Below are 55,522 nucleotides of genomic sequence, written 5' to 3'. Positions count from 1 at the left end.
GTCCCGGCGACCCGCTGCTGCCCGAGCGCGAGATGGCGCTGCGCCTGAACGTCTCGCGCCCGACTTTGCGCCAAGGCATCCGCATGCTGGAAGAAAAGGGGCTGATCGTCGCCGATCCGGCCGGCGGGCGGCGTGTGGCGGCGCTGGCCACCAGCATCACCGATCCGCTGGTCGAGTTGATGGCCTCGCGCGGGGAGGTGGTGGACGACTATCTGGAACTGCGCGGCACGCTGGAGGGCATGGCGGCAAGCCTGGCCGCGACGCGGGCCAATGACGTGGACCGCGCGACGCTGGCCCGCTGCATGGAGCGCATCGACCTGGCCCATGAGGAGGCCGATCCCCGCCACGAGGCCGAGGCCGATGTCGACCTGCATATCGCGGTCTACGAGGCCAGCCACAACATCGTGCTGCTGCAGATCATGCGGGCGCTGTCGGGCATGCTGCGCAAGGGCGTGTTCCACAACCGCGAAAAGCTTTATGCCCGGCCCGAGGTGCGCGACGTGCTGCGCGCCCAGCACCGCGCCATCCACGACGCGATCATGGCCCGCGACCCCGAGGCGGCGGCCCGTGCCGCCCAGGATCACATGAGCTATACCAAGCGCGTCCGCGCCGAGATCATGGCCGCCGAGGCGCGGCTGGAAATCTCGTTGCGCCGCATCGAGGGCGGCAGCCTGACCGCGCGCAACTGAACGGGTTTGCCGGTTCCGGCTTCTGTGCCATCATGATTCCCAACAACCGCAGGGAGATGGCATGGACAGGATGGACAGGCTGGCCGCCCGGATCGACGGCATCGAGGGCCGGATGATCGCGCATCGCCGCACGCTTGAGAGGCTGCTGGACCTTTCGCCCGAAAGCGTCCGGGCCGAGATGCTGCGATGGCTGGAAGATCGCGAGGTGATGCTGGACGGGCAGGAAGATCCCGGCGTGGTTCCCGGCCCCGAGGCGGCGCTGGAACTGGCCCTGTCGGACGAGATGCGCCTGCTGCACGACCATCTGGCCAGCGCGGCGCGGCGCTAGCGAAGCCTCTTAACCTTTCGTCCGGCACGTGTTAACGCTAACAACCCAAAGCTGCCGCGAACCCCCGGAGGAGGCGCGGCAGCACCAGATCGCAGGCTGACCCAAACCATTCCGCTGGAGGAGTTTCATGAATTCTGTCGAGCCCGCTTACAGCACGGCCATGCTGTTGTTCATCGCCCTGGCGGCGGTGCTTGTCCTGCTGGTCCTGATCATGCGGTTCCGGCTGCATGCCTTTGTCTCGCTGGTGCTGGTCAGCCTGATGACCGCCATGGTCGCGGGCATTCCCCTGGCCGACGTGATCCCGACGCTGCTGCAGGGCTTCGGCTCGACCCTGGCCACGGTGGCCCTGCTGGTGGGCTTTGGCGCCATGATCGGGCGGCTGCTGGAGATCACCGGCGGCGCGCAGGTGCTGGCGGACCGGCTGATCGGCCAGTTCGGCGCCGAGCGCGCACCCTTTGCGCTGGGCGTGGCCTCGCTGCTGTTCGGCTTTCCGATCTTCTTCGATGCCGGGCTGGTGGTGATGCTGCCGATCATCTTCAGCGTAGCCTATCGCTTCGGCGGCTCGGTGCTGCTTTACGCGCTGCCGGCGGCGGGGGCCTTCGCGGCCATGCATGCGCTGCTGCCGCCGCATCCGGGGCCGGTGGCGGCGGGCGACCTGCTGGGGGCCGATATCGGCCTGCTGGTGCTGGTCGGGCTGGTCGTCGCGCTGCCGACCTGGTTCTTCGGCAGCTATCTGTTCGGGCTTTGGGCCGGGCGGCGCTTCGTGCTGCCGATCCCGCAGATCCTGGGCGCGGTCGACGACAGCAGCCATGACCGCATCCCGCCAAGCTTCGGCACCGTGATGCTGGTGCTGCTGCTGCCGCTGGTGCTGATCTTCCTGAACACCGGGCTGGGGACGCTGGCGACGGCCGGGGTGGTGGATGGCGGTGCGGGCTGGGTCACGGTCCTGCGGCTGATCGGGCAGACGCCCATCGCGCTGCTCATCACCGTGCTGGTCGCCATGGCGCTGCTGGGCCGGGGCCGCGGCGCGGCCGAGATCGAGAAGATCATGGACGGCGCGCTGGCGCCGATCTGCGCCATCATCCTGGTCACCGGCGCGGGCGGCATGTTCGGCGGCGTGCTGCGCGCCAGCGGCATCGGCGAGGCGCTGGCCTCCAGCCTCGACGCGGTGGGCATGCCGCTGATCGTCGCGGCCTTCGTCATCTCGATGGCGCTGCGGGTGGCGCAGGGCTCGGCTACGGTAGCGCTGACCACCACCGCCGGGCTGATCGCGCCCACGGTGGCGGCGACCACGGGGCTTTCCGAATTCGACCGCTGTTTCCTGGTGGTGGCCATCGCCGGCGGCGCCACGGTGCTGAGCCATTTCAACGATTCGGGCTTCTGGCTGGTCGGGCGGTTCCTGGAGATGGACGAAAAGACCACGCTGAAGACCTGGACGGTGATGGAGACGCTGCTGGGCAGCATCGCCTTCGGCTTCGCGCTGATCGGCTGGTGGCTGCTGTGAAGGGCGCGGTGCAGCATATCGTGGTGATGGGCGTCTCGGGCTGCGGGAAAAGCACCACGGGCGAGGCGCTGGCCCGGCATCTGGGCTGGCCCTTCGTCGAGGGCGACAGCTTCCACCCCGAGGCCAATGTCGCCAAGATGCGCGCCGGCATTCCGCTGGACGACGACGACCGCGCGCCCTGGCTGCGGGCGCTGGCCGCCGAGATCGCCCGCAACGAGGCGCGCGGCCAGTCCTCGGTCATGGGCTGCTCGTCGCTGAAGCGGGCCTATCGCGACATCCTGCGCGAGGGGGCGCCGGTCGTGCGCTTCCTGCACGTGCATGGCACGCGCGCGCTGCTGGAAAGCCGGCTCTCGCATCGCGCGGGGCATTTCTTTCCCGCCAAGCTGCTGGATTCGCAACTGGCGACGCTGGAGCCGCTGGCCGCCGACGAGGACGGCGTGGTGGTCGACATGGCCCTGTCGGTCGAGGATCAGCTGCGCGAGGCGCTGCGCCTGCTGGAACTGGACGGCTGAATCGCGGCAGGAAGAAGGAGAGGCCGCAATGAGCTGGAACCCCGCCCTGACCCCCGGCTGCCCCGATGCGGCCGGCATGGACCAGATCGAGACGCTGATCATCCCGCGGGCCCGCGACATCGGCGGCTTCGAGGTGCGCCGGGCCCTGCCCGCGCCGAAGCGGCAGATGGTCGGGCCGTTCATCTTCTTCGACCAGGCCGGGCCGGCCGAGTTCCTGACCGGGCAGGGCATCGACATCCGCCCGCATCCGCATATCGGGCTGGGCACGGTGACCTATCTCTATCGCGGCGATTTCCATCACCGCGACAGCATCGGCAGCGATCAGGTGATCCTGCCCGGCGCGGTCAACTGGATGGTGGCGGGCCGGGGCGTGACCCATTCCGAGCGCACCTCGGCCGCGGGCCGCGCCGGGCCGCACGGGCTGTTCGGCATCCAGACCTGGATCGCCCTGCCCGAGGATCGCGAGGACATGGCGCCGATCTTCGAGCATCACGGCAAGGAGGCGCTGCCCGAGATCGAGGCCGAGGGCGTGCATGCCAGGCTGATCCTGGGCCATGCCTATGGCGAGCGGGCGCCGGCGACGCTGTATTCCGAGACCTTCTATCTGGACGTGACGCTGGCGCCCGGCGCGCGCTTTCCGCTGCCCGACGATCACGAGGATCGCGGGCTCTACATCACCCAGGGCTCGGTCGGCATCGCCGGGCAGGAATTCGAATCCGGGCGGATGATGGTGTTCCGCCCCGGCGACCGCATCACCGTCGCCGCCGGGCCGCGGGGCGCGCGGCTGATGGCGCTGGGGGGCGCGACGCTGAACGGGCCGCGCTTCATCTGGTGGAACTTCGTCGCCTCGTCGCGCGAGCGCATCGAACATGCCAAGGAACAATGGCGCGCCGCGAATTGGGGGCAGGGGCTGTTCGACCTGCCGCCCACCGACCGCGACGAACATATCCCGCTGCCCTGAAGCCGGTCCCCCGGGGCGGATCGGCGCCCGGCCCTGCGCGAGGGGCTCGGGCGGCATGGACCCGAGAACGGCGCTGCCGGGGCAGCCGTCCTCAGTCGGGCAGGATGCGCACCGCGCCCTTGTCGGCCGAGGCGGCGAATTGCGCATAGACCTTGAGCGCCGCCGAGACCTGGCGCTGGCGCGGCTGCGCGGGCTTCCAGCCCTTGGCGTCCTGCTCGGCGCGGCGCGCGGCCAGCTCGTCCTCGGGCACCGCCAGCCGGATCGAGCGGTTGGGGATGTCGATCTCGATCAGGTCGCCGTCGCGCACCAGGCCGATGGTGCCGCCGGCCGCCGCCTCGGGGCTGACATGGCCGATGGAAAGGCCCGAGGTGCCGCCCGAGAAACGGCCGTCGGTGATCAGCGCGCAGGCCTTGCCCAGCCCTTTCGATTTCAGGTAGCTGGTCGGATACAGCATCTCCTGCATGCCCGGCCCGCCCTTGGGGCCTTCGTAGCGGATGACCACCACGTCGCCGGCCTCGACCTTGCCGGTCAGGATGCCGGACACCGCGGCGTCCTGGCTTTCATAGACCTTGGCCCGGCCGGAAAACACCAGGATCGATTCGTCCACGCCCGCGGTCTTCACGATGCAGCCGTCCAGCGCGATATTGCCCTTCAGCACCGCCAGCCCGCCATCCTTGGAGAACGGCGCCTTGGCCGAGCGGATCACGCCCTTTTCGCGGTCGAGGTCCAGGTCGGGCCAGAGCGTCGTCTGGCTGAAGGCGACCTGCGTCGGCACGCCGCCCGGCGCGGCCAGGAACAGCTCGCGCGCAGCTGGGTCGTTGCTGCGGGCGATGTCCCATTGGTCGATGGCGGCGCCGATGGTGGGGGCATGTACGGTCGGGCAGTCGCGGTCGATCAGCCCGGCGCGGTCCAGTTCCCCAAGGATCGCCATGATGCCGCCGGCGCGGTGGACGTCCTCCATATGCACGTTGGCGGTGTTCGGCGCGACCTTGCAGAGGCAGGGCACCTTGCGCGACAGCGCGTCGATGTCGTCCATGGTGAAATCGACCCCGCCTTCCTGCGCGATGGCCAGGAGGTGCAGCACGGTATTGGTCGAGCCGCCCATGGCGATGTCCAGCGACATGGCGTTCCGGAACGCCGCCTTGCTGGCGATGGCGCGCGGCAGGACCGAAGCGTCGTCCTGTTCGTAATGGCGGCGCGTCACCTCGACGATGCGGCGGCCGGCTTCCAGGAACAGGTTCTTGCGCAAGGCATGGGTGGCCAGCGTCGAGCCGTTGCCGGGCAGCGACAGGCCGAGCGCCTCGCTGAGGCAGTTCATGGAATTGGCGGTGAACATGCCCGAGCAGGAGCCGCAGGTCGGGCAGGCGGCCTCTTCGATGGCGGCAAGGTCCGCGTCCGAGACCTTGTCGTCGGCCGCCGCGACCATGGCGTCCACCAGGTCCAGCGAGACCTTGCGCCCGTCGCCCAGCGTGACCTTGCCCGCCTCCATCGGCCCGCCCGAGACGAAGATCGCCGGGATGTTCAGCCGCATCGCCGCCATCAGCATGCCCGGCGTGATCTTGTCGCAGTTCGAGATGCAGACCATGGCGTCGGCGCAATGCGCGTTGACCATGTATTCGACCGAGTCGGCGATCAGTTCGCGCGAGGGCAGGGAATACAGCATCCCGTCATGGCCCATGGCGATGCCGTCATCGACCGCGATGGTGTTGAATTCCTTGGCGATGCCGCCCGCCGCCTCGACCTCGCGCGCGACCATCTGGCCCAGGTCCTTCAGATGTACATGGCCCGGCACGAACTGCGTGAAGCTGTTCACGATGGCGATGATGGGCTTGCCGAAATCGCTGTTCTTCACCCCGGTCGCACGCCAGAGGCCACGGGCCCCCGCCATGTTGCGGCCGTGGGTGGTGGTGCGGGAACGATATGCGGGCATGGCTGGGTTCTCTGTCGTCTGATTGTCCGTGCTGAGCGGCCAGTATCACGAAGGAATTGGCGAGGTTATCCCTTATCACGCTGGACGGCGGCGACCACCCCCGATTTCACGCCCCGCCGGCCAGCCCGCACAGGATGCGCCGGCTGCGGCGGATGATCGTCGCCACCGTCAGCGCCAGCACCAGCCCCAGCGCCCAGGCCAGCACCGGCCAGCCCGCGCCGGCGATCCAGGCGCCGGTCTGCGCCAGCGCGCCCAGCGTCACGGCGGCCATGCGGTGCGCCTTGGCCCCCGGGCCCGAGAAATCCGAGCCGAGCCCCGAGGCGCGGCCGAATTCGCGCAGGTATGCGGTCAGGATCGCCAGCGCCCCGGCCAGCAGCCCCAGCGCCGGCCAACCCGCCGCCAGGCCGAAGCCGGCAAGGATCATCAGGTCCGAGAGCCGGTCCGGCACCTCGTTCCAGAAGGCGCCGTCCGGCGTGCCCATGCCGCCCTCGACCGCCACCAGCCCGTCGAAGAGGTTGCAGAGCAGCCGCAGCTGGCAGAAGGCCGCGCCCAGCACCAGCAGAAGCCCCGCCGCCCAGCCCGGCCCGACCAGCGCGGACAGGGCGAAGGCCCCGCCCGACAGCGCCGCTGCCAGCACCGAGCCGGCCGAGATGCGGTTCGGGGCCACGCCCTTCTCGACCAGCCGCCGGGTGACATGGGCGGCCCATTTCGTGTTGCGGCTGGCGATCGGCCGCCGGCTGAAATCCTCGGTCACATCCACCCCCATGCCAGAATGTGCAGAAAGATCGGGGCCGAGAACACCAGGCTGTCCAGCCGGTCGAGGATGCCCCCATGCCCCTGCACCAGCGTGCCCCAGTCCTTGACGCCGCGGTCGCGCTTGATCGCCGACATGATCAGCCCGCCGAAGAAGCCGAAGGTGGTCACGGTCAGCGCGATCAGCCCCGCCTCCCACCAGCGGAACGGCGTGAAGGGCGTCAGCGCCACACCCAGCGCGCTGGCGCTGAGCACGCCGCCGACCAGCCCCTCGACCGTCTTCGAGGGCGAGACGCGCGGGGCGAGCAGGTGCCGGCCGATGCTCTTGCCCCAGACATATTGCAGCACGTCTGAGGCCTGCACCACCAGGATCAGCCAGGCGACCAGCGTGAAGGCGCTGTAGCGATAGTCGGGAATGTCCAGCGTCAGGATCGCCGGGATATGCGAGACGCAATAGACGCAGACCATCAGCCCCCATTGCGTCTCTGACACCCGGGTCAGGAAGCCCTGCACCTCGCCCTTGAACACGGTCACGACCGGCAAGAGCAGGAAGCTGTAGACCGGGATCAGCAGCGCGGCAAAGACCGGCACGTGGAAATAGACCAGCAGGTATTGCAGTGGCAGGATCAGGTAGAAGGCGATGGCCAGCCCGTCATGGTCGTCGCGCCGGGTGTGGGTGATGGTGGCGAATTCGCGCAGCGCCGCCATCGAGCAGAGCGCGAAGAACAGCGTGATCGCCCCGGCGCCCAGGGTGAAGATCAGCGCCAGCACGCCGATCATCACCCACCAGGCGCGGATGCGGTCGGCGAGGTTCTGCGCCGTCGGCCCGGCGACGCGCCCCGAGCGGATCAGCATCCGCGCCACCAGCGAGGCCAGGATCAGGAAGGCGAAGAGCCCGTAGAAGAAGAAGGCCGAGGGGGAATGAAAACGGTCCATGGATCAGCCTTTCGCCTCGGCCAGCGCCAGCATCGCGGCGGCGAGGCGTTGCAGGAAATCCTCGCGGCTCTCGCCGGTCTCGACCCGCATCGGGCTGCCGAAGCGCACGGCGCAGTTCAGCGGCACCGGCAGGAAGGCGCCCTTGGGCAGGATGCGGTCGAGATTCAGGATCCAGGCCGGCACGATCTCGGCCTCGGGGACGGCGCGGGCCAAGTGGTAGATGCCGGATTTCAGCGGCAGCAGCCGGGCGTCGGTCAGGTTGCGCGTGCCCTCGGGAAAGAAGATCACGTCCTCGCCGCCGCGCAGCACCTCGGCCACGGTCTCGACGGGATCGGCGCGGCGGCTGGCGGGGTCGCGGTCGATCAGCACGGCGCGGAACACCTGATGGGCGATCCAGCGGCGGATGGCCGAGCGTTCCCAGTAATCGGCGCCGGCGACCGGGCGGGTGCGCAGCCGGTGCGGCTTCGGCAGCGCCGACCACAGCGCCACGAAATCGGCATGGCTGACATGGTTCGCGACCAGGATGCGCGGCGCGCCGCCCGGCGGCGGCAGGTCGATGGCGCGCAGGCTGATGAGGATGCGCGCGGTCGCAACCAGGCCCGCGCGGGTCAGTCTTGCCGGTATCGTCGCCGTCATTCAGTCCCTCGTCCGCCTGTCCTTGCGGATTCTCGCATGAAATCGCGGCAGGGCGGAAGGGGCGCTGATGCGCTTTCCGCCGCCACGGCAGGGTGGCCCAGGGGCCTGCGAGCGGTGCGCGCCCGCGACGCTCAGCCGGCCTGCGTCATTCCAGCCAAAGATCCCGCAGCAGTGATTGCGCGAGATGGTCCACCGAGCCGCCGTCGATCCGCACGCATCTTTCGTGCCCTGCGTAGGAAACCCGGATCGTGTCGCCGACGACCTCGTATTCGCCGGAAACCAGCGCGCCCTTGCGGCCTGTAAGGGTGACCGTGCGTTTCATTTGCCTGTCCCTTCCTCCTTCCATACCAGCACCTTGCGCGCTTGCGCCGAGTCGCGGAAGTTCGCCTTTGAGACAGGTGCGCCGCCTGTGTGCCAGAGGTCACACCCCCGCCCGGACCCGAATCCCCTGTCTCAGCGCGGTGCGGCGGGAACATGACGGGCCGCGGGCGGTTTCTTTCGCGGAAGGCTTCGGGCCATTTCCGAAGCCGCGGCAATCCGGAGGACGAGACCATGCCTGCCAAGTCCAAGGCGCAGCAGAAGGCGGCCGGCGCGGCCCTTGCCGCCAAGCGCGGCGAGACCAGCAAAAGCGAACTGCGCGACGCCTCGCGGGATATGTATGAATCGATGAGCGAAAAGCAGCTGGAGGAGCTGGCTGCCACCAAGCGCAAGGGCAAGCCCGAACACAAGGGCTGACCCCCGCCGCGGCGCGGGCAAGGGCTGCATCCGGGGCCGGCGTCACGTCCCGGGAAGATCGCCGCGCGAACCCGGGCGTGCGGGAAGGGCGTTGCCCGGATGACGCGCGCCCTTCCGGCCGGTCCTGACCCTTCGCCTTGGAAGCTTGCCTGCCGCCTAGCGCGCGCCGAACAGCGCGATCAGCCCGTCCGCCAGCGCGCCGCGCCAGACCAGATAATCGTGCCCGCCGGCATATTCGCGCCAGTCGACCGCATAGCCCTTGAGCAGCAGGATGTCGCGCAGGCTGCGCGAGGTCTGCAGGATGCCGTCTCCGCCATGGCGCGAGGTCTCGAAACTGCCGGCGCTGAGGAAGAAGCGGATCGGCAGGCGCTCGCGCGCGGCGAATTCGGCCGCGACATGCGGCGTGCCGTCGCTGGCCGAGCCCTGCGGCGCCCACCAGAACGAGCCCGACATGGACAGGGCATTGCCGAAACGGTCGGACCGGCGCAGCGCGACGGTGGCGGCGGCCAGCCCGCCATAGCTGGCCCCGGCCAGCACGGTGCGGGCCGGGTCGGGGGTGATGCCGGTCTCGACCGCGATCAGCGGCAGCAGCTCATCGGCCAGCGCGTCGGCGAAGGCGTCGTTGCCGGGCAGCTCGCGCGCCCGGGTCATGCCGTCGATCGAGGGGATCAGCACCGCCAGCACCGGCGGCAGCCGGCCCTGCCGCGTCAGCGTGTCCAGCATCTGCGGCGCCTGCATCTCGGCCAGCGCCCGCTCGCCGTCGAAGATCAGCGCCAGCACCAGACGCGGATCGGCGGGGTCGAAATCGCGCGGATGCGCGATCAGCAGCTCGCGGCTGTTGCCCAGGGTCGGGCTGTCGAAGACGACCCGCCGCATGGCCGGATCGGCCTCGGGCGCGGGCGGGGTGCCTGGCTGCGGCGGCGCTTGCGGCAGGGTAAGCGTCGCGTGCTGGTTGAAGCGGTCGGGCGCCTCTGCGGGCCAGGGATGGCGGTTCAGCGGGTCCATCTGCGCCGTGGCCAGGATGGCCATGCGCCGCGCCCGGGCATTGCCGGGCAGGTCGGGCACGTCGGGCGCCAGCTTGTAGGACAGCCGGGTCGCGCGCGGCACGCGGAAGCTCTTGAACCAGACGTCGCTGTCGCCCAGCCGGTCGAGCCAGTCGTGATCGCTCGACGGGCCGCCGAACAGCCGGACATTGCGCTGCGCCCCGCGCCACAGAAAGGTCAGGACGACCTCGCCGGCCTCGGCCTCCTCGACCAGCGGCGTGCCCTCGGCCGCGACGGCGCGCCAGAACCCGGCCGTGTCGCCGCCCTGGGCCAGCGTCTCGGCCAGCGCCGCCATGCGCGGGCTGAGATAGTCCGGCGCCGGCGGCTGCAGGTCGGCGGGGGCGACCAGCTGGTCCAGCGCCACCCGGGTTTCGCCGGCCCCCGACAGGCGCAGGATCATCGCCTCGCCCTCGCTCATCGCCTGGAAGCGGATGGCGCCGCGGTCCTGCTGCGCCAGCTGGCGGAAATGCGCGCCCTCTGCGGTCAGCAGCGCGGCATCGACCGGCTGCGCCCCGGCCTCGATCCGGCCGGCCAGATAGCTGCCGGGCGGGGCCTCGATGCGCAGCTGCACCGGCCTGGCCGGGTCGAGCCGCAGCGCCAGGCTTTCGCCCGCCGCCAGCCGGTCCTGCGCCGCGGCGGGCAGGGCGGGGGCCAGCAGAAGCGCCAGCGCCGCGGCCAGGATGCGGTGCGGCAGGGCGCGCAGAAGGATGTCGCGGCAAGCGCCGTGTTTTCCGATCATGTCACCGTCATGGTTTGCGCGGACTGGCTGGACGGAATCGTGGCGCCGCATTCCCGAGTAAAATCGCAGGTTTCCCTATAGAGCCGCCGGGCCGCCGAGGAAAGCCCCGCGGACAGCCCGCCGGGATCGGCGCCGGGGCGGGGGAGGCGCAGGAAAAAGCCCCGCTCCGGCAGGGAACGGGGCGGGCCTTGGCCTGCGGTCAAGGATTTGGTGACGAAATGCGGAACGGGTAACAAGGAACTCGTCAACCTTGAAATGCCGCCGCCTTACCCTGCGCGCGGGCGGCGGTCTGTGCGCCGGCGCACAATGGCGCGGGAAAACGGCGGAAATCGGACCCGGACCGACGCGCGGCGGTCCTAGGCGCCGCCCGCCAGCACGCAGAGCAGCTCGAACAGCATTGTCGCGCCGGTCAGCGCGGTGATGCCGCCGACATCGAAGGGCGGCGAGACCTCGACCACATCGGCGCCGACGATCTTCAGCCCGGCCAGCCCGCGCAGCATGGCCTGCGCCTCACGGGTGGTGAAGCCGCCGATCTCGGGCGTGCCGGTGCCGGGCGCCATGGAAGGGTCGATGCCGTCGATGTCGAAGGTCACATAGGCGGGCGCATCGCCCATCAGCGCGCGGACCTCGGCCATCACCTCCTCGGGGCCGCGGCGGGCGAATTCCTCGATATAGACGATGCGCACCCCTTGGTCCTGCGCCCAGCGATGCTCGTCGGCGGCGTAGATCGAGCCGCGGATGCCGATCTGCACCACGCGCCGGGGGTCCAGGATACCCTCCTCGATGGCGCGGCGGAAGGGCGTGCCATGGGTATAGGGATTGTCGCCGAAATAGCGGTCGTTGGTGTCGGAATGGGCGTCGAACTGCACCAGGCCCAAGGGCCCGCGCCCGGGATCGGCCTTGCGAAGCGCCCGCAGCACCGGCAGCGTCGTCAGGTGATCGCCCCCCACGGCAAGCGGCAGCGCGCCGGCGGCGCAGATCGCCGCGATGCCTTCCTCGATCTGCCGCAGCGCCGCCATCAGGTCGATGGGCTGCACGATCAGGTCGCCGATATCGGCCACCGCCAGCCGCTCATAGGGGGCGATGCCGGTGGCATGGTGGACGCGGCGCATCAGGCTGGACTGGTTGCGCACCTCGCGCGGGCCGTGGCGGGCCCCGGCGCGATTGGTGGTGCCGCCGTCCCAGGGGATGCCGACGATGGCGACGTCAAGCCCCCGGGCGCTGTCGGCGGCGGGCAGCCGCATGAAGGTGGAATGCCCGGCGAAGCGCGGGATGCGCGCGGCGTCGACAGGCTGGGGCAGGGTCTTCGGCATGACGGCTCCGCGGCTGCTGGCAAGGGTGCCCTGGGGCTGTCGCCATCATTCGCCGCCCGCGCCGCGATTCGCAAACCCCCGCCGCGCCCGGCCGGTTCAGATCGCGAAATCCTCGAGCGTCTTGCCGGCGGCCAGGGCTTCGGCGATCCAGCCCGGCTTGCGGCCGCGGCCGCTCCAGGTCAGCTCGGGGTTTTCCGGATGGGCGTATTTCGGCACCGCCGCAGGCCGGCTTGCGGCCGCCGCGACCAGATCGGCCAGAGAAAAACCGAACTGCTTCGCGGCCTCTTCGGCCTTGGCCCGCGCCTCGGCCTTGCGGCGGGCCTCGAAACCCTCGATCGCCTTTTCGACATCCTTGCGCAGCTGCTTCAGCTCGGCCAGCGACAGCGCATTCAGGTCGGGATTGGTCATTGTCTGTCCCCCTTGATGTGGCAAACCTGTATTTCACAAACCGTCCGAGGATGAAACAGATCCCGCAAATGCCCCATTTCCTGAAAAACCGCGATGCGCGCCGGCTGTTTCTGGACCGTCACCTGCTGCTGCGACCCGGTTCGGGCGCGGGCCGGGGCGCGGATCTGGAAGCCGTGCTCAATGGCCTGGGCTTCGCGCAGGTGGACAGCGTGAACACCCTGGCCCGCGCGCATGACCTGATCCTGTGGTCGCGGCGCGGGCGCTACCGGCCCCCGGCGCTGGAGGGGTTGATCGCCCGCCACCGCGCCGCCTTCGAGCACTGGACCCATGACGCGGCCGTGATCCCGATGCGCTTCTATCCGATGTGGCGGCTGAAATTCGCCCGGGACGAGGCGCATATGCAGCGCCGCTGGCCGAAATGGCGGCGCGAGGGCTGGGACGCGGAATTCGACAGCGTGCTGCGCCATATCGCCGATCACGGCCCGGCCAGCTCCTCGGATCTGGGCGGAGAGGAGCCCAGGGGCTCGGGCGGCTGGTGGGACTGGCACCCGTCCAAGACGGCGCTGGAATATCTGTGGCGCTCGGGCCGGCTGGCGATCCGCCACCGTTCGGGCTTCCGCAAGGTCTACGACCTGGCCGAGCGGGTGATCCCGGCCGAGCATCTGGCGACGCGGCTCGACGATGCCGAGATCGTCGATTGGGCGCTGGCGGCGGCGCTGGATCGGCTGGGCTTCGCCACCAGCGGCGAGCTGGCCGCCTTCTTCGCCATCGCCACGCCGGACGAGGCGAAGCGGTGGTGCGCCGAGGCGCTGGCGGCGGGCCGGATCGTGGAAATCGACGTGGAAATGGCCGATGGCGCGATCCGGCGCAGCTATTCCAGCCCGGCGCTGCTGGATCTGGTCCCCGCGCTGCCCGAGCCGTCCTCGCGCATCCGGCTGCTTTCGCCCTTCGATCCGGCCCTGCGCGACCGGGCGCGGGCCGAGCGGCTGTTCGGCTTCCGCTACCGTATCGAGATCTTCGTGCCCGCCGGGCGGCGGCAATACGGCTATTACGTCTTTCCGGTCCTGCAGGGCGACCGGCTGATCGGGCGGCTGGACGCCCGGCGCGAGGAGGGCGCGCTGGCCGTCCGCGCCTTCTGGCCCGAGCCGGGGTTGCGCATGGGCCAGGGCCGCATCGCGGGGCTGGCCGCCGAACTGCGGCGCATCGCGCCGCTGGCCGGGGTGCAAGACATCCGCCATGCGCCGGGCTGGCTGCGCGGATAGCGCGCCCGGCGCGCGGACCGGGCGGCTGCAAAGTCCGGCGCCACTGCGTGCTCGCCCGGTCCTGATCGGCCGGCGCCGAAGAAATCATAACATTGTTGCCTATCGGCAGGATTGTCTTAATCTCGACCCATGACAATATGGACCCCCGATCCCGGCGGCTTGCATCGTCCAGCCTATCTCTCGCTTGCCGAGCAATATGCGCGGGCGATTCGCGACGGCATGCTGCCCGCCGGCAGCCGCCTGCCGCCGCAGCGCCGGCTGGCCGACGATCTGGGACTGTCTGTCCAGACCGTCTCGCGCGCCTATGAAGAGCTGATCCGCCGCGGCCTGGTGGTCGGAGAGGTCGGGCGCGGCTCTTTCGTGCTGCCGCCGGGGTCCGAGAACAGCCCGCCCTATCTGGCCGAGCGGCTGGGCGAGCTGGTCGATCTGTCGATCCTGAAGCCCGTGACCGAGCGCATGCATGTCGAAACCTTTCGCGAGGGGCTGCATTGGGTGGCCGAGAACCTGACCGCCCCGGCCGCGCTGTCCTTCCGGCCGAACTCGGTCCTGCCGCAGCACCGGCAGGTCGCGGCCGACTGGCTGCGCCGCAAGGGCATCGAGGCCGCGCCGGAAAACATCACCATCACCGACGGCGCCACCTCGGCCATCACCACCGCGGTGATGAGCGCGGTGCCCGCCGGCGGCACGCTGGCCGCAGCCGCGCTGACCCATCACCTGCTGATGCCGCTGTGCAAATACCTCGGCCTGCATCTGGAGGCCCTGCCGGTCGATGACGACGGCATCGTGCCCGAGGCGCTGGACCATCTGGCGCGCAAGGGCAGCCTGCGCGCGCTTTACATGCAGCCGGCGGCGATCAACCCCATGGCGATCATGACCGGCGCCGAGCGCCGCGCCGAACTGGCCGCCATCGCCCGCCGCCACGACCTGCTGATCGTCGAGAACGACATGCTGAACGCGATGATCCCCGACCGGCCGCCGCCGATGGCGGCGCTGGCGCCCGAGCGGGTGCTGCACATCAACGGCTTCACCAAGACCACGCTGCCCGGCCTGCGGGTCGCCTGGCTGCTGTCGCCGGCGCGGCTTGCCTCGGCCACCGCCAACCGGCATCTGGTGACGAACTGGATGGCCACCCCCGCCATGGTCGAGCTGCTGAGCCACTGGATCAGCGACGGCACCGTGGAGCGGCTGATCCTGTGGCAGCGCGAGGCGCTGGCCGTCCGCCACCGCATCGCGCGCGAAGTTCTGGGCGCGGCGCCGTTCCGCGCCCATCCGCAAAGCCTGCATATCTGGCTGGAACTGCCCCCCGGCCGCGACGAGGAGGAATTCGTCGCCCAGGCGCGCCAGCGCGGCGTGGCCGTCGCCTCGGGCCGGGCCTTCCGGCTGAGCGAGCGCGGCCGGCGCGACGCGGTGCGAATCGCGCTTGGCTCGACCAGCGCGGAAGAGCTGCGCCGGGGCCTGTCCCTGGTGGCCGAAACCCTGGGCGGCAGCGCCGAACCCCTGCTTCCGCTGATTTGACGGGCAGATTGTCGCGGAAAATTGTTATGATATTATTTAAATATTGACCTGATTTGATCTCGCTGCAAAGTTCCTCTGGACAGCAAGGGGGACGTCTTTGGACCAGCCGATCATTCGCATCCAGAACCTGCGCAAGTCCTTCGGGACGCTGACCGTCATCGACGGGCTGAATTTCGACGTGATGAAGGGCGAGAAGCTGGCGCTGATCGGCCCCTCGGGTTCGGGCAAGACCACCATCCTGCGCATCCTGATGACGCTCGAGGATATTTCCGGCGGCCGCATCGAGGTCTGCGGCGAGCCGCTTTACCACATGCAGAAGCACGGCGCCGAGGTGCCCGCGGACGAGGCGCATCTGCACAGGATGCGCCGCCACATCGGCATGGTGTTCCAGCATTTCAACCTGTTCCCGCACAAGTCGGTCTTGCAGAACATCACGCTGGCGCCGATGCTGACCAAGGGCGAGCCGCGGGCCGTGGCCGAGCAGCGGGCGCGCGAGTTGCTGGACATGGTGGGGCTGGCCGACAAGGCCGACTACATGCCCAGCCAGCTGTCCGGCGGCCAGAAGCAGCGCGTCGCCATCGCCCGCGCCCTGGCGCTCCAGCCGCAGATCATGCTGTTCGACGAGGTGACCTCGGCGCTGGACCCAGAACTGGTCGAGGAGGTGCTGGAGGTGATGAAGCGCCTGGCCGCCGAGACCGACATGACCATGCTGCTGGTCACGCATGAGATGGGCTTCGCCCATGATTTCGCCGATCGCGTGCTGTTCTTCGACAAGGGCCGCATCGTCGAGCAGGGCCCGCCCGCCCAGATATTCACCGCGCCGCAAGAGGACCGCACGAAGTCCTTCCTGCGCAAGATCATCGCCGCAGGACAGCGCGTGTGATGCAACCCGACAGGAGAGAATGATGAAGAAATGCCTGATTGTCGCGGCGCTGCTGGCCGCGCCGCTGCCCGCCATGGCCGACAAGCTCGAGGACCTGCAGAAGCAGGGCTATGTCCGCATCGCCATCGGCAACGAGCCGCCCTATACCGCCGTCGCCTCGGACGGCAAGGTCTCGGGCGCGGCGCCGGACGTGGCCCGCGCGGTGTTCGAAAAGCTGGGCATCAAGGACCTGGAGGCGTCCATCGCCGAATATGGCGCGATGATCCCCAGCCTGCAGGCCGGCCGCGTCGATGCGATCACCGCCGGCCTGTTCATGAAGCCGGAACGCTGCAACGCCGTGGCCTATTCCGAGCCGATCCTCTGCGATGCCGAGGCGCTCTTGCTGCCCAAGGGCAATCCCAAGGGCTTCAAGTCCTATGCCGACATCGCCAATGACGGCTCGGCCCGGCTGGGCGCGCCCGGCGGCGGCACCGAGGAAAAGCTGGCGCTGGATGCCGGCGTGCCGCGCGACCGGCTGGTGGTGGTGCCCGATCCGCAATCGGGGCTGAAGATGGTGCAGGACGGCCGGATCGACGCCTATTCGCTGCCGGTCCTGTCGCTGAACGACCTGCTGGCGAAGTCGGGCGACGCCAACCTGGAGGTCTTTGCCCCGGTCGAGGGCGCGCCGGTCTATTGCGACGGCGCCGCCTTCAACAAGAAGGACACCGCGCTGCGCGACGCCTTCGATGTGGAGCTGGCCAAGCTGAAGGAATCGGGCGAATTCGCCGCCATCGTCGAACCCTATGGCTTCTCGGCCGCCGCGGCGATGTCCACCACCCGCGACGCGCTCTGCGCCGCGCAGTAAGGCAGCCGGGCGGGGGGGAGACCCCGCCCATCCATCAGCAAGAGAGGCAGGCATCAGCGCATGGGCGACTGGGCAGGATATCTGACACTCATCCTTATGGGGGCATGGGTCACGGTCAAGCTGACGCTGATGGGCTCGGCCCTGGCGCTGGTCGTGGCCTTCATCGCCGGGCTGGGGCGCATCTCGCGCCATGCTCCGGTGCGCTGGCTGGCGACCGCCTATATCGAGTTCTTCCGCGGCACCTCGATCTTCGTGCAGCTGTTCTGGATCTATTTCGTGCTGCCGATGACCGGGATGCAGCTGACGCCGATGCAGGCCGGGGTGATGGCGCTGGGGCTGAATGTCGGCGCCTATGGGGCCGAGGTGGTGCGCGGCGCCATCCTTGCCGTGCCACGCGACCAGCACGAGGCCTGCGTCGCCGTCAACCTGACCCGCTTCCAGCGCATGCGCCACGTCATCCTGCCGCAGGCGCTGCCGCTGATGCTGCCGACCTTCGGCAACAATGCCATCGAGCTTCTGAAGGCGACTTCGGTCGTGTCGCTGATCTCGCTGTCGGACATGACCTTTCAGGCGCAGGTGGTGCGCTCGCAGACCGGCAGCACGCTGATGCCCTTCGTCACCATCCTGCTGCTGTATTTCGCCATGTCCTCGGCGCTTTCCTTCGGCATGCGCCGGCTGGAGCGGCGGGTGACGCGCGGCCTGGACGGGGTGCGCTAAGATGGAATGGGATTGGGATTTCGCCTGGTCGATCATGCCGACCCTGCTGGCCGGGTTTCGCATCACCCTTGTCGCCACCTTCCTCGGCGCCATCGTCGCGGCGGTGCTGGGGCTGGTCTTCGCCATCCTGCGCCGTTCGCCCAACCGGCTGGTGGCGCGCGGCACCGGCTTCGTGGTCGAGTTCATCCGCGGCACGCCGCTGCTGGTGCAGCTTTACTTCATCTTCTACGTGCTGCCCGGGCTGGGCATCCGCCTGCCGGCCCTGACCGCCGGGGTGATCGGCATGGGGCTGCATTACGCGACCTATGCCGCCGAGGTCTATCGCGGCGGCATCGAGGCGGTGCCGCGCGGGCAATGGGAGGCGGCCAAGGCCACCAACCTGACCACGCGCCAGACCTGGCTGCATGTGGTGCTGCCGCAGGCGGTGCCGCCGATGATCCCGGCCATGGCGAATTATCTGCTGGCCATGTTCAAGGAAACGCCGCTGCTGTCCGCGATCACCGTGCTGGAGCTGATGAACCAGGCGAAGTCGGTCGCGAACAGCTCCTATCGCTATGTCGAGCCGATGACGCTGGTCGGCGTGATGTTCCTGGTCGTCAGCCTGATCTCGGTGGTGGTGCTGCGCTGGCTGGAACGCCGTTACGGGAGGATTTCGCGGTGACTGTCCTGTCCGTTCCGGTCGTGCTGGACGACCGCCCGCTGCCGCGCCGGGTCGGTCTGGTGACGCTGGCCACCGACCACACGACCGAGGTGGATTTCGCCGCCCTGCCGGCGCATGGCGTGGGCGTCTATGCCACCCGCATCCCCTTCGCCAACCCGGTGACGCCCGAGACGCTGGCCGCCATGGCCCGCGACGTGACCGCCGCCGCGGCGCTGATCCTGCCCGAGGAGGATCTGGACGCGGTGGTCTATAGCTGCACCTCGGCCTCGGTGGTGATCGGGGACCGGGCGGTGCGGGATGCGATCCGGCTGGGCAAGCCCTCGGCGGAACCGATCACGCCGATCTCGGCCGGCTTCGCGGCGCTCAGGGCGCTGGGGGCCGAGCGGATCACCCTGCTGACCCCCTACACGCCCCGCACCACCCAGCCGATGGCGGAATGTTTCGAGGCGGGGGGCTTCGCCTTGCAGGGCGTCTCCTGCCTGAACCTGACCGACGACCGCGAGATGGCGCGGATTTCCCATGCGACGATCATCGAGGCCGCACGCGCCGCACTCGCGCCGGGCAGCCAGGCGCTGTTTCTCGCCTGCACCGCCGTCCGCGCCTGCGCGATCATCGACCGGATCGAGGATGCGGTCGGCGTGCCGGTGGTCTCGGCCAATTCCGCGACGCTCTGGGCCGCGGCGCGGGCTTGCGGCGTGACCGGGCCGGTCGCTCCGGGCCAGTTGATGAGGCAGCCATGACCGTGACCCTGGACGACATCCGCGCCGCCGCTGAACGCATCCGCGGCCATGTGGTGGAAACGCCGCTGCTGCGCGACGAGCTGCTGTCGGCGCGGCTGGGCCAGCCGGTCTGGCTGAAATGCGAATACCGCCAGACCACCGGCGCCTTCAAGCTGCGGGGCGCGACCAATGCCATCCTGTCGCTGCCGCCCGAGGCGCTGGCGCGCGGCGTCGTCACCGCCTCGACCGGCAATCACGGCCGCGCCCTGGCCTATGCCGCCCGGGCGCTGGGCGTGCCCGCCACCGTCTGCCTGTCCCGGCTGGTGCCCGAGAACAAGGTGCAGGCGATCCGCGAGTTGGGGGCCGAGGTGCGCATCATCGGCGCCAGCCAGGACGAGGCGATGCAGGAAGTCGCCCGCGCCGTGGCTGAAGAGGGCATGACCGAGATCCCGCCCTTCGACCACGAGGCCGTGGTCGCCGGGCAGGGCACCATCGCCCTGGAAATCGGCACGCCCGAGGCGGTGCTGGTGCCGCTGTCCGGCGGTGGCCTTGCCGCCGGGGTCGCGGTGGCGATCAAGGCGCTGTCGCCCGCCACGCGCGTCATCGGCCTGACCATGGAGAACGGCGCCGCCATGGCCGCGAGCCTGGCCGCCGGCCACCCGGTCGAGGTCGCCGAAAGCCCCAGCCTTGCCGACAGCCTCGGCGGCGGCATCGGGTTGCGCAACCGCGTGACCTATCCGCTGTGCCGCGCTTTGCTGGACGATGTGATCCTGCTGACCGAGGCCGAGATCGCCGAGGGCATCCGCCATCTCGGCCGTGCCGGCCATATGGTCGAGGGCGCGGCCAGCGTCGGCAGCGCCGCTCTGCTGGCCGGCAAGGTCGTCCCGCAGGGCCCGACCGTCTGCATCCTTTCCGGCGCGAATATCGACCCCGCGCTGCATGCCCGCATTATGGCGGAGGCCGCATGAGACCGCCCGTGACCATCCTGACCGAGACCGATCTGCGCGCTTTGGTGCCGCTGGACGGCGAGGCCGTCGCCTGCATCCGCGACGCCTTCGTGGCGCTGGCGACCAAGCCCGTCGCCATGCCGCCGATCCTGCGCCTGGACATCCCCGAACACCGGGGCGAGGTCGATGTGAAGACCGCCTATGTTCCCGGCCTCACGCATTTCGCCATCAAGATCTCGCCCGGTTTCTTCGGCAACCCGGCGCTCGGCCTGCCCTCGACCAACGGCATGATGGTGGTGCTGTCCGCGACGACCGGGCTGGTCGAGGCGCTGCTGCTGGACAACGGCTATCTGACCGATGTGCGCACCGCCGCCGCCGGGGCGGTGGCCGCCGATGCGCTGGCCCGGCCGGATGCGGCCACGGCGGCGATCCTGGGCGCCGGGATGCAGGCGCGGATGCAGCTTCAGGCGCTGGCGCTGGTCCGCCCGCTGACCGGCGCACGGGTCTGGGCGCGCGATCCCGCCAAGGCGCAGGCTTTCGCGGCCGAGATGACCGCCGCCCTGCGCATCCCCGTCACCGCCGCCGCCAGCGTGGCCAAGGCGACGCGGGATGCCGATCTGGTGGTCACGACCACGCCGTCCGAAAGGCCCATCCTGGCCGCCGCCGATATCGCCGCCGGCACGCATGTCACCGCCATGGGCTCGGACGCCCAGCACAAGAACGAGATCGCCCCCGACCTGATCGCGCGCGCCCATTACGTCGCCGACCGCCTGTCGCAGACCCGCGAGCTGGGGGAGCTGCACCACGCGCCGCTGGCCGGGCGGGACTTCCCCGAGCTGGGCCAGATCCTGGCCGGGCAGCGCCCCGGCCGCAGCGATCCCGCACAGATCACCCTGGCCGACCTGACCGGCGCCGGCATCCAGGACACCGCCATCGCCACCCTGGCGCTTGCCCGCGCGGGCAAGGCCGGGGCCGGACGCAGCTTCACCCTGTAAGAGAAACCGCCATGACAGACGTCGCATTGAAGTTCACCCGCGAGGAATATGCCGACCGCCTCGCCAAGACCCGCCGGGCGATGGAGGACAAGGGCGTCGATCTGCTGATCGTCACCGATCCGTCGAACATGAACTGGCTGACCGGCTATGACGGCTGGTCCTTCTATGTCCATCAATGCGTGGTGGTGCCGCCCGAGGGCGAGCCGGTCTGGTATGGCCGCGGACAGGACGCCAACGGTGCCAGGCTGACGGCTTACCTGAAGCCCGAAAACATCATCGGCTATCCCGACCATTACGTGCAGAACCCCGAGATGCACCCGATGGATTACCTCTCGGGCATCTTGCGCGACAAGGGCTGGGGCACGAAGCGCATCGGCGTCGAGATGGACAATTACTGGTTCACCGCTGCCGCCTTCGCCAGCCTGACGCGGAACCTGCCGGACGCGCGCTTCACCGATTGCACGGCGCTGGTGAACTGGCAGCGCGCGGTGAAATCGCCGCAGGAGATCGCCTATATGCGCAACGCGGCGCGCATCGTCGAGGCGATGCATGCCCGCATCCTCGACAAGGTGCAGGTCGGGATGCGCAAATGCGACCTGGTGGCGGAAATCTACGATGCCGGCACCCGCGGCGTCGACGGCATCGGCGGCGACTATCCGGCCATCGTGCCGCTGCTGCCCTCGGGCCGCGACGCCTCGGCCCCGCATCTGACCTGGGACGACAAGCCGATGAAACCGGGCGAGGGCACCTTCTTCGAGATCGCCGGCTGCTATCACCGCTACCACGTGCCGCTGTCGCGCACGGTGTTCCTGGGCCAGCCGACGCAGGCCTTCCTCGATGCGGAAAAGGCCACGCTGGAGGGGATGGAAGCCGGGCTTGCCGCTGCGAAGCCCGGTAATACCTGCGAGGACATCGCCAAGGGTTTCTTCGACGTGCTGGCGAAATACGGCATCGTCAAGGACAACCGCACCGGCTACGGCATCGGCGTCAGCTATCCGCCGGACTGGGGCGAGCGCACCATGTCGCTGCGCCCCGGCGACCGCACCGTGCTGCAGCCCGGCATGACCTTCCATTTCATGACCGGCCTGTGGCTGGAGGACATGGGGCTGGAGATCACCGAGTCGATCCTGATCACCGAGACCGGCGTGGAATGCCTCGCCCATGTCCCGCGCCAGCTGTTCGTGAAGGACTAGCGCCATGTTGCAGATGCAGCCTGCGCCCTCGCCCATCGCGGCGACGGTGGATTTCGCGGCGCCGGGGGTTCACCACGGCTTCCTGCGCCTGCCGCATTCGCGCGATGACGCGGCCTGGGGCTCGGTCATGACGCCGATCACCGTGGTCAACAACGGCGAGGGGCCGACGGCGCTTCTGACCGGTGCCAACCATGGCGACGAATACGAGGGGCCGATCGCGCTGTTCGACCTGGCCGCGACCGTGCGGGCCGAGGACGTCACCGGCCGCATCATCATCGTGCCGGCGATGAACTACCCGGCCTTCGCCGCGGGCACCCGCACCTCGCCCATCGACCGGGGCAACCTGAACCGCAGCTTTCCGGGCCGTCCGGACGGCACGGTCACGCAGAAGATCGCGGATTACTTCCAGCGCGTGCTGCTGCCGATGGCGGATGTGGTGCTTGACTTCCATTCCGGCGGCAAGACGCTGGATTTCCTGCCCTATTGCGCCGCCCATATCCTGCCCGACAAGCGGCAGGAGGCGGCGGCCTTCGATCTTGTGCGCGCCTTCGGGGCGCCCTGGTCGGTCAGGATGCTCGAAATCGACGCGGTCGGTATGTATGACACCGCGGCCGAGGAAATGGGCAAGGTCTTCGTCACCACCGAGCTGGGCGGCGGCGGCACCGCCAGCGCCCGCACCGCCGGCATCGCCAGGCGCGGCCTGCGCAACCTGCTGGTCGCGGCGGGCGTGATGCGCGGCGAGGTGGCGGCGCAGCCGACGCGCTGGCTGGACATGCCCGACGCGGATTGCTTCACCTTTGCCGAGGATGGCGGGCTGATCGAGTTCCTGGCCGATCTGGGCGATGCCGTGGAACAGGGCCAGCCGGTCGCCCGCATCTTCCCGGTGGCCCGCACCGGCTTGGCCCCGGTCGCGGTCCATGCCCGCCGCGGCGGGCTGATGATGGCGCGGCATTTCCCCGGCATCGTGAAACCCGGCGATTGCGTCGCCGTCATCGGCGAGGAGGTTCAGCCATGATCACCAACAAGATCCTGATGCGCGAGGATGCCTTCGTGAACGGCGCCTGGGTGGCGGGGCCGCGCTTTGCCGTCACCGACCCCGCGACGGGCAGGCCCGTGGCGCAGGTGGCGCGGCTGGACGCTGCGCAGGCGCGCGCGGCGGTCGATGCGGCGCAGGCGGCTTTCGCCGGCTGGTCCGCGCTGCTGCCGCAGGAACGCGCCGCCGTGCTGATGCGCTGGCACCGGCTGATCGTCGATGCGCGCGAGGATCTGGCGCGGATCATGACCGCCGAGCAGGGCAAGCCGCTGTCCGAATCGCGCGGCGAGATCGACTATGCCGCCAGCTTCGTCGAGTTCTATGCCGAGGAAGCCAAGCGCCCGAACATCGAAAGCGTGACCTCGCATCTTTCGACCGCCGAGATGGAGCTGTGGCGCGAACCCTTGGGCGTCGCGGCGCTGGTCACGCCCTGGAACTTTCCCTGCGCCATGATCACCCGCAAGGCGGCGGCGGCCTTGGCGGCGGGCTGCACCGTGGTCGTTCATCCCTCGGCCGAGACGCCGCTGTCGGCGACCGCGCTGGCGGAACTGGCGGATCGGGCGGGGTTTCCGGCCGGCGTCTTCAACGTGGTGACCGGCGACGCACCCGAGATCGTCGGGGAATGGTGCGCCGATCCGCGGGTGCGGGCGCTGTCCTTCACCGGCTCGACGCAGGTCGGCAAGCTGCTTTATCGTCAAAGCGCCGAGACGGTGAAGCGGCTGGTGCTGGAACTGGGCGGGCACGCGCCCTTCGTCGCCTTTGCCGATTGCGACCTCGACCTGGCGGTGGATGAGGCGATCAAGGCCAAGTTCGCCACCTCGGGCCAGGACTGCCTGGGCGCCAACCGCTTCCTGATCGAGCGGCCGGTCTATGACGAATTCTGCCGCCGCTTCACCGCTGCTGCCGCCGCGCTGACCCTGGGGCCGGGGGTCGAGGATCGCGACCTTGGCCCCTTGATGAACGAGGGCGCGGTCCAGAAGCAGGAGGAGCACGTGGCCGATGCCTTGGCGCATGGCGCGCGCCTTCTGACCGGCGGCAGCCGCGATCCGCAGGGGCCGCTGTTCTATCGCCCGACCGTGCTGGCCGACGTGCCGGCCGAGGCGCGGATCTTCCACGAGGAGACCTTCGGCCCCGTCGCCGCCATCGCCGCCTTCGACACCGAGGACGAGGCGGTGCGCATCGCCAACGCCACCGAATACGGGCTGGTCGCCTATGTCCACAGCCGCGACCCGCGCCGCATCTATCGCCTGTCGCGCGCGCTGGAATTCGGCATGGTCGCGGTCAACCGCACCAAGGTCACCGGCGCGCCGATCCCCTTCGGCGGCATGAAGCAGTCGGGCCTGGGCCGCGAGGGCAGCCGCCACGGGCTCGAAGCCTTTACCGAGATCAAATACGTCTGCCGCGACTGGGCAGAGACAAGGAGAGCATGATGCTGACCAATGACCAGCTGTCCAAATGGGACCGCGAGAGCCTGTTCCATCCCTCGACCAACCTCGGCCAGTTCGCGCGCGGCGAAGGCGCGCAGCGCATCGTCTCGGGCGCGGAAGGCGTCCACATCACGGATCGGGACGGCAACCGGCTGCTGGACGGCTTCGCCGGGCTCTATTGCGTGAACGTGGGCTATGGCCGGCCCGAGATCGCCGAAGCCATCGCCGCACAGGCGCGCGAGCTGGCCTATTACCACGCCTATGCCGGGCATGGCTCGGAAGCCTCGATCACGCTGGCGAAAATGGTCATGGACCGGGCGCCCCAGCACATGGCGCGGGTCTATTTCGGCCTGGGCGGCTCGGATGCCAATGAGACGAACATCAAGCTGGTCTGGTATTACAACAACATCCGTGGCTTGCCGCAGAAGAAGAAGATCATCTCGCGCTGGCGGGGCTATCACGGCTCGGGGCTGATGACCGGCTCGCTGACCGGGCTGGAGCTGTTCCACAAGAAATTCGACCTGCCGCTGGCGCAGGTGATCCATACCGAGGCGCCCTATTACTATCGCCGCAAGGACGCCGGCATGTCCGAGGAACAGTTCAGCGCCCATTGCGCCGAGGAGCTGGAGCGGCTGATCGCCGCCGAGGGCGCCGAGACCATCGCCGCCTTCATCGGCGAGCCGGTGCTGGGCACGGGCGGCATCGTGCCGCCGCCCAAGGGCTATTGGCAGGCGATCCAGAAGGTGCTGGCGCGCCACGACATCCTGCTGATCGCGGACGAGGTGGTGACGGGCTTCGGCCGGCTGGGCAGCATGTTCGGCAGCGACCATTACGGCATGACCCCCGACATCATCACCATCGCCAAGGGCCTGACCTCGGCCTATGCGCCGCTGTCGGGCAGCATCGTCGGGCAGAAGGTCTGGGAGGTGCTGATGCAGGGCAGCGACGAATATGGCGTGCTCGGCCATGGCTGGACCTATTCCGCCCATCCCATCGGCGCGGCGGCGGGCATCGCCAATCTGCAACTGATCGACAAGCTGGGGCTGGTCGAGAATGCCGGCCGGGTCGGCCGCACCCTGAACGACCGGATGCGCGCGGCGCTGGGCGATCATCCGAACGTGGGCGAGATCCGCGGCGAGGGCATGCTCTGCGCCGTCGAACTGGTCCGCGACCGCGACAGCCGCGGCTTCTTCGACGCGGCCGAGGGCATCGGCGGCAAGGTCGTCGCCGCGATGCTGAAGCGCGGCGTGATCGCGCGGGCCATGCCGCAGGGCGACATCGTCGGCTTGGCCCCGCCGCTCTGCCTGACCGAGGCCGAGGCGGATGTGATCGTCGAGGCCACCGACGCATCCGTGCGCGAAATCCTCGGTTGAGCGAGGACGGGGATCGGACCGGAACACGGCTTGCGTGTTTGCGCCTTCGGTGTTCCGGCGGCGCTTCCGGTCCGCGCGGGGGCGAATACCGGACCATGGCGCCCAGCAGGCGGGTCGCGGCGGTGTTGATGCCCTGCGCCCGCTGCTGCTAAGCATGGCCGCAACGAGAAGAACCCTTCCACGAGCGGCAGGACGAGCAGACGATGACGATTCCCTATCCAAGACTGCGCATGGGCGCGGCGCTTGCGGCCGCGCTGCTGGTGCTGACAGGCTGTTCGATGTTCCACCGGCACAGCCCCCAGGAATGCATGGAGCGGGCGATGTATTTCGAATCGAACCGCTCGAGCCGGGACGGCATGATCGCCGTCGGCAGCGTGGTCATGAACCGCGTCCGGTCAGATCAGTTTCCCAATTCCGTCTGCGGTGTCGTCGGACAAAAGGGGCAGTTCGCGCCGGGGATCATGACGCGGCGGATGGACAGGCCCTCGCCGCAGGTCAGCGAGGCGGCGCGCGCCGTCCTGCGCGGCGAGCGCCATCCCCTGATCGGCAACGCGATGTTCTTTCACGCGGCCGGGCACCGGTTTTCCTATGGCAACATGCATTACGTCCTGGTGGCCGGCGGCAATGCCTTCTACGAAAAGCGCAAAAGCCATCTGGTGACGCGGCCGGTCCCGCCGCCGCCGCTTGAGGGCATCACCCGCCGCTAGCCCCGTCCGGCGCATCGGCACCCGAAGGGATCACGGCAGGCGCAGGCGCTGCAGGACGCGGCTGGCGACGGCCGCGGTCTCCTGCCAGCCCGGCAGGGCGGCGCCGGCCCGGGCCGCCGCATCGCCCATCCGCGCCCGCAGCGGTTCGTCGCCCAGCAGGCGGCGCAGCGCGGCGGCGAAGGCCGGCGGATCGTCGGGCGGCACCAGCAGCCCCGCGGCGGCGGGCACGGTGTCGGGGACGGCGCCCGTCGCGCAGCTGACGATCGGCAGGCCATGCGCCAGGGCCTCGTCGAAGACCAGGCCGTGGCCCTCGTATCGCGTCGCGAGCGCGAAGATCGACGCGCGCGCGTAAAGCCGCTCCAGCCGCCCGGCATCGACCCGCCCCGCCAGCGTCACCCGATCCGCGACCGGGCTTTCGGCCAATTGCAGGGCCAGCGCGGCGGCATGGGCGCGGTCCCAGGGATTGCCGACGATCACCGCCTGCCAGTCCAGATCGGCCAGCTGCGCCAGCGCGGTCAGCAGGAGGTCATGGCCCTTGCGCGGATGCAGGATGCCGACCGACAGGATCAGCGGCGGGTTGGCCGGCGACGGGGCAAGCCGCGCCGGCTCGACCCCCGGCCGGGCGATGGTGATGCGCTCGGCGGGCACGCCGTAGCGGTCGGTCAGCATGGCCCGGGCATGGCGGCTGGGGACCAGCACATGCCGCGCCAGTTGCAGGTTGTCGCGCTCGGTCCGGTAGAGATGCGCGCGGCGCGCCGGGTCCAGGCCGGTCTCCATCGCCAGCGGGTGGTGGATCATCGCCACGACGGGCGCGCGGACCCGGGCGAGACCGGCCGTGTCGACGGCGCCGAAGACCAGCCCGTCGATGATCAGCGGCCGGTCCTCGGCCGCCAGCGCCGCCACGGCCGCCGCCATCTCGGCCGGTGTCGGGTCGGGGAAGCTGGCGGGCAGCTGCAGGTGACGCATGTCGTGGCCCAGGGCGCGCAGCCCCTCCAGCAGGCGGCGTTCATAGATATAGCCGCCGGTCAGCGTGGCGATGTCGCCGGGGATGGCGAAGGCGGCGTCGCAGGGTCGGGTCATGGGCGCACCTGTTCGGGGGCGTAGCGGGCCAGCACCCGGCGCTCGGCCGCGCCGACACCGGCATGGCCCAGCCAGGACAGCGCCGTCACCAGCACCACCGCGGACCAGAGCATGTCGTAATCCGAGACCGAGGCCGACAGCGCCATCAGCCCGCCGATGCCGCCGCCGGTCGCCAGCCATTCGACCACGGTGACCGCCAGCACCGCCGCCGGCACGCTCATCCGGGCCGAGGCGAAAAGCGCGGGCAGCATGGCCGGGATGCGGACATGGATCATCTGCCGCCAGCGGCCGGCGGCATAGCTGCGGAACACGTCGAGGATCTGACCGGGCGCCTGCCGCAGCCCGTGCTGGCAGGCGACGAAGGTCGGGAAGAACACCATGACCGCGACCAGCACCACCACCCCCGCCGCGCCGCGCCCGACCAGCAGCACGATCAGCGGCGCCGTGGTCACGATCGGGATGGCGCGCAGCGCGATGGCAACCGGCGTGACCAGCGCCGAAAGCGCCGGCAGCAGCGCCAGCAGGATGGCGAGTCCCGCGCCCGCCGCCAGCCCAGCCGCATAGCCGGGCAGCACATGCGCCCCGGTCTGCGCCAGCGCCTGCGCAAGGGCCTGCCGGGTCTGGGCGGCATCCGGCGCCCAGGCCAGCGCCGCCAGCACGTCGCCCGGCCGCTTGGCGAAGAACGGGCTGAGCCCGGCCAGCCGCAGACCCGCCCACCACGCGGCAAGCACCGCCGCGACCACGGCGAGCGTCGAGGCCAGCGCCGCGCGGCGCGCGCCGGGCGCGGCGCCCGGCGGGGCCAGCAGCACGGGCGGCGGTTCGTCCAGGAAGCGGCGGGCCAGGGCGCCGATCAGCGCATAGGCCGCGACCGCGACGGCGGCGGAGAGCGCCGCGATGCTCCAGAGCGCGGGGACGTCCAGCGCGCGGGTGAAGCGGATGGTCAGCACGCCCATGCCGCGCTCGGCCCCGGTGAACTCGCCCACCAGCGCCCCGAGGAAGGCGGCGGGGGCCGAGATCTGCAGCCCGGCGACCAGATAGGGCAGGGCGGCGCGCAGCCGGACATGGCGCAGTTCGGCCATGCGGCCGCGGCCATAGACGCGGATCAGGTCCAGCCAGGCGGCGGGCACGGCGCGCAGGCCGGCCAGCAGCGGGATCAGCGTGGTGTAATAGACCGCCAGCGCCGCCAGGGCGATCTGTGGCCCCTCGCCCGGTCCCATCATCACCCGCAGGATCGGTCCGGTCGCGACCAGCGGCAGGCAGAAGACCACCAGCGCCAGGCCCGAGACCAGCCCGGTCAGCTTGGGCCAGAGCAGCGCCAGGCCGGCCAGCGCCACGGCGGCCAGGTTGCCCAGCAGAAAGCCCGCCGCCGCATTGGCCCCGGTGACGGCCAGCGCCCGCGACAGCAGGCCGGCATGGGCGGCGGTCCATTGCGCGACCTCGGCCGGGCCTGCGATCAGGTAGCGGCCCGACAGGGCCAGGGCCGCGGCCTGCCACAGGGCAAGCAGCAGCACCAGCCCGGCCAGCGCGTTCCGCATGCTCATGCCGCGCCGGCCGGGGCCGAGAGCGCCGCCCGCGCCTCGGCCTCGATGCGGCGGAAGGCGGGGCTGTCGGCCAGTCCGGGGCGGCGCGGATGCGGCAGGGGCACGGCGATGTCGGCGACGATCCGCGCCGGGCGGGGCGACAGGACCAGGATGCGGTCGGCGAGCAGCACCGCCTCGGCCAGCGAATGGGTAACCAGCAGCGCCGTGGTGCCCTGCGCCTGCCAGAGCGGCGGCAGGTCCTGCGCCAGCTGGCGGCGGGTCAGTTCGTCGACCGCGCCGAAGGGCTCGTCCAGCAGCAGCACCTGCGGCGCGGTGGCCAGCGCGCGGGCGATGGCGGCGCGCTGGCGCATGCCGCCCGACAGCGCCGCGGGGCGGGTGGCGGCGAAGCCCTCCAGCCCGACCAGCCGCAGCAGTTGCGCCACCTTGCCCGGATCGGCGGGCTGGTGGGCGAGCTTGCGCGCCAGCGCCACGTTCTGCGCGGCGCTGAGCCAGGGCAGCAGCGAGGGGTCCTGGAACGCCACCGAGATCGCGCCCTGCCGGCGCTGCCGGGCCGGGTCCAGCCCGCCGATGCGCACCTGCCCGCCCTCCGGCTGCTCCAGCCCCGCGACCAGGCGCAGCAGCGTGGACTTGCCGCAGCCCGAGGGGCCGATCAGCGCCGTGGTCTGCCCCGCGGCGAAATCGGCATCGAAGCCCGCGACCGCCTGCACGCCGCCGGGCCAGGTCTTGGTCAGCGCCCGGCAGGCGATCCCGGCGCGGCTATCCTGCATGGACCGCCTCCAGGATCGAGCGGTCCCAGAGCGTGGGCGTCACCTCGCGCCCCAGCAGCGAGAGGGTGCGGATATTGGCCTCGACCGCCTCGTCGCTCCACCAGCCGAACCCGTGCCGCTCGGTCAGGTCCGAGAACATCAGCGGCAATTGCCGGCGCGCCTGCAGCTTTTGCGTGGGCAGGTCCAGCCCGGCATCGGGGAACAGGGCGACGGTCAGATCGGCGGCCGCATCGCTGTCGGCGCGGCAGGCTTCCCAACCCCGCGCCTCGCCGGCCATCAGGGCCACCAGCGCCTCGCGGCGGTTGGCAAGGCTGTCCTCGGTGACGATATAGGTCTGGGAATGCAGGGCATAGCCGTGATCGGCCATCAGCATGGTGCGGGCCTCGACGCCCTGGATCGCCATGGCGACCGGCAGGTCGGTTTCCCAGCAGAGCAGGCAATCCACCTCGCCCGCGACCAGCGGCTGGGCGGAATATTGCGTGGGCACGATGCGGATGGCGTCGAAATCGACATCGTTCAGCTTGCACAGCGCCTGAAGCACCGGCGTGTTGGCGATGGCCATGCCGATGCTTTTCCCCGGCAGGTCAGCGGGGGTTTCCACGGGATTGTCCGGCAGCGAGGCGATGGCGAAGGGGTTCTTCTGCATGGCGACGCCGATGATGCGGAACGGCGCCCCCTGCGCCACCGCCGCCGCGGCGTAATCGGCGGCAGAGATGCCCACCAGCGCCGTGCCCGCCACCACCGGCGGCTCGACCGGGGCGTTCGGGCCGCCCTGCAGCAGCGAGACCTCCAGCCCCGCCTCGCGCCACCAGCCGTTCTGCAGCGCGATATAGCTGCCGGCGAACTGCACCGAATGCAGCCAGGACAGCTGCAGCGCCACGGCTTCCTGCGCCCGCGCCGGGCGCGGCAGGCCCGAGAGGCCGAGCGCCAGCCCCGCCGCCCCCGTCTGCAGAAGCCGGCGCCGTGTCAGCGGGGAATGGGTCATGAGGGCACCTCCGTTCGGGTCGTGGCGGGACTGGGGGAGGAACGGCCCTGCGCGGCCGGGCGTTCCATCGGCGCGATTCCCGGCGCGGCAAAGCCCTGCAGGATCAGGTCGCGCATCCGGTCCATCGGTATCGCGGCGCTGTCCGGCGGCGGGATCAGGCCGGGGGCAAAGCCCCATGCGGCGCTGCGTTCGACCAGCGCCGCGGGACCGATCACATGCATGGGCACGTCGCGCCCGCCATCCGGCGCGATCCCTTGCGCGGCCTGGTGATCGCCCAGCACCAGGATCAGCGGCGGCTTGTCCGCATGGCGCAGCGCATAGGCCATGACGGTCTGCAACGCATAGTCGATCGCGTCGCGGTAATGCCGGCGGATGTTGTCGCGGTCGCGCCAGACCTCTTGCGGGCTTTCCCCGGCGGCGGCCATGGCGGCGAAGGCCGAGCCGTCCCCGACCTCGTCCCAGCCGATCAGCCGCGGCACCGGCACCCAGGGCGCGTGCGAGGAAATCAGCGCCACCTGTGCGAAAAGCGGCGCGCCGTCCTGCCCGCGCAGCAGCCGGTCGGCGGCGGCCAGGGTGAACTGGTCGGGCATGGTGACCCAGTTGAAGGGCGGGCCGCGATAGCCCAGATCCGGCGCGGCCAGGATGCGGTCGAAACCCATCTGCGCCGCCTCGGGCCAGGGGCGGGTGATGGCCGGCATGACGGCGGCGGTGCGGAAACCGGCGCGCCGCGCGTGGTGGAACAGCCCCTGCCGCCCGCTGGCCAGCATGGCCTGATAAAGCGCCTGATCGCCGATCCAGAGCCCCGAGGCGAATGTCGCATGCGCCAGCCAGCTTTGCCCGCCCTGCGTCGGCGAGACCAGGTATCCCGAGCGTATGGCAAGGCCGGCCCGCGCCAGATCGGCCTCGGCCCGGCGCAGGGTGGCACGGTGGGTTTCGGCATAGAGGGGCGTCGCGAAGCTCGCCCGGCCGTAGCTTTCCACGAAGATCACCAGCACGTCGCGGTCGATGGCGCCCAGCAGGCCCGGCCGCTCGGCCATCGGGTCCTGTGCCGCGGCCGCCCGGAAGTCGCGCAGCGCGGCGACGGTTGCGGTGGCCAGCCCGGCGCGCTGGCTGGCATAGCGGAGATTCTCAAGCCTGGGCGTCATGGCCGGCAGCAGCGCCAGCCCGACGGCCGCGGCAAGGGCGGCGGCGAGCACGGCGCCAAGTCCCGCGAGCCCGCCAAAGCTGCCGGCAAGCAGCCGCACCGCTGCATCCAGCAGCGGCAGATCGGCCGCGATGTTGAAGGGCCGCCCGAGCGCCGCGACCATGCCCAGATCGGCCAGCTTCTGCACCGCCAGCAGCGTAAGCGCCGCCGCAACCGGCAGGCGCGCCATGCCGCCGCCGAGGACCAGCGCAAGCAGCAGCAGCGGCAGTTCCGGCGTCGGGCGCATCGCGGCCCCGGGCAGGGTCAGCGCCAGCTGGATCGCCAGCGCCGCGATCAGCAGCGGCAGCGCGCGGCGCATCGTCATCGCCGATGCCGCCACAGCCAGCGGATGTCGAGCGCGAAGGACAGCGCCAGCGCCGCCGTGGCGAGCCATGCCAGGAACCCGGCCTGCGCATGGCTGGGCAGCGGCGTTTGCAGCAGGACCAGCGTGCCGAGCTGCAGCACGCAGATCGCCTTGCGCCGCAGCCGCTGCGGCAGTTCGGCCCGCAGCCAGGGCAGGACGAGGCCGGCGGCGACGAAGCCATAGCGCAGCACCCCAAGCAGCAGCACCCCGGGCCCCAGCGTCGTGCCCAGCCAGGCATGCAGCGCCAGGGTCAGGGCGAAAGCGGCATCGACCTCCATGTCGAAGCGGGCTCCGAAGCCCGAGACGAGGCCCGCGCGCCGTGCCAGCCAGCCGTCCAGCCCGTCGAGCGCCAGCGCGATGCCCCCGACGATGGCGACCGCCCATCCCGCCGCGGCGCCGTTCGCAAGCGGCGCCAGCAGCGCGCAGGTGATCGCGGCCCGCAGCAGCGTCACCGCATTGCAGCCGCCGATCCGGTCATGCGGATAGCTATGCCGCATCTGCGCCAGCACCACGGCGCAGCAGCCCAGATAAAGCGCGCTGGCGGCGAGCCAGCCCCCGGCCGTGCCGCCGATGCCGCCAAGCCGCAGCGCCTGCATGGCGAAAACGCCCATGGCGGCGCTGGCGGCAACCTGCGCCGGTATCCCGGCCGCCGGACGAGGCGGCGGCGCAAGCGGGCCGTGATCGGGGTCTGACATGGGAAAATGCTACGCCAAGCGTGGGTTCCGTCAAGATGCCACGGCTTTGCGCCCGGCGGCGTTTGCGCTAGGATGGCGCAAAGGAGCCAGCCGATGACCGAGCCCGCATCCGGTTACCGAACGCCCGCCCGCCTGTTTCACTGGATCGTCGCGCTTGCCGTGCTGCTGATGATCCCGGCGGGGCTGACCATGACGCGCGAGGGGCTGGACCGCGGCTTGCAGGATGCGCTGTTCATCTTTCACAAGAATACCGGCACGCTGCTGATCCCGGTGATCCTGGCGCGGATCGTCTATCGCCGCCTGCATCCGCCGCCGCCGCTGCCGGCCTCGGTTCCCGGCTGGCAGCGGCGGGCGGCCGCGGCCTCGCATGTGGCGCTGTATGTCCTGCTGTTGGTCATGCCGCTGAGCGGCTTCGTGCGGGTGCGGGCGGGCGGCTTTCCCATCGAGCTGCTCGACGCGATGGGCGCCGGGCCCTGGCTGCCGAAATCCGAGTCCCTGGCCGCCGCCGCGCAGGGGCTGCATTTCATCGCCGCCCTGCTGCTGATCGCGCTGCTGGCGCTGCATGTCTCTGCCGCCCTGCATCATGCGCTGGTGCGCCGCGACGGGGTCTGGCAGCGCATGTGGCCGCCCGGCGGCGGGTGAGGGCCTGCCCTGCTGGCGGATGGGGCCTGGATCGCGGCCCGCCGGCCGCGACCGGCCCTTGTCTGCGGCGGCGATCGGCAAGACTCGGCCAATGCGGGATCGATGCCTTGAAATACCGCCCCGGCTGGGCCTCGATGGCAAGCGACTGAATCACCTATCCTTGGGGCAACATGTATTCGCAAAAACTTCTCCGTCGCACCGTGCTGCAGGCCGCTCTGGGGGGCGGCGCCTTCTTCCTGCTGCCCCGGATCGCGCGTGCGGCGGACAGCATCGCCGGCGATGCCGAGCCGGAGGCGTTTTCCTTCGAGGGCCTGACGGAGCGGGCCCGGGCGTTGGCAGAGGCCGCCTATCGGCCGCCCGAGATCGAAGAGGCCGAGATCCTCGAAGAGGTGGATTACGACCGCCACAACGAGATCCGCTTTCGCCAGGACCGGGCGCTCTGGGGCGACGAGCCGGCTTCGTCGCAGGTGCGGTTCTTCTTTCCCGGCCGCTATTTCAAGCAGCCGGTCCACATCCATGCGCTCAAGGACGGGATGGCGACAGAGATCCCCTTCTCGCTGGATCTCTTCGACATCCCCGCCGACAATCCGGCGCGTCGGCTGGCCCGGACCGACGGCTTCGCCGGCTTCAGCGTCATGGATGCGGAAACCGGGCTCGACTGGATGGCGTTCCTGGGCGCCTCCTACTGGCGGACCTCGGGCTATAGCGGCCAGTTCGGCCTCTCGGCCCGCGGCCTGGCGATCGACACCGCCATCCCCGACGGGCCCGAGGAGTTCCCGCTTTTCACCCATTTCTGGCTGGAGCCGGAAACCGACAGCGGCATGACCACCTATGCGCTGCTGGACAGCCCGCGCGCGACCGGCGCCTATCGCATCGTCTCGCGCCGCGGGGCGGGGATCGAGCAGGACGTGACCGCCCATATCTTCATGCGCGAGGGCGTCGAGCGGCTGGGCATCGCGCCGCTGACCTCAATGTATTGGTTCGGCAAGAACTCACCGCATATCGCGCCGGACTGGCGGCCCGAGGTCCACGACTCGGACGGGCTTGAGATCCTGACCCATACGGGCGAGCGCATCTGGCGGCCGCTGAACAATCCGCCGCATACCATGGCGAACGCCTTCAGCGCGCCCTCGGTCAAGGGCTTCGGCCTGATGCAGCGCGAAAGGAATTTCGAGGAATATCAGGATGACGGCGTCTTTTACGAAAAGCGCGCCAGCGCCTGGGTCGCGCCCAAGGGCGATTGGGGCGACGGCGCGGTCACCCTGGTCGAACTGAGCACCGATGACGAGATCCACGACAATATCGTGGCCTTCTGGCAGCCTGCCGTTCCGCCCGGCCCCGGCGAGGAATACCGGCTGGACTACCGGCTGTCCTGGCTGGAGGACAGCCCGCTGGCCGGCAGCACCGGGCAATTCGTCGCGGTCCGCATCGGCGCCGGCGGCGTGCCCGGCCAGCCGCGCCCGCAGGAGACGGTGAAGATCGTCTGCGACTTCGCGCCGGTTTCGCTGGAATCCGGCGACAAGCCGCATCTCGACATCACCGCCTCGCGCGGGGTGGTGTCCAACGACGCGGTCTATCCCGTCGTCGGCCGCCCGACCTGGCGCGCCATGTTCGACCTGGGCTTCGGCGGACCCGAGGAGCTGATGCCCCGCGACGACAGCCCCATCGACCTGCGGGTCTTCGTGGCGAGATCCGAGGACGCGGTCACCGAGACTCTGCTGCTGCAGCTGTTTCCCGCGCAATTGCGGGCCCTGCTGGCCAGCAGGCCCTGACCTGGCGGCGGGTGGCCTTGCTGCGCCCGCGGCACACCGGCGCATCGGTGTTGCGCGGCGGGCGCGCTCCGAAAGCCGCGGGCTCGGGGCAGGATAGGGGGCAAGCGCAATCGGCGCGGATCGGCCCGCCTCGCGCCGCCGGCCGCCCGATTGCAGCAGGTCCTTCGGCCCATAGCCCCGCAGCGGTTGCATGCCCGCCGTAGCGGCCGCGGACGGGCATCGCCATGCCGCGCGACCGACCTGCGGCGGGATGGTGCCGGCGGATCCGCGTGGCCCCTTCGACGGCGGGGCAGAAAACGGGGTTTACCTTTGCGCCCGGGATCGGCAAGTTCGGGGCATGTATGCTTCGCACGGCTTCCTGCGCTCGGACATCGGCGACGTCGACGTGGTGTTTCACGAGGGCATCTATCATCTCTTCCACCTCGTCCTGCCGAACCATGATTTCATCGCCCATGCGGTCAGCTCCGACGGGCTGTCCTGGCGGCGGGTGAAGAACGCCTTCTTTGTCGGCGATCCCGGCGAATGGGACGACGACATGCTCTGGACCATGCATGTCACCCCCGACCCGGACCGGCCGGGCCAGTGGCGGATGTTCTATACCGGCCTGACCCGTGCCGAATTCGGCCGCATCCAGCGGGTCGGCATGGCGCGGTCCCCGGATCTTTATGCCTGGACCCGCTGCGAGGCGGCCTATCCGCTGGAGATCGGCGGCCCGCATTACGAATCCGGCGTCGAGGAGGGGCGCCACTGGGTCAGCTTCCGCGACCCGTTCTTCTTTCACGAGCCCGGCACCGGCACCCGCCTGCTGCTGGCCGCGGCGCGGGTCAAGGACGGGCCGGTGATCCGCCGCGGCTGCGTCGGCCTGGCGCGCGAGGTTGCGCCCGATCGCTTCGAATTCGGGCCGCCCCTGCACCGGCCGGGGCTTTACGACGATATCGAGGTGCCGAACCTGTTTCATTTCCACGGCCGCTATTACCTCATGGGCTCGATCCGCGAGGATACCAAGATCCATTACTGGTATGCCGATGGCATCGAGGGGCCCTACGAGAATTTCAGCGACGACGTGCTGCTGCCGCATGGCAACTATGCCGGCCGCATCTGCCGGGCCGGCGACCGGCTGCTGCTGTTCAGCTTCTTCAGCAAGACCGAGCTGCTGATCAACGGCCATGAATTCATCAAGCGCCTGCTGCCGCCCCCCAAGGAGATCGTCGCCCTGCCCGACGGCCGGCTGCGGCTGAAATCCTTTCACGGCTTCGACGCGCTGGTGACCGACCGGCTGGCCGTCGACAGCGCGGCCGAATGCCGGCTGCTCTGCGGCAATCCCACCGCCTGGGCCGAGATCCGCGGCGACAGCCTGTCCATCGGCAGCCATAGCGGTTTCGAGGCCTTCCTGCTGCCCGGCCAGCACGAGGAATTCCGCCTGCGGGCCGAGATGACCCTCAAGGGGCCGGGCAAGACCGGCCTGATCCTGCGCGCCAGCGACGAGGGCGACGGCTATCACCTGTCGCTCGATTGCGTGAACGGCATCGCGCAGATGCGCGCCTGGGGCGCCAATCCCACGCCGGAATTCGAACACGCATTCCGCTACAAGTCGCTGCAGGAGGCGCGTTTCCGCAGCTCGGCGCATGGACCGTGGCGGATCGAGGTGGTCGCGCATGGCACCTACTTGGAACTGTCCATCGACGGCCATGTGGTGCTGAGCCTGGTCGATGACAGCTTCCTGTGCGGCGCCGTGGGGTTCTGGACCGAATCCGCGACGCTGGGGCTTCGCGATGTGACGCTTGAGACCCTGAGCCGGCCGGTCAGCGAACATGCGCCCGAAATGGTCTATACCACCACCCAGGCGCCCGAGCTGCTGGCCGGCGCCGGGGCGGGCGAATGAGCGGCGGGACCGGGCAGGGCCCCTGGCTTCTGGTCAGCGATGTGGACGACACGCTGACCGGCGACCGGCCGGCGCTGGAGCGGCTATGGGCGGCGGTGCGGCGCCATCCCGACCGGCTGCGGCTGGCGCTGAACTCGTCGCGGCCGGCGGCCAGCGTCGATGCGACCCTGGCCCGGGAATTCCCCGCGGATTTCGCCCCCGACGCGATCATCACCGGCATGGGCACCGAGATCCGCGTCGCCGGCGCCTGGCTCGAGGACTGGTCCGCCCGTTTCCGGCAATGGCCGGCCGAGGCCGTCTTCGCGCTGGTCTCCGGCATGGGCTTCGCCCCGCATCCGGCCGAGTTCCTGACCCCCGGAAAACTCAGCTTCGCCGTGCCCGATGCCGAGGCGCGCGCCCGGGTGCTGGAGGCGCTTGCCGCAGCGGACCTGCCGGTGCGGGCGGTGTTTTCCGGGCAAAGCGATCTCGACCTGCTCGCCCCCGGGGCCGGAAAGGACGCGGCGGCGCGGTTTCTTGCCGAAAGGCTGGGCATTCCGGCCGAGCGCATGGTGGTGGCGGGGGATTCGGGAAACGATCTGGCGCTTTTCGACGTTGGGTTTCGCGCCATTGCCGTCGGCAATGCGCGGCGGGAACTGATCGAGGCCATGCCCCGAGGCAAGAGCTATCGCGCGCGGGCGCCCCATGCGGCGGGTGTCCTGGAGGGGCTTGTCGCGCTGGGCATCCTGCCCGGCTGACACACGGCCGCAACAAAAGAGAGGAGACGAGAGCATGGCCCAATCCGTGGGTTCGCTGCTGATGATTTCATTGCATGGCTATGTCGCGGGCTCGCCCGAACTGGGCAAGCCCGATACCGGCGGCCAGGTGGTCTTCGTGCTGGAACTCGCCAAGCGCTTCGCGCGGCTGGGCTACAAGGTCGACGTGATGACCCGGCGTTTCGAGGACCAGCCGGCCGAGGACATCATCAACGACAACCTGCGCATCTGGCGCATCCCCTTCGGCGGCCCGGATTTCATCCGCAAGGAGGACATGCACGACTGGTATGGCGATTTCATCACCAACGCCCTGGCCGCCATCCGCCGCCGCGAGCTGCGCTATGACGTGGTCAACAGCCATTACTGGGATGCCGGGGTCTGCGGCCAGAAGATCGCCGAGGAATTGCAGATCCCGCATATCCACACCCCGCATTCGCTCGGCTGGTGGAAAAAGCACGACATGCACGGCGCCACCGCCGAGGAGATGGCGGGCTATCGCTTCGACGAGCGCATCCAGAAGGAATTCGTGCTTTACCGCAACTGCGATCACGTCATCGCCACCTCGGAGCAGCAGGTCGACCTGATCGTCGCCGAATATGCCCTGCCGCGCGAGCATATCACCATGATCCCGCCCGGCATCGACGAAAACCGCTTCACCCCCGCCACGCCCGACAAGGTGGCCGCGGCGCGGGCGCGGCTGAACATGGGCCCCTCCGACGTCTATGTCGTCGGTCGCGCCGCCGAGAACAAGGGCTACGACCTGATCATCCAGGCGCTGCCGGCGCTGAAGGTCCTGCAGCCCGAGGCGCGGCTGGTCCTGGCCGCCGGCGGCAATTCCGAGGCGGATTTCGCGCTGATCGACGAATGGAAGGCGGTGGCCGCCGAGGCCGGCGTCGCCGATTTCATCGACTGGCGCGGCTATGTTCCCGACGAGGAGCTGGTGGATTATTACCGCGCGCCCGGGGTATTTGCGCTGCCCTCGCGCTACGAGCCCTTCGGCATGACGGCGGTCGAGGCGATGGCCTGCGGCACGCCCACGGTGACGACGATCCACGGCGGCCTGCACGAGCAGGTCGAATTCGGCCGCCACGCGCTGGTGGCCGACCCGAAGCGGCCCGAGGAGTTCGCGGCGATGATCAACATGCCCCTGCAATATCCCTGGCTGCGCGACGTGCTTGCCGTCGAGGGCGCGCGCTTCGCCCGCCGCGTCTTCGGCTGGACCGGCATCGCGCGCCGGACCATCGCCGTCTTCGAGCAGTTCCGCGGCCGCTACGACGCCTATCAGGCCGATTTCCAGCCCTAGCCCGGGCCGCGTGCCGTTAGCCGGGCGGATGCGCGGCTTGGTCGGCCCGGGCGCCGAAGGAAGGAGCCGATCTGTCCGGCGAAGCCCTGTCCGCCGTCCCCTGTCCAGGGGCAGGGGTGACGGGTGGCCGGATCCCATGCATGCGCCGCGGTCCCGCGGGTCAAACCATCGGCTTTGCGACCTTGCCGGTGCTGGCGCTCGCGACCGGCCCGGGCCGGGCCGGCTGCGGCGGCCTTGGGTCGCGCGGACCGGCGCGGCGGTCTTGGCGGCAGGTTCAGAAGCGCCAGGTCAGGCCGAACAGCGGTCCGGACATGGTCACGTCCATGCGTGTGCCGCCGCTTTCATAATCGACGTTCAGCATGCGATAGCCGGCCGAGAGATAAAGGTTGTCGTTCGCCTGCCAGTTGGCGGTGGCGACGATCTGGCTGGTGCTTTCGGAACCGGCGCCGAATCCGCCCAGATCGGCGTAAAGGATGGCCGACCAGCGCGGGGCCAGCGCGACATTGGCGCGCAGGGCGACGATGGGATCGACGAAGCTTTCCCGGGGCGAGGCCGTCCTTGCGCCTGCGGCGACCGAGATGCTGCTCTTGATGCTCCAGGCGCGGGCCCCGGCCAGCAGGTCCACCGCCACGCCCTCGGCCTCCAGGGCGCGGTAGCCGGCCAGCAGCGTCAGCGACCGCTGGGTCAGCTTGCCGCTGGCCGGCAGGCCGGGCGGAACCAGCCCCTCCCTCGAACTGGACGACCAGCTCAGATCGCCCAGGATCACCAGCCGGTCGCGCCGGGCATAGCCGGACAGGAAGAAGGCGCCGTCCAGATCCTCCAGCACATCCGAAAAGGACTTGTCGAAGGACAGCGTCGGTGCGCCCGCGCGCGGGGTGAGGTCGCCCCCGAGCCCGGTCGCCCAGACATAGGGGGTAAGCTGCCCGGTCCAGTCCTGCGCCGTGGCGGGCAGGCCGGCGGAGAGGGCAAGTGCGGCGATCGCGGCTGGCAGCAGGCGTTTCATGGTCACCCCCCGAGGCTGTTCTTGAAGATGCGGCCGCCTTTCACGATCAGCCGCAGGTTGTCGGTGTCGGCCAGCCAGTCGAGGCCGGCCTCGGCATCGCCGTCGATGACCAGCAGATCGGCCAGCGCCCCTTGGGCGATCACGCCCAGCGGCCCGTCATAGGGCGCCCGCGCCCCCGACAGCGCCAGCAGCTCGCCCGCCGCCCCCGTCGCGCGGTGCAGCGCCGCCAGCGGCGACATGAAGCGGGCCAGCTTGGTCAGCTGCCGGCCCTGCGATTCACCGCCGCCATAGAGGATGTCGGTGCCGAAGGCCCAGTTCACCTTGTGCTTGTCGGCCCATTCGAAGGCCCGCATCGTGCCCTCGGCCACGGTTTTCTGGGCCGCGGCGGCCTTGGGGTCGGTGTATTGGTTGGCATCCTCGTCGGCCAGGAAGGGCTGGATCGACCACCAGGTCCCGCTGTCGGCCATCAGCCGGACGGTGTCCTCGTCCGCCAGCTGTCCGTGCTCGATGGATTTCACCCCGGCCGCGATGCAGCGCCGGATCCCGGGCGATGTATAGACATGGGCGCAGACATAGGTGCCCCAGTCGCTGGCGGCATCCACCGCCGCGCGCATCTCGGCCTCGGTGAATTGCAGCGATTCGAGCGGGTCGTATTGCGAGGCGACGCCGCCGCCGGCGGCGATCTTGATCTGGCTGGCGCCCTTCATCAGCTGTTCGCGCGTGCGGCGCAGGACCTCGGGCACGCCGTCGGCCAGCCCCGACATGCCGGCGGCGCTGGCGTAATCCGCCGGGTCGGCGGGCATCGTCGGCAAGCTGTTCGAGAAGCGGAAATCGCCGTGCCCCGAAGTCTGCGAGATGATCGCCCCCGCCGGAAAGATGCGCGGGCCGGTGACGACGCCGCGATCCACCGCAGCCTGCAGGCCGAAGGCCGGCCCGCCCACGTCGCGCACGGTGGTGAAGCCGCGCATCAGCGTGTTGCCGGCCTCGCGCCCCGCCATCAGGTGCACAAAGCCGATGTCCTGCGTCATGGCGGCGATCTGGCTGACCGCGACCAGCGTGGTGTGCCAATGCGTGTCGATCAGGCCGGGAATCACCGTGCGCCCGCCGCAGTCGATGCGCTCCGCCTCTGCCGGGCCTTGGTCGGGCGCCGGCAGCGCGGCGATGCGGTCGCCCTCGATCAGCACCTCGACGCCCTGGCGCAGCGACAGGGTGTTGCCGTCGAACAGCCGCAGGTTGGTCAGCAGCAGCGGCCGCCCCGCCGCCTGGCCGCGCGCCGGCTTCGGTGCCAGGCCGAAGCCCGCGAACATGCCGGTGACCGCCGCCATTCCGCCCAGCATCTGGCGGCGCGAGATGTCGGCCTCGATCCGGCGCATCGCGGCCAGGGTCTCGGGCGCGCCGCAGCGGCAGAAACGCAGCCGGCCGCTTTGGGCAAAGGATTGAAAACAGGTCTGACACATCGCCGATCCCCAAGGTCCCCCGGTGACAGCCCCGACCGGGTGGGAAGCCCGGGAAGGCGAGCGCCATGCGCTTTTGCCAAACCTGCCTGCTGAACCGGGACGGCGTCAAGAAAATCCCGCGCGCACAGGCGCTTCCGCCGGCCGGGCCGCCGCGCATGCGGCCCGCGCCGCCGGCCGGATCGGTGCCGAGACGGCGCCCCGGCTGCGGCGCGCCGGACAGAATCCCAAGCTACGCTGGCAAATTTTCTATTGAAATCAATGGAATAATCTGGCGCGTTGTTCCTGCCCGCCAGAGGAGAGGGCGCAGATCACCGGCAATGCGGACCCGGCTTTCGCAACCGCCCTGCCGGACCGCCCGAACTGCGGGAATGCTGGGCTCGTCCCGTTCCGACCATTCCGGGGCTTGGCTCCGATCAGATGCCTCCGGCTCTCGCGAGATGCGGATGGCAGGCACGCGAAAGGAACGGCTTTCCTATGGGAGGGGAGGACATGGACCGCATTGCAAGGCAAGTGGACTGAGCAGGAGGACCGTTTCGGGTCGCCCGGGTCGGCTTCAGCCGCCGGATGCCGCCGCCTACGGCGCTGGCGGCTCATCTGTGCATCGGCATGGCCTATGGCTTGCCTGGGGCATCTGGATGACGGTGAAAAAGGCGCGCTCGGCCACCAGATCGAGGACCCTTTCGGCACGGTGCCCAACGCCCTGCCGCCCGATTCGCTCAGATGCACCGTCGAGTGCGAGATGCTGGCGGCGCTGGACATGCAGGCCCCGGGCGGAAGGGCGCGCCCGGGTAAGGCCGGCCGCCGGCGCAGGGTTCCCCGTCCGGTCCGCTGCATGAACCGCAAAGGGGCGGGCGCGCATGCCGGGCGGAGGCTGCCCCAGATCCTGCATCGGGGCTTCTCTGGCCGGGCGTTTGCGCTTAAACGGGCCCGGGACCTTCCGCCCGCCGATGCAGCAAGAGAAACACCCCGGGATGCAGGGATCGCAGAACGACAACGCCGATTTCGCCATCCGGCTGGACGACCTGGGCTACGAGGCCGGCGGGCGTCCGGTGCTTTCGGGGGTGACGCTGCATTCCTCGGCCCGGCGCATCGGCGTGGTGGGCCGGAACGGCTCGGGCAAGAGCACGCTGGCGCGGCTGCTTGCCGGGTTGCTGGCGCCGACCAGCGGGCAGGTCCGCGTCGGCGGCCACGACCTCTGCCGCGACCGCCGCGCGGCGCTGCGGACCGTCGGCATCCTGTTCCAGAACCCCGAGCACCAGATCATCTTCCCCCGCGTCGCCGAAGAGATCGCCTTCGGGCTGCGCCAGCAGGGGCTGGACAAGGCGCAGGCGGCGGCAAGGGTCGAGGCGGTGCTGCGCTCTTTCGACAAGCCGCATTGGCGGGACGCGCCGGTTTCGGCCCTGTCGCAGGGACAGAAGCATCTGGTCTGCATGATGGCGGTGCTGGCCATGCGGCCGCGCCTGCTGATCCTGGACGAACCCTATGCCGGGCTCGACATCCCGACCCGGCGCCAGCTCGGCCGCTATCTGCACCGAGCGGAAACGCGGCTTTTGCACATCTCGCACGAGCCGGGCGATCTGGAGGGCTGCGACGAGCTGTTCTGGCTGGATCGCGGCCGCATCGTCGCGCAGGGCGCACCCGCCGCGGTGCTGCCCGACTTCACCGCCGAGATGATCCGGCTGGGGGACCTCGATGATATCGCTGACCTCGCCGGTTGAGACCCGCGCCCATCGCTGGCCTGCGGGGCTGAAGCTGGGGGCGCTGTGCCTGGCCTCGACCGGGCTGTTCCTGGTCCCGGGCCTTGCCGTCCATGCCGGGGCGCTGGCGGCGGTGCTGGCGCTTTACGCCGCGCCCGGGCCGGTCTTCCTGCGCGCCGGTCTGGGCAGCCTGCGCGTCGTGCTGCCCTTTGTCGTCATTCTGCTGGCATGGCACGCGCTGACCGGCGACATGCGCCAGGGCCTGCTGATCACCCTGCGCATGGTCACGCTGGTCGCCCTGGCCAATCTGGTCACCATGACCACGCCGCTCGAGGATCTGGTGGCGCTGATCCGCCGCCTGACCGCGCCGCTGCGCCGGATGGGCCTGCCGACCGGGGCGCTGGAGATCGCCGTGCCGCTGGTCATCCGCTTCACGCCCGTCCTCGTCTTGCGCGCCGAGACGCTGGCCGAGGCGTGGCGCGCCCGCTCTCGTCGCCGGCCGGGCTGGCGGCTGATCCTGCCGCTGACCCTGCAGGCACTGGACGACGCCGATCATGTCGGCGAAGCTTTGCGGGCGCGGGGCGGCGCCCTTGGACCCTCAGGATCGGAGTAACCGCATGGAACGCAATATCGCGCAGATCGCGCTTTTCGCCGCGATGATCGCGGCGCTGGGGCTGGTGCCGCAGATCACCCTGGGCTTCGGCGTGCCGATCACCGCGCAGACGCTGGGCGTTATGCTGGCCGGCGCGGTGCTGGGTGCGCGGCGCGGCGCGGCGGCGGCGGGGCTGTTCCTGCTGCTGGTCGCGCTTGGCCTGCCGCTGCTGGCCGGGGGCCGCGGGGGCCTTGGCGTCTTCGTCTCGCCCACGGCGGGCTTCGCACTGGGCTTTCCGGTCGCGGCCTTCGCGACCGGGCTGTTCGTCGAACATGTCCGGCTGCGCTCGGCTGGGCTTGCGGCGGGGCTGGGCGCGGTCTTCGGCGGCATCCTGGTGCTCTATGTGCTCGGCGCGGCCGGGCTGGCCGTCGTCAGCGGCAAGGGCCTGGCCGAGGCCTTCGGGCTGGTCGCGGTCTTCATCCCCGGCGATCTTCTGAAGGCGGCGATCACCGGCATGCTGGTGCAGGCGCTGGCCCGGGTGCGGCCGCAGACGCTGGCCTGGCATCGCGCCGACGCCGACGGGGCCCAGACGCGGCTGTGACCGGGGCGGCGGGCCAGGGCTTTGCCCCCGCCCGGCCGGGCGCGATGCTGGGCTGCGGCGCGCGCGGGCAGAATGCGGCGGCGGTCGCCGCGCTGCTCGACTGTCTGGCGCGCGGCCTGTCGATCCATGCGAGCCTGACGGGCATCCGCCCTGCCGGTCCCGCACCCGCGCCGACGCTCTGCTGCCAGAGCTCGGGCTCGGGCGGGCGGGTCAAGACCATCCGGCGCAGCCATGGCTCATGGATCGCCAGCTTCGAGGTCAACCGCGCCGCCTTCGGCCTGTCGGCCCGCGACCACTATGCCGTTCTGGGCCAGCTTGGCCATTCGCTGGCGCTTTACGCCGCGCTGGAGGCGCTGCATCTGGGCGCAGGGCTGCTGGTTCTGGCCGGGGACGGTCCGCGCAGCCAGGTCTGGCAGCTGGCCGAGGCGGGCGTGACGGTGCTTTACGCCACGCCCAGCCAGTTGCGGCGGCTGCTGCTGGCGGCGGGGCCGGGCGGGCTGCCGGCGCTGACGCATGTGTTCTGCGGCGGCGGCAAGCTGGATGCGGCCTGCCGGGCGGGGATGGCGGCACTGTGCCCGAATGCCGCGATCCGCGAATTCTACGGCGCCTCCGAGACCAGCTTCATCACCATCGCCGATGCCGGCACGCCCTAGGGCTCGGTCGGCCGCGCCTATCCCGGGGTGCGGCTGCGGCTGGATGACGAGGGCCGGATCGGCGTCGCCAGCCCCTATCTGTGCGAGGGCTATGCCGAGCCCGACCTGCCGCCGCCGCCGCGCCGCGGCGGCTACCTGTTCACCGGCGATATCGGCCGGCTGGCCGCGCGGGGCAACCTGTTCCTGCGCGGCCGGGAAAGCCGCATGGTGACGGTGGCCGACCAGAACCTGTTCCTTGAGGATGTCGAGGCCGCCCTGGCGGCGGCGGGCGCCGGACTCTGCGCGGCGCTGGCGGTTCCCGATGCGCGGCGCGGCCATGCCGTCGTCGCCGTGGTCGAAGGCGCCGAGGACGAGGCTCTGGCCGCCCGGCTGCGCCGCGCCTGCCGGGACGGGCTGGGCGATCACGCCGCCCCGCGCCGCATCCTGTTTCTGCCGCACCTGCCGCTGCTGGGGTCGGACAAGCCGGATCTCGCGGCCCTGGCCCGGCTGGTCGGCGCCCCGCCATGAGCGAGGCCTTCATCGTCGCGGCCCGGCGCAGCCCGGTGGTGCCGCGCGGCGGCGCGTTACGGGCGCTGGAGGTCCACCAGCTTGCCGCCCCGGTGATCCGCGACCTGCTGCGCGATGCCGGACTGGCGCCTGGCGATGTCGACGAACTGGTGCTGGGCAACGCTCTGGGGGCGGGCGGCAATCCGGCCCGCGTCGCGGCGCTGGCGGCGGGGCTGCCCGAGCGGGTGGCGGGGCTTTCCATCGACCGGCAATGCTGCGGCGGCATGGATGCGGTGCTGCTGGCCGAGGCGCTGATCCGCGCCGGCCGGCATCAGGTCGTCCTCGCCGGCGGCGCGGAAAGCTATTCGCGCCGGCCGCTGCGGCTGCACAGCGATCCGGCCGGCGGCCCGCCCGTGGCCTATGACCAGCCGCCCTTCACGCCCTGGCCGGACCGCGACCCGGACATGGCCGAGGCGGCCGAGGCCATCGCGCGGCGGCTGGGCATCGGGCGGGCGGAACAGGACGCCTGGACCGTCGCCAGCCATGCCCGCGCATTGGCCGCGCAGGACCGGATGCGGGCCGAGATCACCCCGCTGGCCGGCATCGGCGCCGACCCCTTCGCACGGCGCATGACCCTGCGCACCTGCGCCCGCGCGCCGGTGCTGGCGGGCAGCGTCACCGCCGCCAATACCGCCGCGGCGGCCGATGGCGCGGGGTTCTGCCTGCTGGTCTCGGGGGCCGTGGCGCGGCGGCTGGCGGCGCCGCGGATGCGCATTCTGGCGGGGGCGACGCTGGGCGCCGATCCCGAGCTGCCCGGGCTGGCACCGGTCCCCGCGATCCGCGCGGCGCTGGATGCGGCCGGGCTGAAGCCCGAGGCCCTTTCGGCCGTCGAGCTGATGGAGGCCTTCGCGGTGCAGGCCATCGCCTGCGCCCGGCTGGCCGGCCTGCCCGAGGCCGCGATCAATCGCGGCGGCGGCGCGCTGGCGCGCGGCCATCCCATCGGCGCCTCGGGCGCGATCAATCTGGTGCGGCTGGTGCACGAGCTGGACCGCCCCGGCCAGCGCGGCCTTGCCGCCATCGCCGCCGCCGGCGGGCTGGGCAGCGCCGCGGTGCTGGAGCGGCTGGACTAGGCCGAAGCCAAGGCGGGCCGGGACCGCGGTTCGGGGAACGCCCGGCGGCTCAATGGCCGAGAAACCGGGCCGGCGCCGGTCGACGCCGCCCTGCAGGCCATGCCTGCCCGGTCAGAGGATGTCGCGCCCCCGGCGCGGGTTCTTGCGGGCGATGGGCGGTCTGCTCCAAAGCGCGCCCGCCGGGCCGTCGAAGCCGCCGGGCTAGAAGCCGCGGAAGCTGGTATAGGCCGGCAGGTCCTCGCGCCCGGTGCGCAGGCGGTTCTCGGGCGCGTCCGGGTCCGGCCAGCCCAAGGCGATGCCGCAGACCACCATCTCGTCCCCGGGCAGGTCCAGCAGGCGGTGGACGGTGGGGCCGTAATTGGCCAGCGCGCCGATGCCGGTCGCCCCCAGCCCCTGCGCCTCGGCGGCCAGCAGGAAGCCCATCAGGCTCATCCCCAGGTCCATGAAGCAGCCCTTGCCCATGGCCCGGTCGATGGTCACCACCACGCCCACCGGCGCGCCGAAAAAGGCATAGTTGCGCCGGAACTGCCGGCGGCGCCCCTCCAGATCGCGCCGGGCGATCCCCAGCGCCTGGTAAAGCGCATAGCCCGCCGCCCGCTGCCGCGCCTTCAGCGTCGCGGGCATGGGGTCGGGGAAATAGGAATATTCCGCCGTCTCGGGCAGGCCGGCATCGATGGCCGCCTGAAGGCCGCGCACCAGATCGGCAAGCGCGGTTCCGGTCAGGATGTGAAAGCGCCCGGGCTGCAGGTTCGCCCCGCTGGGTGCGGTGCGGGCGAGGCGGCAGATCTCCTCGACCGTGGCGCGCGGGACCGGCTCGTCGCGATAGGCCCGGACCGAGCGCCGGCGCCGCATCAATTCGCTGAAACTCTTGTGCATCCCCTGCCTTGCGCATTCGCCCGGAGGCAGGCGCAACCTGTCCGATGCCGGGCGGGGCGTCAAGCCGGCGGCCGGGAAGGGGCCGCGGGTCCATGGCGGCCATGGCGTTGCGCCGGGGTAAACCGTGGGGCAGAGCGCAGCTATTGCATGCAGGTTACTGGGGCAGGAGGAAATACCGGGCCCGGCTGGACAGCGGGGGGCGTTAGGGCATTATGGCGGCAAGAGAACAGAACGGAGCTGCCCATGACCCGCATCCCGATGATTTCGGCGGCAATTGCCGCCACGCTCGGCCTTGCCGCCTGCGAGCCGACCTCGACCGCCTCGGACACGCCCGGCGCCAATATCCCGACCGGCCCCTATGTGCTGGTCGGCATCGGTTCCGATACCGTGCCGCAGCGCAATGTCGGCATGACCATCGAGGCGGACGGCTCGATCTCGGGTCAGGCGCCCTGCAACCATTACTCGGCCAAGCAGAACGCCGAGCCGCCGGCCTTCGCGCTTGGGCCGCTGACCACGTCCCAGATGGGCTGCAGCGGGCTGGCCGGACGGCTGGAATCGCGCTACTTCCAGGCGCTGTCGGCGGCCAATGGCATCACCTACGAGGGCGGCGTGCTGACCATCAAGGGGCCGACCTATCTGACCTACGAGCCGGGCTATCGCAAGGAATGACCCGACCCGAGGAGGGCAAGCGATGCGAATGCCGATCCTGGCCCTGGTCCTGACGCTGGCTGGCTGCATGCCGGATTCCGAGGTGGCGCCGATCCCCGGCGCATACACGCTGATCGCGGTGGAGGGCCTTGAGGTCTCGGGCACGCCCAGCCTGCATATCGCCGAGGATGGCACGGTCTCGGGGCAGGGGCCCTGCAACCTGTTCACCGGCCGCAACAACGCCGCATTGCCGGCGCTGGACCTGGGCGCGCTGGCCACCACCCGCCGCGCCTGCCTGCAGGAGGGCGGCGAACACGCCTTCTTCCAGGCGCTCGGCGCGGTGCGCGAGGCAAGGCGCGAGGGCGGCGAACTGGTGATGACCGGCCCCGGCGTCACCATCCGCTGGCGGGCGGCGACGCGATAAGCCGGGCGACCAGCCGGGCGCGGGCGGGCGGCAACGGCTTGCCCGCATGCGCCTCGGCCAGCCGCGATCGCAGGAAATGCCCGGTCAGGGCCAGCGCATCCTCGATGCCGCCATTGCCGCGCCCGCCCAGCATGGCCGGCAAGGGCAGCAGCCGCGGCGCCCATTCCCCCGCCGCCTGGGCCGAAACCGCCCGGCCCGAGCGCGGGCTGACATAGGCCAGCCCCTCGCGCGAGCCGGTCACCGCGCAGCTGGCCAGGTCGAGGCCGAAGCCCAGTTCGTCCAGAAGCCGCATTTCCCAGCGCAGATAGGCCTCGGCCCAGTTCCCGCCCGCATCCATCAGGTCCAGCAGCGCCTCGGTCGCGTCGGCCAGGCGCGGATGCGGGTCGCGCTCGGGCAGGGCATAGGTCAGCAGCGCCGTGACCGCGTTCACCCCGGCCAGCGCATCGGCGCCCCCCAGCAGCCCCGGCCGCGCCCGCGCCGGTTCGACGGCGAAGGTGCCCAGCTGCTCCTCCAGCCGCGCCCGCCAGCGCAGGCTGATCCGGTTGCCCGGTTGCAGCATGGCGGCGCGCTTGGTGCTGGCGCCGCCGGGAACGAGGCCGCGGATCAGCCCCGCGTCGCGCGTCAGCACGGTCAGGATCACGGCGCTTTCGCCGTGCCTTTGCTGCGCCATCACGCTGGCCTCGCCGCTCCATTCCATCGCGCCGCCTTTCCTTCCGCGCCACCCTGCCGCAATCTGGGGGCGATGAACAAGGAGGCAGGCATGTTGAAACCGTGGACCCAATCACAGGCCCGGCTGGTCGAGGTGGCGGCGGGGCGTGCCCCGGCCGATCTGGTGATCCGGGGCGGGCAATGGGTCAATGTCCATGCGCGCGAGGTGATCCCGGGGATCGACCTGGCGGTGGCCGATGGCCGGGTGGCCTATGTCGGCCCCGATGCCGGATCCTCGATCGGCCCCGATACGCAGGTGATCGAGGCCGCGGGCCGCTTCATGGTCCCGGGCCTGATCGACGCGCATATGCATGTCGAATCGGGGATGCTGACGCCTGCCGGCTTCGCGGCGGCGGTGATCCCGCACGGCACCACGACGATCTTCCACGACCCGCACGAGATCGCCAATGTGCTGGGGCTGGAGGGCGTGCGGCTGATGCGCGACGAATCGCTGCTCCAGCCGATCAGCATGTTCACGCAGATGCCCAGCTGCGCGCCCTCGGCGCCGGGGCTGGAAACCACCGGCCAGCCGATCACCGAGGGCGAGGTGGCGCAGGCCATGGGCTGGGACGGCATCGTCGGCCTGGGCGAGATGATGAACTTTCCCGGCGTGGCCGCGGGCGACCCGCAGATGCTGGCCGAGATCGCGGCGACCCGCGCCGCCGGCAAGACGGTGGGCGGGCATTACGCCAGCCCCGACCTCGGCCGGCCCTTCCACGCCTATGTCGCCGGCGGTGCCAACGACGATCACGAGACCACGACCGAGGCGCAGGGCATCGCCCGCGTGCGGCAGGGCATGGGCTGCATGATGCGCCTCGGCTCGGCCTGGTATGACGTGGCAAGCCAGATCACCGCGATCACCGAAAAGGGGCTCGATCCGCGCTTCTTCATCCTCTGCACCGATGACAGCCATTCCGGCACGCTGGTCCATGAGGGCCACATGAACCGGGTGGTGCGCCACGCCATCGACTGCGGCTGCGATCCGCTGGTGGCGATCCAGATGGCGACCATCAATGCGGCGCAGCATTTCGGGCTGGAACGCGAGCTGGGCAGCATCACCCCGGGCCGGCGGGCGGATGTGATCCTGACCTCGGAGCTGCGGACCCTGCCCATCGAGGCGGTGATCGCCCAAGGCCGGCTGGTGGCGGAAGCCGGCAGGCTGCTGGTCGATTGCCCGCGCATCGCCTGGCCCGAGGCGGCGCGCAACTCGGTGCATCTGGGCAAGCGCCTCGCCGCCCCGGATTTCGAGGTCCGCGCCACGGGCGCCAGCACCCGCGTCCGTGTCATCGGCGTGGTCGAAAACCAGGCGCCGACCCGTGCGCTGACCGCCGAGCTGCCGATCCGCGACGGCGTGATCGAGGGGCAGGGCGACACCTGCCACATCGCCCTGGTCGAACGGCACCGGGCGACGGGCGGCGTGGTGAACGGCTTCGTCTCGGGCTTCGGCTACCGGGGCCGGATGGCGGTCGCCTCGACCGTGGCGCATGACAGCCACCACATGATCGTCGTCGGCACGGATCGCGACAGCATGGCGGCGGCCGCGAACCACCTGGGCGGGATCGGCGGCGGCGTCACCGTGTTCCGCGACGGCGAGGAACTGGCGACCGTGCCGCTGCCCATCGCCGGGCTGATGTCCGACCGCCCGGCCGAGGAGGTGGCCGAGGCCGCGCAGGCCATCGTCAAGGCGATGCAGGATTGCGGCTGCACGCTCAACAACGCCTATATGCAGCATTCGCTGCTGGCGCTGGTGGTGATCCCGGAACTGCGGATCTCGGATCTCGGCATCGTCGACGTGAGCCGGTTCGAACTGGTGGACTTGATGCTCGACCCCTGAGCTTCACCGTTTCCCAAATACTCAAATCGACGTGAAACCGGCTTCTTTGCTCCTCAGATACCCATTGCGAGGGTCGAAGTCTCACCTTGCCGCTCGATCGCCAGGAATTGCGCCCGGCCGTGCAGCGCCTCGAACAGTTCCGGCCCGGTGCCGGTCAGCCAGCTCTGGGCGCCAAGCGCGCAGATCTCGTCGTAAAGCGCGGCGCGGCGCTCGGCGTCCAGATGCGCCGCCACCTCGTCAAGCAGCAGCACCGGAGTTTCGCCCCCCAGCGCCCGGGCATTGGCGAGGACCAGCGACAGAAGCAGCGCCTTCTGCTCGCCGGTCGAGGACAGCGCCGCGGGCATGGCCTGCGGCCCCCAATGCGCGCCCAGGTCGGCGCGATGCGGGCCGGTCAGGGTGCGGCCGGCGGCCATGTCGCGGCTGCGGCCCTCGGCCAGCCGGGCGGCGATGCTGTCGGGATCGGGATCGCAGGCGAACCCCTCGCCCGGCAGCAGGGTCAGGCTGGCCGAGGGAAAGGCGGTCCCGGCCCCGTCCTGCGCCGCCATGATCCGGGCGATGGCGTCCAGCCGGTTGCGCGTCACCGCCGCCCCGGTCTCGGCCATCTGCGCCTCCAGCGCGCGATACCAGCCGGGGTCGCGGATCTCGTCCTTGAGCAGCCGGTTGCGCTCGCGCATGGCCTTGTCATAGGCCAGCGCATCTTCGGCATGGCCGGGGGTGAAGCTCAGCGTCACGCGGTCGAGAAAGCGCCGCCGCTGTTCCGGCGCGTCGGTCCACAGCCGGTCCATGGCCGGGGTCAGCCAGATCAGCCGCATCAGCCCGCCAAGCGCGATCTGCGTCGCGGGCCTGTCGTCGATCACCACCTCGCGCCGCTCGCCGGGTAGGGCGCGGGTCAGGACCTCATGCTCGCCGATCCGGGCGCGGATCTGCCAGCCGACATCCGGCCCCTTGCGGGCCTGGTCGCCGGGCGCGGCGCCGCGCATGCCGCGGCCGGGCGACAGCATCGAGATGGCTTCCAGGATATTGGTCTTGCCCGCCCCGTTCGGACCGTGGATGGCGACGGGGCGGCGATCGGCCTCGATCTCCAGCCTGGCCCAGCTGCGGAACTGGGTCAGGTGCAGCCGGGTCAGCGTCACACGCGCATCGGCATGACGACATAAACCGCGCTGGTGTCGCCGCCTTCGCGGATCAGCGCCGCGTCGCCCGAGCCGTTGAACAGGAACACCGCATTCTCGCGCTCGATCTGGCTGGCGATCTCGTGCAGGTATTTGGCGTTGAAGCCGATCTCCAGCGGATCGTCGGCATAGGCCACCGGCAGCTCCTCGTCGGCCGCGCCGGCATCGGGGGCGTTCACCGACAGGACCAGCCGGTCCTCGTCCAGCGACAGCTTGACGGCCCGCGAACGCTCGCTGCTGACGGTGGCCACCCGGTCGACGGCCTTGGCGAAATCGCCGGCATCGACTTCCAGCTTGCGGGCATTGGCCGAGGGGATCACGCGGCTGTAATCCGGGAAGGTGCCGTCGATCACCTTCGAGGTCAGGGTGATGGTGGGCGTGGCGAAGCGCACCTTGGTCTCGCTGACCGAAACCGCGATCTCGGCCTCGTCGTCGTCCAGCAGCTTGCGCAGCTCGGCCACGGTCTTGCGCGGCACGATCACGCCCGGCATCTCTTCGGCGCCCGAGGGCAGCGGCGCGTCGATCCGCGCCAGCCGGTGGCCATCGGTGGCGACGCAGCGCAGGGTCGGGCCGTCCTCGCCCTGCGCGACATGCATGTAGACGCCGTTCAGGTAATAGCGGGTCTCCTCGTTCGAGATGGCGAATTTCGACTTGTCGAACAGCCGGCGCAGCACCGCGGCGGGGGCCGAGAAATTCGCCGAATATTCCGACGAGGACATGACCGGAAAATCCTCGCGCGGCAGTGTCGCCAGGCTGAAATTCGAACGCCCGGCCTGCACCGACAGCCGCTGCGAGGCAGCGTCGAGGCTGAGCTGCACCAGCGCGCCGTCCGGCAGCTTGCGGGCGATGTCGTTGAGCATCCCGGCCGAGACGGTGGTGGCGCCGGGCCGCTCGACCTGCGCATGCGCGCGGTCCACGATCTCGGTATCCAGGTCGGTGGCGCGGAAGCTGACGCCTTCGGGCGTGGCCTCGATCAGCACATTGGCCAGGATCGGAATGGTGTTGCGGCGTTCGACGACGGACTGGGCCTGGGAAACGGCCTTGACCAGATCGGCGCGTTCAATCGAAAATTTCATAGGTCCACCCTCATGTCCTTCTGGTCTCATGCCGGTCTGGCGCGGGGCGCCAATTTGGCACATTCCCGCGCAAGGTCAAGCGCATGCGTTCAGGCTTCCAGAAGGCGGCGCAGCAGGTCGATGTCTTCCGCCAGGCCGCGGTCGGCGCTGCGCAGCTCCTCGATCTTCTTCACCCCATGCATGATGGTGGTGTGGTCGCGGCCGCCGAAACGCCGCCCGATCTCGGGCAGGCTGCGCGAGGTCATCTGCTTGGACAGATACATGGCGATCTGCCGCGGCCGGGCGACGGTGCGCACGCGCTTGGGCCCGATCATGTCGGCCAGGCGGATGTTGTAATGCTCGGCCACCTTGCGCTGGATCTCCTCGATGGAAACCTTGCGGTCGTTGGCGCGCAGGATGTCGGCCAGGCATTCCTGGGTCATGTCCAGCGTGATCTCGCGGCCCATCAGGCTGGCGAAGGCGAAGAGCCGCTGCAACGCGCCTTCCAGCACCCGGACATTCGAGGTGATGCGATGCGCCAGGAATTCCAGCACGCCCGGCGCGATCAGCAGCCCGGGATATTGCACGCGGAAGCTGTCGGTCTTGCTTTGCAGGATGCCCAGGCGCAGCTCGTAATCGGTCGGGTGCAGGTCCACCACCAGCCCGCATTGCAGGCGGGACTTGATGCGCTCCTCCATGTCCTTGATCTCGCCCGGCGCGCGGTCGGCCGAGATGACGATCTGCTTGCCCTGATCGACCAGCGTGTTGAAGGTGTGGAAGAATTCCTCCTGCGTGGATTCCTTGCCGGCGATGAACTGCACGTCATCGACCATCAGCACCGAGACGGTGCGGAACAGTTCCTTGAAATCCATCACCGTGCGGTCGCGCAGCGCCTGGACGAAGCGATACATGAACTGTTCGGCCGAGAGATAGAGCACCCGCGCCTCGGGCTGGCGCATCTGGATCTCGCGGGCGATGGCATGCATCAGGTGGGTCTTGCCCAGGCCGACGCCGCCATAGAGAAACAGCGGGTTGAAGGTCACCGGCCCGCCCTCGGCCACCCGGCGGGCGGCGGCATGGGCCAGCTCGTTGGGCTTGCCGACCACGAAATTCTCGAAGGTGAAACGGCTGTCCAGCGGCGCGGCCAGGTCCTCTTCGCCCGAGGGGCGCGGGGCGGCGGGGCGCTTGACGGCGGGCGCGGCGGCCTGGCGGGCGGTCTGGCTGCGGGTCTCGAAGCTCAGGCGCTGCACGGGGCCGCCCATGCGGTCCAGCACCTTGAGGATATCGTCGCTGTAATGGCGCGAGACCCAGTCGGACAGGAAGCGGGTCGGGCAGGCGATGGTGGCGGTGCCGTCCGCGACGCCGGTCAGGCGCAGGGGCTCGATCCAGGTGGAGAAACTGTCCGCTCCGACGATCTTCTGAAGTTCTTCACGCGCCTGCCCCCAAAGTCTGTCCAT

55 protein-coding genes (1 of these 55 cut by a window edge) are annotated in these 55,522 nt (G+C 70.4%); 34 read left to right on the top strand and 21 right to left on the bottom strand.

Annotation, left to right across the window (positions count from 1 at the left end; translation table 11 throughout):
- The 5 genes from LOS78_RS00275 to LOS78_RS00255 all read left to right on the top strand — a co-directional run.
- Positions 1-689, top strand: partial view of an FCD domain-containing protein gene (locus LOS78_RS00275; protein ID WP_028716505.1) — the 3' portion only. 85 nt of this gene lie to the left of the window's left edge; the window shows 689 of its 774 coding nt (coding positions 86-774); the start codon falls outside the window, past its left edge; the stop codon is at positions 687-689.
- A gap of 61 nt (positions 690-750) precedes the next feature.
- Positions 751-1,017 carry a hypothetical protein gene (locus LOS78_RS00270; RefSeq protein ID WP_230376390.1) on the top strand — a complete coding sequence of 89 codons (267 nt, stop codon included), beginning with the start codon at positions 751-753 and terminating at the stop codon, positions 1,015-1,017.
- Positions 1,018-1,144: 127 nt separating this feature from the next.
- Positions 1,145-2,521: a GntP family permease gene (locus tag LOS78_RS00265; RefSeq protein ID WP_230376389.1), complete on the top strand. Its 1,377-nt coding sequence runs from the start codon at positions 1,145-1,147 to the stop codon at positions 2,519-2,521.
- The gene (locus LOS78_RS00260) at positions 2,518-3,033 is read left to right on the top strand and encodes a gluconokinase (RefSeq protein ID WP_028712927.1); all 516 of its coding nucleotides are present in this window, start codon (positions 2,518-2,520) and stop codon (positions 3,031-3,033) included. Before LOS78_RS00265 ends, LOS78_RS00260 begins: the two co-directional genes overlap by 4 nt.
- 28 nt (positions 3,034-3,061) lie before the next feature.
- The gene (locus LOS78_RS00255) at positions 3,062-3,994 is read left to right on the top strand and encodes a pirin family protein (protein WP_028712926.1); all 933 of its coding nucleotides are present in this window, start codon (positions 3,062-3,064) and stop codon (positions 3,992-3,994) included.
- Positions 3,995-4,085: 91 nt separating this feature from the next.
- On the opposite strand, the gene ilvD is transcribed toward LOS78_RS00255, so the two are convergent.
- The 5 genes from ilvD to LOS78_RS00230 all read right to left on the bottom strand — a co-directional run bounded on the left by ilvD (position 4,086) and on the right by LOS78_RS00230 (position 8,571).
- Positions 4,086-5,924 (bottom strand): dihydroxy-acid dehydratase, encoded by a 1,839-nt coding sequence (gene ilvD, locus LOS78_RS00250; protein WP_230376388.1) that lies wholly within the window; start codon positions 5,922-5,924, stop codon positions 4,086-4,088.
- Positions 5,925-6,030: 106 nt separating this feature from the next.
- The gene (locus LOS78_RS00245) at positions 6,031-6,678 is read right to left on the bottom strand and encodes a CDP-alcohol phosphatidyltransferase family protein (protein ID WP_230376387.1); all 648 of its coding nucleotides are present in this window, start codon (positions 6,676-6,678) and stop codon (positions 6,031-6,033) included.
- A complete protein-coding gene (locus tag LOS78_RS00240; RefSeq protein WP_028712923.1) occupies positions 6,675-7,613 on the bottom strand; it encodes a phosphatidate cytidylyltransferase in 939 nt (312 codons plus the stop codon). The genes LOS78_RS00245 and LOS78_RS00240 overlap by 4 nt, the downstream gene beginning before the upstream one ends.
- Before the next feature lie 3 nt (positions 7,614-7,616).
- Positions 7,617-8,249 (bottom strand): lysophospholipid acyltransferase family protein, encoded by a 633-nt coding sequence (locus LOS78_RS00235; protein WP_230376386.1) that lies wholly within the window; start codon positions 8,247-8,249, stop codon positions 7,617-7,619.
- A gap of 145 nt (positions 8,250-8,394) precedes the next feature.
- Positions 8,395-8,571, bottom strand: a complete 177-nt coding sequence (locus tag LOS78_RS00230; protein ID WP_198019343.1) for a hypothetical protein — start codon at positions 8,569-8,571, stop codon at positions 8,395-8,397.
- 230 nt (positions 8,572-8,801) lie between these two features.
- Here LOS78_RS00230 and LOS78_RS00225 point away from each other — a divergent pair, with 230 nt between their 5' ends.
- Complete coding sequence (locus LOS78_RS00225) at positions 8,802-8,984, top strand: DUF3008 family protein (RefSeq protein WP_028712921.1); 183 nt, start codon at positions 8,802-8,804, stop codon at positions 8,982-8,984.
- A 156-nt stretch (positions 8,985-9,140) separates the two neighbouring features.
- On the opposite strand, the gene fes is transcribed toward LOS78_RS00225, so the two are convergent.
- The 3 genes from fes to LOS78_RS00210 all read right to left on the bottom strand — a co-directional run bounded on the left by fes (position 9,141) and on the right by LOS78_RS00210 (position 12,487).
- The gene (gene fes / locus LOS78_RS00220; protein ID WP_036697505.1) at positions 9,141-10,766 is read right to left on the bottom strand and encodes an enterochelin esterase; all 1,626 of its coding nucleotides are present in this window, start codon (positions 10,764-10,766) and stop codon (positions 9,141-9,143) included.
- 356 nt (positions 10,767-11,122) lie between these two features.
- Complete coding sequence (speB, locus tag LOS78_RS00215) at positions 11,123-12,079, bottom strand: agmatinase (protein WP_028716511.1); 957 nt, start codon at positions 12,077-12,079, stop codon at positions 11,123-11,125.
- Positions 12,080-12,175: 96 nt separating this feature from the next.
- The gene (locus tag LOS78_RS00210; protein WP_028712918.1) at positions 12,176-12,487 is read right to left on the bottom strand and encodes an H-NS family nucleoid-associated regulatory protein; all 312 of its coding nucleotides are present in this window, start codon (positions 12,485-12,487) and stop codon (positions 12,176-12,178) included.
- Between the two features lie 68 nt (positions 12,488-12,555).
- Between LOS78_RS00210 and LOS78_RS00205 the strand changes: the two genes are divergently transcribed.
- The 14 genes from LOS78_RS00205 (at position 12,556) to LOS78_RS00140 (ending at position 26,763) form a co-directional block, all read left to right on the top strand.
- Positions 12,556-13,749, top strand: a complete 1,194-nt coding sequence (locus LOS78_RS00205) for a winged helix-turn-helix domain-containing protein (RefSeq protein WP_230376385.1) — start codon at positions 12,556-12,558, stop codon at positions 13,747-13,749.
- A 129-nt stretch (positions 13,750-13,878) separates the two neighbouring features.
- A complete protein-coding gene (locus LOS78_RS00200) occupies positions 13,879-15,264 on the top strand; it encodes a PLP-dependent aminotransferase family protein (RefSeq protein ID WP_028712916.1) in 1,386 nt (461 codons plus the stop codon).
- Between the two features lie 97 nt (positions 15,265-15,361).
- Positions 15,362-16,147, top strand: a complete 786-nt coding sequence (ehuA, locus tag LOS78_RS00195; protein WP_305802561.1) for an ectoine/hydroxyectoine ABC transporter ATP-binding protein EhuA — start codon at positions 15,362-15,364, stop codon at positions 16,145-16,147.
- 22 nt (positions 16,148-16,169) lie between these two features.
- Positions 16,170-16,991: an ectoine/hydroxyectoine ABC transporter substrate-binding protein EhuB gene (gene ehuB, locus LOS78_RS00190; protein WP_028712914.1), complete on the top strand. Its 822-nt coding sequence runs from the start codon at positions 16,170-16,172 to the stop codon at positions 16,989-16,991.
- A 60-nt stretch (positions 16,992-17,051) separates the two neighbouring features.
- Complete coding sequence (ehuC, locus tag LOS78_RS00185) at positions 17,052-17,708, top strand: ectoine/hydroxyectoine ABC transporter permease subunit EhuC (RefSeq protein WP_028712913.1); 657 nt, start codon at positions 17,052-17,054, stop codon at positions 17,706-17,708.
- 1 nt (position 17,709) lies between these two features.
- The gene (ehuD, locus tag LOS78_RS00180) at positions 17,710-18,369 is read left to right on the top strand and encodes an ectoine/hydroxyectoine ABC transporter permease subunit EhuD (protein ID WP_028716513.1); all 660 of its coding nucleotides are present in this window, start codon (positions 17,710-17,712) and stop codon (positions 18,367-18,369) included.
- A complete protein-coding gene (locus LOS78_RS00175) occupies positions 18,366-19,109 on the top strand; it encodes an aspartate/glutamate racemase family protein (protein ID WP_028716514.1) in 744 nt (247 codons plus the stop codon). The genes ehuD and LOS78_RS00175 overlap by 4 nt, the downstream gene beginning before the upstream one ends.
- On the top strand, positions 19,106-20,056 hold the full coding sequence (gene eutB / locus LOS78_RS00170; protein WP_230376384.1) for a hydroxyectoine utilization dehydratase EutB: 951 nt from the start codon (positions 19,106-19,108) through the stop codon (positions 20,054-20,056). The genes LOS78_RS00175 and eutB overlap by 4 nt, the downstream gene beginning before the upstream one ends.
- On the top strand, positions 20,053-21,030 hold the full coding sequence (locus LOS78_RS00165) for a cyclodeaminase (protein ID WP_230376383.1): 978 nt from the start codon (positions 20,053-20,055) through the stop codon (positions 21,028-21,030). Before eutB ends, LOS78_RS00165 begins: the two co-directional genes overlap by 4 nt.
- Positions 21,031-21,041: 11 nt before the next feature.
- On the top strand, positions 21,042-22,223 hold the full coding sequence (doeA, locus tag LOS78_RS00160) for an ectoine hydrolase DoeA (RefSeq protein WP_230376382.1): 1,182 nt from the start codon (positions 21,042-21,044) through the stop codon (positions 22,221-22,223).
- Between the two features lie 4 nt (positions 22,224-22,227).
- Positions 22,228-23,238: a N(2)-acetyl-L-2,4-diaminobutanoate deacetylase DoeB gene (gene doeB / locus LOS78_RS00155; RefSeq protein WP_371824700.1), complete on the top strand. Its 1,011-nt coding sequence runs from the start codon at positions 22,228-22,230 to the stop codon at positions 23,236-23,238.
- Positions 23,235-24,686: an NAD-dependent succinate-semialdehyde dehydrogenase gene (locus LOS78_RS00150; RefSeq protein ID WP_230376381.1), complete on the top strand. Its 1,452-nt coding sequence runs from the start codon at positions 23,235-23,237 to the stop codon at positions 24,684-24,686. Before doeB ends, LOS78_RS00150 begins: the two co-directional genes overlap by 4 nt.
- Positions 24,686-26,056 (top strand): aspartate aminotransferase family protein, encoded by a 1,371-nt coding sequence (locus LOS78_RS00145; RefSeq protein WP_230376979.1) that lies wholly within the window; start codon positions 24,686-24,688, stop codon positions 26,054-26,056. Before LOS78_RS00150 ends, LOS78_RS00145 begins: the two co-directional genes overlap by 1 nt.
- A gap of 203 nt (positions 26,057-26,259) precedes the next feature.
- On the top strand, positions 26,260-26,763 hold the full coding sequence (locus LOS78_RS00140) for a cell wall hydrolase (RefSeq protein ID WP_371824699.1): 504 nt from the start codon (positions 26,260-26,262) through the stop codon (positions 26,761-26,763).
- A gap of 30 nt (positions 26,764-26,793) precedes the next feature.
- On the opposite strand, the gene LOS78_RS00135 is transcribed toward LOS78_RS00140, so the two are convergent.
- From LOS78_RS00135 to LOS78_RS00110, 6 genes are read right to left on the bottom strand one after another with little or no spacing between them, the layout of a single operon-like run.
- Positions 26,794-27,843, bottom strand: a complete 1,050-nt coding sequence (locus LOS78_RS00135; RefSeq protein ID WP_230376380.1) for a glycosyltransferase family 4 protein — start codon at positions 27,841-27,843, stop codon at positions 26,794-26,796.
- Entirely contained in the window at positions 27,840-29,384 is a 1,545-nt protein-coding gene (locus LOS78_RS00130) for an ABC transporter permease (protein ID WP_230376379.1), read from the bottom strand. Before LOS78_RS00130 ends, LOS78_RS00135 begins: the two co-directional genes overlap by 4 nt.
- On the bottom strand, positions 29,381-30,151 hold the full coding sequence (locus tag LOS78_RS00125; protein WP_230376378.1) for an ABC transporter ATP-binding protein: 771 nt from the start codon (positions 30,149-30,151) through the stop codon (positions 29,381-29,383). The genes LOS78_RS00130 and LOS78_RS00125 overlap by 4 nt, the downstream gene beginning before the upstream one ends.
- Positions 30,141-31,136 (bottom strand): ABC transporter substrate-binding protein, encoded by a 996-nt coding sequence (locus LOS78_RS00120; protein WP_230376377.1) that lies wholly within the window; start codon positions 31,134-31,136, stop codon positions 30,141-30,143. The genes LOS78_RS00125 and LOS78_RS00120 overlap by 11 nt, the downstream gene beginning before the upstream one ends.
- Entirely contained in the window at positions 31,133-32,644 is a 1,512-nt protein-coding gene (locus tag LOS78_RS00115) for a sulfatase-like hydrolase/transferase (protein ID WP_230376376.1), read from the bottom strand. The genes LOS78_RS00120 and LOS78_RS00115 overlap by 4 nt, the downstream gene beginning before the upstream one ends.
- Complete coding sequence (locus LOS78_RS00110; protein WP_230376375.1) at positions 32,641-33,378, bottom strand: CDP-alcohol phosphatidyltransferase family protein; 738 nt, start codon at positions 33,376-33,378, stop codon at positions 32,641-32,643. Before LOS78_RS00110 ends, LOS78_RS00115 begins: the two co-directional genes overlap by 4 nt.
- 93 nt (positions 33,379-33,471) lie before the next feature.
- Here LOS78_RS00110 and LOS78_RS00105 point away from each other — a divergent pair, with 93 nt between their 5' ends.
- The 5 genes from LOS78_RS00105 (at position 33,472) to LOS78_RS00085 (ending at position 39,729) form a co-directional block, all read left to right on the top strand.
- Positions 33,472-34,020 carry a cytochrome b gene (locus LOS78_RS00105; RefSeq protein WP_230376374.1) on the top strand — a complete coding sequence of 183 codons (549 nt, stop codon included), beginning with the start codon at positions 33,472-33,474 and terminating at the stop codon, positions 34,018-34,020.
- 170 nt (positions 34,021-34,190) lie between these two features.
- Complete coding sequence (locus LOS78_RS00100; protein ID WP_230376373.1) at positions 34,191-35,792, top strand: glucan biosynthesis protein; 1,602 nt, start codon at positions 34,191-34,193, stop codon at positions 35,790-35,792.
- Between the two features lie 337 nt (positions 35,793-36,129).
- On the top strand, positions 36,130-37,674 hold the full coding sequence (locus LOS78_RS00095) for a glycosyl hydrolase (protein WP_036697513.1): 1,545 nt from the start codon (positions 36,130-36,132) through the stop codon (positions 37,672-37,674).
- Positions 37,671-38,408, top strand: coding sequence for an HAD family hydrolase (locus LOS78_RS00090; RefSeq protein ID WP_230376372.1), 738 nt, complete (start codon positions 37,671-37,673; stop codon positions 38,406-38,408). Before LOS78_RS00095 ends, LOS78_RS00090 begins: the two co-directional genes overlap by 4 nt.
- 34 nt (positions 38,409-38,442) lie before the next feature.
- The gene (locus LOS78_RS00085) at positions 38,443-39,729 is read left to right on the top strand and encodes a glycosyltransferase (protein WP_036697515.1); all 1,287 of its coding nucleotides are present in this window, start codon (positions 38,443-38,445) and stop codon (positions 39,727-39,729) included.
- A 274-nt stretch (positions 39,730-40,003) separates the two neighbouring features.
- Here the strand turns inward: LOS78_RS00085 and LOS78_RS00080 are convergent, their stop codons facing one another.
- Together LOS78_RS00080 and LOS78_RS00075 are read right to left on the bottom strand one after the other, a co-directional pair.
- Positions 40,004-40,732 (bottom strand): hypothetical protein, encoded by a 729-nt coding sequence (locus LOS78_RS00080; protein WP_230376371.1) that lies wholly within the window; start codon positions 40,730-40,732, stop codon positions 40,004-40,006.
- A gap of 2 nt (positions 40,733-40,734) precedes the next feature.
- Positions 40,735-42,189: an amidohydrolase family protein gene (locus LOS78_RS00075; protein ID WP_230376370.1), complete on the bottom strand. Its 1,455-nt coding sequence runs from the start codon at positions 42,187-42,189 to the stop codon at positions 40,735-40,737.
- Positions 42,190-43,160: 971 nt separating this feature from the next.
- On the opposite strand from LOS78_RS00075, the gene LOS78_RS00070 reads away from it, so the two are divergent.
- From LOS78_RS00070 to LOS78_RS00045, 6 genes are read left to right on the top strand one after another with little or no spacing between them, the layout of a single operon-like run.
- Positions 43,161-43,907 (top strand): energy-coupling factor ABC transporter ATP-binding protein, encoded by a 747-nt coding sequence (locus tag LOS78_RS00070; protein ID WP_230376369.1) that lies wholly within the window; start codon positions 43,161-43,163, stop codon positions 43,905-43,907.
- Positions 43,882-44,499: an energy-coupling factor transporter transmembrane protein EcfT gene (locus tag LOS78_RS00065; RefSeq protein ID WP_230376368.1), complete on the top strand. Its 618-nt coding sequence runs from the start codon at positions 43,882-43,884 to the stop codon at positions 44,497-44,499. Before LOS78_RS00070 ends, LOS78_RS00065 begins: the two co-directional genes overlap by 26 nt.
- Positions 44,500-44,503: 4 nt before the next feature.
- Positions 44,504-45,079 (top strand): biotin transporter BioY, encoded by a 576-nt coding sequence (locus tag LOS78_RS00060; protein ID WP_028712890.1) that lies wholly within the window; start codon positions 44,504-44,506, stop codon positions 45,077-45,079.
- On the top strand, positions 45,076-45,732 hold the full coding sequence (locus LOS78_RS00055) for an AMP-binding protein (RefSeq protein ID WP_230376367.1): 657 nt from the start codon (positions 45,076-45,078) through the stop codon (positions 45,730-45,732). The genes LOS78_RS00060 and LOS78_RS00055 overlap by 4 nt, the downstream gene beginning before the upstream one ends.
- A 27-nt stretch (positions 45,733-45,759) precedes the next feature.
- Positions 45,760-46,239, top strand: coding sequence for a hypothetical protein (locus LOS78_RS00050; protein WP_230376366.1), 480 nt, complete (start codon positions 45,760-45,762; stop codon positions 46,237-46,239).
- Positions 46,236-47,348: a thiolase family protein gene (locus tag LOS78_RS00045; RefSeq protein ID WP_230376365.1), complete on the top strand. Its 1,113-nt coding sequence runs from the start codon at positions 46,236-46,238 to the stop codon at positions 47,346-47,348. Before LOS78_RS00050 ends, LOS78_RS00045 begins: the two co-directional genes overlap by 4 nt.
- Positions 47,349-47,549: 201 nt before the next feature.
- On the opposite strand, the gene LOS78_RS00040 is transcribed toward LOS78_RS00045, so the two are convergent.
- Positions 47,550-48,224 (bottom strand): nitroreductase, encoded by a 675-nt coding sequence (locus LOS78_RS00040; RefSeq protein ID WP_230376364.1) that lies wholly within the window; start codon positions 48,222-48,224, stop codon positions 47,550-47,552.
- 243 nt (positions 48,225-48,467) lie between these two features.
- Here LOS78_RS00040 and LOS78_RS00035 point away from each other — a divergent pair, with 243 nt between their 5' ends.
- Both LOS78_RS00035 and LOS78_RS00030 read left to right on the top strand, forming a co-directional pair.
- Positions 48,468-48,893, top strand: coding sequence for an META domain-containing protein (locus LOS78_RS00035; protein WP_028712886.1), 426 nt, complete (start codon positions 48,468-48,470; stop codon positions 48,891-48,893).
- Between the two features lie 22 nt (positions 48,894-48,915).
- Entirely contained in the window at positions 48,916-49,296 is a 381-nt protein-coding gene (locus LOS78_RS00030; RefSeq protein WP_230376363.1) for an META domain-containing protein, read from the top strand.
- Here LOS78_RS00030 and recO read toward each other — a convergent pair.
- Positions 49,265-49,993: a DNA repair protein RecO gene (gene recO, locus LOS78_RS00025; RefSeq protein WP_028716522.1), complete on the bottom strand. Its 729-nt coding sequence runs from the start codon at positions 49,991-49,993 to the stop codon at positions 49,265-49,267. The genes LOS78_RS00030 and recO overlap by 32 nt on opposite strands.
- A gap of 63 nt (positions 49,994-50,056) precedes the next feature.
- Here recO and ade point away from each other — a divergent pair, with 63 nt between their 5' ends.
- Positions 50,057-51,838, top strand: coding sequence for an adenine deaminase (gene ade, locus LOS78_RS00020; RefSeq protein ID WP_230376362.1), 1,782 nt, complete (start codon positions 50,057-50,059; stop codon positions 51,836-51,838).
- Between the two features lie 53 nt (positions 51,839-51,891).
- Here ade and recF read toward each other — a convergent pair whose 3' ends face one another.
- The 3 genes from recF to dnaA all read right to left on the bottom strand — a co-directional run bounded on the left by recF (position 51,892) and on the right by dnaA (position 55,522).
- A complete protein-coding gene (recF, locus tag LOS78_RS00015; RefSeq protein ID WP_230376361.1) occupies positions 51,892-52,971 on the bottom strand; it encodes a DNA replication/repair protein RecF in 1,080 nt (359 codons plus the stop codon).
- The gene (gene dnaN / locus LOS78_RS00010) at positions 52,968-54,086 is read right to left on the bottom strand and encodes a DNA polymerase III subunit beta (protein WP_230376360.1); all 1,119 of its coding nucleotides are present in this window, start codon (positions 54,084-54,086) and stop codon (positions 52,968-52,970) included. The genes recF and dnaN overlap by 4 nt, the downstream gene beginning before the upstream one ends.
- Positions 54,087-54,175: 89 nt before the next feature.
- Positions 54,176-55,522, bottom strand: coding sequence for a chromosomal replication initiator protein DnaA (gene dnaA / locus LOS78_RS00005; RefSeq protein ID WP_028712880.1), 1,347 nt, complete (start codon positions 55,520-55,522; stop codon positions 54,176-54,178).

The sequence above is a fragment of the Paracoccus sp. MA genome (assembly GCF_020990385.1).
Taxonomy (GTDB): domain Bacteria; phylum Pseudomonadota; class Alphaproteobacteria; order Rhodobacterales; family Rhodobacteraceae; genus Paracoccus.
The sequence above is the reverse complement of the archived record's forward strand: the minus strand, read 5'-3'. Positions and strand labels throughout refer to the sequence as shown.

Bases quoted from the DNA above. Each gene is read 5' to 3' on its own strand.
- LOS78_RS00270 (WP_230376390.1), top strand. From the start codon at position 751: ATGGACAGGATGGACAGGCTGGCCGCCCGGATCGACGGCATCGAGGGC.
- LOS78_RS00265 (WP_230376389.1), top strand. From the start codon at position 1,145: ATGAATTCTGTCGAGCCCGCTTACAGCACGGCCATGCTGTTGTTCATC.
- LOS78_RS00255 (WP_028712926.1), top strand. From the start codon at position 3,062: ATGAGCTGGAACCCCGCCCTGACCCCCGGCTGCCCCGATGCGGCCGGC.
- ilvD (WP_230376388.1), bottom strand. From the start codon at position 5,924: ATGCCCGCATATCGTTCCCGCACCACCACCCACGGCCGCAACATGGCG.
- LOS78_RS00240 (WP_028712923.1), bottom strand. From the start codon at position 7,613: ATGGACCGTTTTCATTCCCCCTCGGCCTTCTTCTTCTACGGGCTCTTC.
- LOS78_RS00235 (WP_230376386.1), bottom strand. From the start codon at position 8,249: ATGACGGCGACGATACCGGCAAGACTGACCCGCGCGGGCCTGGTTGCG.
- LOS78_RS00230 (WP_198019343.1), bottom strand. From the start codon at position 8,571: ATGAAACGCACGGTCACCCTTACAGGCCGCAAGGGCGCGCTGGTTTCC.
- LOS78_RS00225 (WP_028712921.1), top strand. From the start codon at position 8,802: ATGCCTGCCAAGTCCAAGGCGCAGCAGAAGGCGGCCGGCGCGGCCCTT.
- fes (WP_036697505.1), bottom strand. From the start codon at position 10,766: ATGATCGGAAAACACGGCGCTTGCCGCGACATCCTTCTGCGCGCCCTG.
- speB (WP_028716511.1), bottom strand. From the start codon at position 12,079: ATGCCGAAGACCCTGCCCCAGCCTGTCGACGCCGCGCGCATCCCGCGC.
- LOS78_RS00210 (WP_028712918.1), bottom strand. From the start codon at position 12,487: ATGACCAATCCCGACCTGAATGCGCTGTCGCTGGCCGAGCTGAAGCAG.
- LOS78_RS00205 (WP_230376385.1), top strand. From the start codon at position 12,556: ATGCCCCATTTCCTGAAAAACCGCGATGCGCGCCGGCTGTTTCTGGAC.
- LOS78_RS00200 (WP_028712916.1), top strand. From the start codon at position 13,879: ATGACAATATGGACCCCCGATCCCGGCGGCTTGCATCGTCCAGCCTAT.
- ehuB (WP_028712914.1), top strand. From the start codon at position 16,170: ATGAAGAAATGCCTGATTGTCGCGGCGCTGCTGGCCGCGCCGCTGCCC.
- ehuC (WP_028712913.1), top strand. From the start codon at position 17,052: ATGGGCGACTGGGCAGGATATCTGACACTCATCCTTATGGGGGCATGG.
- ehuD (WP_028716513.1), top strand. From the start codon at position 17,710: ATGGAATGGGATTGGGATTTCGCCTGGTCGATCATGCCGACCCTGCTG.
- eutB (WP_230376384.1), top strand. From the start codon at position 19,106: ATGACCGTGACCCTGGACGACATCCGCGCCGCCGCTGAACGCATCCGC.
- LOS78_RS00165 (WP_230376383.1), top strand. From the start codon at position 20,053: ATGAGACCGCCCGTGACCATCCTGACCGAGACCGATCTGCGCGCTTTG.
- doeA (WP_230376382.1), top strand. From the start codon at position 21,042: ATGACAGACGTCGCATTGAAGTTCACCCGCGAGGAATATGCCGACCGC.
- doeB (WP_371824700.1), top strand. From the start codon at position 22,228: ATGTTGCAGATGCAGCCTGCGCCCTCGCCCATCGCGGCGACGGTGGAT.
- LOS78_RS00150 (WP_230376381.1), top strand. From the start codon at position 23,235: ATGATCACCAACAAGATCCTGATGCGCGAGGATGCCTTCGTGAACGGC.
- LOS78_RS00145 (WP_230376979.1), top strand. From the start codon at position 24,686: ATGCTGACCAATGACCAGCTGTCCAAATGGGACCGCGAGAGCCTGTTC.
- LOS78_RS00140 (WP_371824699.1), top strand. From the start codon at position 26,260: ATGACGATTCCCTATCCAAGACTGCGCATGGGCGCGGCGCTTGCGGCC.
- LOS78_RS00135 (WP_230376380.1), bottom strand. From the start codon at position 27,843: ATGACCCGACCCTGCGACGCCGCCTTCGCCATCCCCGGCGACATCGCC.
- LOS78_RS00130 (WP_230376379.1), bottom strand. From the start codon at position 29,384: ATGAGCATGCGGAACGCGCTGGCCGGGCTGGTGCTGCTGCTTGCCCTG.
- LOS78_RS00125 (WP_230376378.1), bottom strand. From the start codon at position 30,151: ATGCAGGATAGCCGCGCCGGGATCGCCTGCCGGGCGCTGACCAAGACC.
- LOS78_RS00120 (WP_230376377.1), bottom strand. From the start codon at position 31,136: ATGACCCATTCCCCGCTGACACGGCGCCGGCTTCTGCAGACGGGGGCG.
- LOS78_RS00115 (WP_230376376.1), bottom strand. From the start codon at position 32,644: ATGACGATGCGCCGCGCGCTGCCGCTGCTGATCGCGGCGCTGGCGATC.
- LOS78_RS00110 (WP_230376375.1), bottom strand. From the start codon at position 33,378: ATGTCAGACCCCGATCACGGCCCGCTTGCGCCGCCGCCTCGTCCGGCG.
- LOS78_RS00105 (WP_230376374.1), top strand. From the start codon at position 33,472: ATGACCGAGCCCGCATCCGGTTACCGAACGCCCGCCCGCCTGTTTCAC.
- LOS78_RS00100 (WP_230376373.1), top strand. From the start codon at position 34,191: ATGTATTCGCAAAAACTTCTCCGTCGCACCGTGCTGCAGGCCGCTCTG.
- LOS78_RS00095 (WP_036697513.1), top strand. From the start codon at position 36,130: ATGTATGCTTCGCACGGCTTCCTGCGCTCGGACATCGGCGACGTCGAC.
- LOS78_RS00090 (WP_230376372.1), top strand. From the start codon at position 37,671: ATGAGCGGCGGGACCGGGCAGGGCCCCTGGCTTCTGGTCAGCGATGTG.
- LOS78_RS00085 (WP_036697515.1), top strand. From the start codon at position 38,443: ATGGCCCAATCCGTGGGTTCGCTGCTGATGATTTCATTGCATGGCTAT.
- LOS78_RS00080 (WP_230376371.1), bottom strand. From the start codon at position 40,732: ATGAAACGCCTGCTGCCAGCCGCGATCGCCGCACTTGCCCTCTCCGCC.
- LOS78_RS00075 (WP_230376370.1), bottom strand. From the start codon at position 42,189: ATGTGTCAGACCTGTTTTCAATCCTTTGCCCAAAGCGGCCGGCTGCGT.
- LOS78_RS00070 (WP_230376369.1), top strand. From the start codon at position 43,161: ATGCAGGGATCGCAGAACGACAACGCCGATTTCGCCATCCGGCTGGAC.
- LOS78_RS00065 (WP_230376368.1), top strand. From the start codon at position 43,882: ATGATATCGCTGACCTCGCCGGTTGAGACCCGCGCCCATCGCTGGCCT.
- LOS78_RS00060 (WP_028712890.1), top strand. From the start codon at position 44,504: ATGGAACGCAATATCGCGCAGATCGCGCTTTTCGCCGCGATGATCGCG.
- LOS78_RS00045 (WP_230376365.1), top strand. From the start codon at position 46,236: ATGAGCGAGGCCTTCATCGTCGCGGCCCGGCGCAGCCCGGTGGTGCCG.
- LOS78_RS00040 (WP_230376364.1), bottom strand. From the start codon at position 48,224: ATGCACAAGAGTTTCAGCGAATTGATGCGGCGCCGGCGCTCGGTCCGG.
- LOS78_RS00035 (WP_028712886.1), top strand. From the start codon at position 48,468: ATGACCCGCATCCCGATGATTTCGGCGGCAATTGCCGCCACGCTCGGC.
- LOS78_RS00030 (WP_230376363.1), top strand. From the start codon at position 48,916: ATGCGAATGCCGATCCTGGCCCTGGTCCTGACGCTGGCTGGCTGCATG.
- recO (WP_028716522.1), bottom strand. From the start codon at position 49,993: ATGGAATGGAGCGGCGAGGCCAGCGTGATGGCGCAGCAAAGGCACGGC.
- ade (WP_230376362.1), top strand. From the start codon at position 50,057: ATGTTGAAACCGTGGACCCAATCACAGGCCCGGCTGGTCGAGGTGGCG.
- dnaN (WP_230376360.1), bottom strand. From the start codon at position 54,086: ATGAAATTTTCGATTGAACGCGCCGATCTGGTCAAGGCCGTTTCCCAG.
- dnaA (WP_028712880.1), bottom strand. From the start codon at position 55,522: ATGGACAGACTTTGGGGGCAGGCGCGTGAAGAACTTCAGAAGATCGTC.